The 57,671-nt window shown below is 64.5% G+C and carries 47 protein-coding genes (1 of these 47 cut by a window edge); 26 read left to right on the top strand and 21 right to left on the bottom strand.

Annotation, left to right across the window (positions count from 1 at the left end; genetic code table 11):
• The first annotated feature begins 59 nt into the window (after window positions 1–59).
• From F4U94_RS04695 to F4U94_RS04685, 3 genes are all read left to right on the top strand, one after another.
• Window positions 60–1,340, top strand: a complete 1,281-nt coding sequence (locus F4U94_RS04695) for an N-acetylmuramoyl-L-alanine amidase (RefSeq protein ID WP_120251645.1) — start codon at window positions 60–62, stop codon at window positions 1,338–1,340.
• A gap of 252 nt (window positions 1,341–1,592) precedes the next feature.
• Window positions 1,593–4,136: a penicillin-binding protein 1A gene (locus tag F4U94_RS04690; protein WP_120251646.1), complete on the top strand. Its 2,544-nt coding sequence runs from the start codon at window positions 1,593–1,595 to the stop codon at window positions 4,134–4,136.
• A 2-nt stretch (window positions 4,137–4,138) separates the two neighbouring features.
• The gene (locus tag F4U94_RS04685; protein ID WP_120251647.1) at window positions 4,139–4,528 is read left to right on the top strand and encodes a hypothetical protein; all 390 of its coding nucleotides are present in this window, start codon (window positions 4,139–4,141) and stop codon (window positions 4,526–4,528) included.
• A 131-nt stretch (window positions 4,529–4,659) separates the two neighbouring features.
• Here the strand turns inward: F4U94_RS04685 and F4U94_RS04680 are convergent, their stop codons facing one another.
• Complete coding sequence (locus tag F4U94_RS04680) at window positions 4,660–5,076, bottom strand: hypothetical protein (RefSeq protein WP_120251648.1); 417 nt, start codon at window positions 5,074–5,076, stop codon at window positions 4,660–4,662.
• A 291-nt stretch (window positions 5,077–5,367) separates the two neighbouring features.
• Here F4U94_RS04680 and prfB point away from each other — a divergent pair, with 291 nt between their 5' ends.
• The 4 genes from prfB (at window position 5,368) to F4U94_RS04660 (ending at window position 8,681) form a co-directional block, all read left to right on the top strand.
• Window positions 5,368–6,495 (top strand): peptide chain release factor 2, encoded by a 1,128-nt coding sequence (gene prfB, locus F4U94_RS04675; protein WP_120251649.1) that lies wholly within the window; start codon window positions 5,368–5,370, stop codon window positions 6,493–6,495.
• Window positions 6,495–7,226 (top strand): class I SAM-dependent methyltransferase, encoded by a 732-nt coding sequence (locus tag F4U94_RS04670; protein ID WP_120251650.1) that lies wholly within the window; start codon window positions 6,495–6,497, stop codon window positions 7,224–7,226. Before prfB ends, F4U94_RS04670 begins: the two co-directional genes overlap by 1 nt.
• 37 nt (window positions 7,227–7,263) lie before the next feature.
• Window positions 7,264–7,515, top strand: a complete 252-nt coding sequence (locus tag F4U94_RS04665; protein WP_120251651.1) for a hypothetical protein — start codon at window positions 7,264–7,266, stop codon at window positions 7,513–7,515.
• Between the two features lie 116 nt (window positions 7,516–7,631).
• Window positions 7,632–8,681 (top strand): NADP(H)-dependent aldo-keto reductase, encoded by a 1,050-nt coding sequence (locus tag F4U94_RS04660; RefSeq protein WP_120251652.1) that lies wholly within the window; start codon window positions 7,632–7,634, stop codon window positions 8,679–8,681.
• 12 nt (window positions 8,682–8,693) lie between these two features.
• Here F4U94_RS04660 and F4U94_RS04655 read toward each other — a convergent pair whose 3' ends face one another.
• Window positions 8,694–8,993 (bottom strand): hypothetical protein, encoded by a 300-nt coding sequence (locus tag F4U94_RS04655; protein WP_145986247.1) that lies wholly within the window; start codon window positions 8,991–8,993, stop codon window positions 8,694–8,696.
• Window positions 8,994–9,190: 197 nt separating this feature from the next.
• On the opposite strand from F4U94_RS04655, the gene F4U94_RS04650 reads away from it, so the two are divergent.
• The 10 genes from F4U94_RS04650 to F4U94_RS04605 all read left to right on the top strand — a co-directional run bounded on the left by F4U94_RS04650 (window position 9,191) and on the right by F4U94_RS04605 (window position 19,920).
• Window positions 9,191–11,278 (top strand): TonB-dependent siderophore receptor, encoded by a 2,088-nt coding sequence (locus F4U94_RS04650; RefSeq protein WP_120251654.1) that lies wholly within the window; start codon window positions 9,191–9,193, stop codon window positions 11,276–11,278.
• A 22-nt stretch (window positions 11,279–11,300) separates the two neighbouring features.
• Window positions 11,301–11,933 (top strand): DUF4198 domain-containing protein, encoded by a 633-nt coding sequence (locus F4U94_RS04645; protein ID WP_120251655.1) that lies wholly within the window; start codon window positions 11,301–11,303, stop codon window positions 11,931–11,933.
• 158 nt (window positions 11,934–12,091) lie between these two features.
• Window positions 12,092–14,410 (top strand): TonB-dependent receptor, encoded by a 2,319-nt coding sequence (locus F4U94_RS04640; protein WP_120251656.1) that lies wholly within the window; start codon window positions 12,092–12,094, stop codon window positions 14,408–14,410.
• A gap of 127 nt (window positions 14,411–14,537) precedes the next feature.
• Window positions 14,538–15,569 carry a D-alanine--D-alanine ligase family protein gene (locus F4U94_RS04635; RefSeq protein WP_120251657.1) on the top strand — a complete coding sequence of 344 codons (1,032 nt, stop codon included), beginning with the start codon at window positions 14,538–14,540 and terminating at the stop codon, window positions 15,567–15,569.
• The gene (locus tag F4U94_RS04630) at window positions 15,566–16,375 is read left to right on the top strand and encodes a nucleotidyltransferase family protein (protein WP_120251658.1); all 810 of its coding nucleotides are present in this window, start codon (window positions 15,566–15,568) and stop codon (window positions 16,373–16,375) included. The genes F4U94_RS04635 and F4U94_RS04630 overlap by 4 nt, the downstream gene beginning before the upstream one ends.
• Before the next feature lie 15 nt (window positions 16,376–16,390).
• Entirely contained in the window at window positions 16,391–17,467 is a 1,077-nt protein-coding gene (locus F4U94_RS04625) for a sugar-transfer associated ATP-grasp domain-containing protein (RefSeq protein WP_232016108.1), read from the top strand.
• Window positions 17,464–18,636, top strand: coding sequence for a glycosyltransferase (locus F4U94_RS04620; protein WP_120251660.1), 1,173 nt, complete (start codon window positions 17,464–17,466; stop codon window positions 18,634–18,636). The genes F4U94_RS04625 and F4U94_RS04620 overlap by 4 nt, the downstream gene beginning before the upstream one ends.
• Complete coding sequence (locus F4U94_RS04615; protein WP_120251661.1) at window positions 18,623–19,141, top strand: phosphoribosyltransferase; 519 nt, start codon at window positions 18,623–18,625, stop codon at window positions 19,139–19,141. The genes F4U94_RS04620 and F4U94_RS04615 overlap by 14 nt, the downstream gene beginning before the upstream one ends.
• 142 nt (window positions 19,142–19,283) lie before the next feature.
• Entirely contained in the window at window positions 19,284–19,610 is a 327-nt protein-coding gene (locus F4U94_RS04610; RefSeq protein WP_232015779.1) for an HAD family hydrolase, read from the top strand.
• A 91-nt stretch (window positions 19,611–19,701) separates the two neighbouring features.
• Window positions 19,702–19,920 (top strand): hypothetical protein, encoded by a 219-nt coding sequence (locus F4U94_RS04605; protein ID WP_120251663.1) that lies wholly within the window; start codon window positions 19,702–19,704, stop codon window positions 19,918–19,920.
• On the opposite strand, the gene F4U94_RS04600 is transcribed toward F4U94_RS04605, so the two are convergent.
• Genes F4U94_RS04600 through F4U94_RS04590 form a run of 3 tightly spaced genes read right to left on the bottom strand, consistent with a single transcriptional unit; the run spans window position 19,917 to window position 23,451 of the window.
• A complete protein-coding gene (locus F4U94_RS04600; RefSeq protein WP_120251664.1) occupies window positions 19,917–20,315 on the bottom strand; it encodes a response regulator in 399 nt (132 codons plus the stop codon). The two genes, F4U94_RS04605 and F4U94_RS04600, sit on opposite strands and share 4 nt — an antisense overlap.
• On the bottom strand, window positions 20,312–22,828 hold the full coding sequence (locus F4U94_RS04595) for an ATP-binding protein (RefSeq protein ID WP_120251665.1): 2,517 nt from the start codon (window positions 22,826–22,828) through the stop codon (window positions 20,312–20,314). The genes F4U94_RS04600 and F4U94_RS04595 overlap by 4 nt, the downstream gene beginning before the upstream one ends.
• A complete protein-coding gene (locus F4U94_RS04590; protein ID WP_232015780.1) occupies window positions 22,825–23,451 on the bottom strand; it encodes a response regulator in 627 nt (208 codons plus the stop codon). Before F4U94_RS04590 ends, F4U94_RS04595 begins: the two co-directional genes overlap by 4 nt.
• Before the next feature lie 196 nt (window positions 23,452–23,647).
• Here F4U94_RS04590 and F4U94_RS04585 point away from each other — a divergent pair, with 196 nt between their 5' ends.
• The gene (locus F4U94_RS04585) at window positions 23,648–23,947 is read left to right on the top strand and encodes a hypothetical protein (protein WP_120251667.1); all 300 of its coding nucleotides are present in this window, start codon (window positions 23,648–23,650) and stop codon (window positions 23,945–23,947) included.
• Between the two features lie 3 nt (window positions 23,948–23,950).
• Here the strand turns inward: F4U94_RS04585 and F4U94_RS04580 are convergent, their stop codons facing one another.
• The 6 genes from F4U94_RS04580 to F4U94_RS04555 form a co-directional block, all read right to left on the bottom strand.
• Window positions 23,951–24,610 carry a PilZ domain-containing protein gene (locus F4U94_RS04580; protein ID WP_120251668.1) on the bottom strand — a complete coding sequence of 220 codons (660 nt, stop codon included), beginning with the start codon at window positions 24,608–24,610 and terminating at the stop codon, window positions 23,951–23,953.
• Between the two features lie 12 nt (window positions 24,611–24,622).
• On the bottom strand, window positions 24,623–25,144 hold the full coding sequence (locus F4U94_RS04575; RefSeq protein WP_120251669.1) for a hypothetical protein: 522 nt from the start codon (window positions 25,142–25,144) through the stop codon (window positions 24,623–24,625).
• Window positions 25,144–30,126, bottom strand: a complete 4,983-nt coding sequence (locus tag F4U94_RS04570; protein WP_120251670.1) for a DUF11 domain-containing protein — start codon at window positions 30,124–30,126, stop codon at window positions 25,144–25,146. Before F4U94_RS04570 ends, F4U94_RS04575 begins: the two co-directional genes overlap by 1 nt.
• 66 nt (window positions 30,127–30,192) lie before the next feature.
• Window positions 30,193–31,317 (bottom strand): hypothetical protein, encoded by a 1,125-nt coding sequence (locus F4U94_RS04565; RefSeq protein WP_232015781.1) that lies wholly within the window; start codon window positions 31,315–31,317, stop codon window positions 30,193–30,195.
• Between the two features lie 53 nt (window positions 31,318–31,370).
• On the bottom strand, window positions 31,371–31,844 hold the full coding sequence (locus tag F4U94_RS04560; protein ID WP_120251671.1) for a DUF11 domain-containing protein: 474 nt from the start codon (window positions 31,842–31,844) through the stop codon (window positions 31,371–31,373).
• A 192-nt stretch (window positions 31,845–32,036) separates the two neighbouring features.
• Entirely contained in the window at window positions 32,037–33,176 is a 1,140-nt protein-coding gene (locus tag F4U94_RS04555) for an NAD(P)-dependent alcohol dehydrogenase (protein ID WP_249042025.1), read from the bottom strand.
• A gap of 247 nt (window positions 33,177–33,423) precedes the next feature.
• Between F4U94_RS04555 and F4U94_RS04550 the strand changes: the two genes are divergently transcribed.
• Together F4U94_RS04550 and F4U94_RS04545 are read left to right on the top strand one after the other, a co-directional pair.
• Complete coding sequence (locus F4U94_RS04550; RefSeq protein WP_120251672.1) at window positions 33,424–36,264, top strand: TonB-dependent receptor domain-containing protein; 2,841 nt, start codon at window positions 33,424–33,426, stop codon at window positions 36,262–36,264.
• 96 nt (window positions 36,265–36,360) lie between these two features.
• Window positions 36,361–37,305 carry an isocitrate lyase/PEP mutase family protein gene (locus tag F4U94_RS04545; RefSeq protein WP_120251673.1) on the top strand — a complete coding sequence of 315 codons (945 nt, stop codon included), beginning with the start codon at window positions 36,361–36,363 and terminating at the stop codon, window positions 37,303–37,305.
• A gap of 514 nt (window positions 37,306–37,819) precedes the next feature.
• Here F4U94_RS04545 and F4U94_RS04540 read toward each other — a convergent pair.
• Genes F4U94_RS04540 through F4U94_RS04515 form a run of 6 tightly spaced genes read right to left on the bottom strand, consistent with a single transcriptional unit; the run spans window position 37,820 to window position 43,099 of the window.
• Window positions 37,820–39,175 (bottom strand): spinster family MFS transporter, encoded by a 1,356-nt coding sequence (locus tag F4U94_RS04540; RefSeq protein ID WP_120251674.1) that lies wholly within the window; start codon window positions 39,173–39,175, stop codon window positions 37,820–37,822.
• Window positions 39,176–39,209: 34 nt separating this feature from the next.
• Window positions 39,210–39,704: a gluconokinase gene (locus F4U94_RS04535; protein WP_197716408.1), complete on the bottom strand. Its 495-nt coding sequence runs from the start codon at window positions 39,702–39,704 to the stop codon at window positions 39,210–39,212.
• Window positions 39,701–40,582 (bottom strand): NAD(P)-dependent oxidoreductase, encoded by an 882-nt coding sequence (locus F4U94_RS04530; protein ID WP_120251675.1) that lies wholly within the window; start codon window positions 40,580–40,582, stop codon window positions 39,701–39,703. Before F4U94_RS04530 ends, F4U94_RS04535 begins: the two co-directional genes overlap by 4 nt.
• A 1-nt stretch (window position 40,583) precedes the next feature.
• The gene (locus tag F4U94_RS04525; protein ID WP_197716409.1) at window positions 40,584–41,666 is read right to left on the bottom strand and encodes a LacI family DNA-binding transcriptional regulator; all 1,083 of its coding nucleotides are present in this window, start codon (window positions 41,664–41,666) and stop codon (window positions 40,584–40,586) included.
• A 45-nt stretch (window positions 41,667–41,711) separates the two neighbouring features.
• Window positions 41,712–42,047, bottom strand: a complete 336-nt coding sequence (locus F4U94_RS04520) for a hypothetical protein (RefSeq protein WP_120251676.1) — start codon at window positions 42,045–42,047, stop codon at window positions 41,712–41,714.
• Window positions 42,044–43,099 carry an L-idonate 5-dehydrogenase gene (locus tag F4U94_RS04515; RefSeq protein WP_120251677.1) on the bottom strand — a complete coding sequence of 352 codons (1,056 nt, stop codon included), beginning with the start codon at window positions 43,097–43,099 and terminating at the stop codon, window positions 42,044–42,046. The genes F4U94_RS04520 and F4U94_RS04515 overlap by 4 nt, the downstream gene beginning before the upstream one ends.
• Before the next feature lie 140 nt (window positions 43,100–43,239).
• Between F4U94_RS04515 and F4U94_RS04510 the strand changes: the two genes are divergently transcribed.
• From F4U94_RS04510 to F4U94_RS04495, 4 genes are all read left to right on the top strand, one after another.
• Window positions 43,240–44,001: an SDR family oxidoreductase gene (locus F4U94_RS04510; protein ID WP_120251678.1), complete on the top strand. Its 762-nt coding sequence runs from the start codon at window positions 43,240–43,242 to the stop codon at window positions 43,999–44,001.
• Between the two features lie 15 nt (window positions 44,002–44,016).
• Complete coding sequence (locus tag F4U94_RS04505; RefSeq protein ID WP_150411847.1) at window positions 44,017–44,958, top strand: 2-hydroxyacid dehydrogenase; 942 nt, start codon at window positions 44,017–44,019, stop codon at window positions 44,956–44,958.
• A complete protein-coding gene (locus F4U94_RS04500; RefSeq protein WP_120251680.1) occupies window positions 44,955–45,701 on the top strand; it encodes an SDR family oxidoreductase in 747 nt (248 codons plus the stop codon). Before F4U94_RS04505 ends, F4U94_RS04500 begins: the two co-directional genes overlap by 4 nt.
• 100 nt (window positions 45,702–45,801) lie before the next feature.
• Window positions 45,802–47,697 (top strand): methyl-accepting chemotaxis protein, encoded by a 1,896-nt coding sequence (locus F4U94_RS04495; RefSeq protein ID WP_170271905.1) that lies wholly within the window; start codon window positions 45,802–45,804, stop codon window positions 47,695–47,697.
• Here the strand turns inward: F4U94_RS04495 and F4U94_RS04490 are convergent, their stop codons facing one another.
• The 4 genes from F4U94_RS04490 to F4U94_RS04475 form a co-directional block, all read right to left on the bottom strand.
• Window positions 47,698–48,909, bottom strand: a complete 1,212-nt coding sequence (locus F4U94_RS04490) for a serine hydrolase domain-containing protein (protein ID WP_120251682.1) — start codon at window positions 48,907–48,909, stop codon at window positions 47,698–47,700.
• Window positions 48,910–48,965: 56 nt separating this feature from the next.
• Window positions 48,966–51,488 (bottom strand): TonB-dependent receptor, encoded by a 2,523-nt coding sequence (locus tag F4U94_RS04485; RefSeq protein WP_120251683.1) that lies wholly within the window; start codon window positions 51,486–51,488, stop codon window positions 48,966–48,968.
• Between the two features lie 389 nt (window positions 51,489–51,877).
• The gene (locus F4U94_RS04480; RefSeq protein WP_120252292.1) at window positions 51,878–52,819 is read right to left on the bottom strand and encodes a cytochrome-c peroxidase; all 942 of its coding nucleotides are present in this window, start codon (window positions 52,817–52,819) and stop codon (window positions 51,878–51,880) included.
• 29 nt (window positions 52,820–52,848) lie between these two features.
• The gene (locus tag F4U94_RS04475) at window positions 52,849–53,388 is read right to left on the bottom strand and encodes a hypothetical protein (RefSeq protein WP_120251684.1); all 540 of its coding nucleotides are present in this window, start codon (window positions 53,386–53,388) and stop codon (window positions 52,849–52,851) included.
• A gap of 78 nt (window positions 53,389–53,466) precedes the next feature.
• On the opposite strand from F4U94_RS04475, the gene F4U94_RS04470 reads away from it, so the two are divergent.
• Both F4U94_RS04470 and F4U94_RS04465 read left to right on the top strand, forming a co-directional pair.
• On the top strand, window positions 53,467–55,602 hold the full coding sequence (locus F4U94_RS04470; RefSeq protein WP_150411846.1) for a TonB-dependent receptor plug domain-containing protein: 2,136 nt from the start codon (window positions 53,467–53,469) through the stop codon (window positions 55,600–55,602).
• 118 nt (window positions 55,603–55,720) lie between these two features.
• A protein-coding gene (locus F4U94_RS04465) for an amidohydrolase family protein (RefSeq protein ID WP_120251685.1) crosses the window boundary here: on the top strand, window positions 55,721–57,671 show its 5' portion. Its footprint extends 89 nt past the window's final position; only the first 1,951 of its 2,040 coding nucleotides appear in the window; the start codon lies at window positions 55,721–55,723; its stop codon lies beyond the right edge, outside the window.

Here is a 57,671-nt window from a genome sequence, read left to right as displayed (position 1 = left end):
CACACCGCTGATGCTTAATCCGGAATTCAGCGTGGGGACGCTCAAGACGGAACATCGTCATGAAAATTGGCTGGACGGCCAAAGGCCGTGCGTTGCACAAGCAGCGCATGTTCCAGAGCCTTGCCCTGGCAGGCATGATCATTGCGGCGGCACCCGGAAGCGCGGGCGGCATCGCCGGCGTCGATGTGCGGGACGATGATGTCGTCGTGCGATTCGATGGCCGGGTGGATGGCGCATCGGCGTTCCTGCTGGACGCGCCGCGCCGCATCGCGCTCGATATCGACGGCGCACAGATGGGCCGTTTCCAGTTTGCGCCGGGCAGGGGCAATATCGCCTCGGTGCGTCAGGGTCAGTTGAGCAACGGCACGGCGCGTGTGGTGCTGGATCTGTCGGCGCCCGCGACGCTCGGCAATCTGCAAATGGCGCCGGACGGCAAATCGCTCAGCTTCTCGCTCCAGGGCGTCAGCGACACGCGTTTCCGCAGCGAAGTGGGCAAGGGGCGCACCCGGTTCGACGGGCCGGTCGACATGGCCGCCCGCCCGCAAAAGCGCATCCATTCCATCACCGTGCCGATTCCGACCGCCGCGCGCGGCGTGGCGCTGCCGGCGGTGGAGGGCGCGCATGACGGCGCCCGGCCGCTGGTGGTGATCGATGCGGGCCATGGCGGCCATGATCCGGGCGCCATCAACAAGGAAAATGGCAAGCGGGAAAAGGATGTCACGCTGGCCATCGCTCAGGCGATTCGCGACCAGCTGGTCAAATCCGGCCGGGTGCGCGTGGCGCTGACCCGCGACGACGACAAATTCCTCGTGCTTCAGGAACGCTATGGCATCGCGCGCAAGCTGGGCGCGGACCTGTTCATTTCCATCCATGCCGACGCGGCGGAAAATACCGAAGCGCATGGCGCCACCGTCTACACCCTGTCCGAAACCGCGTCCGACCGCGAAGCGGCGCGGCTGGCGGCGCGGGAGAATAAGGCCGATATCATCAACGGCGTGAACCTTGGTGGCCAGTCGGGCGACGTCTCCTCCATCCTGATCGACCTGACGCAGCGCGAATCGATGAATATCTCGGCTAGTTTCGCGCGCCTGCTCCAGCGGGAGGCCGCGCCCTATGTGCCCTTCCGTAGCGCCTATCACCGCTTCGCATCGCTGATGGTGCTGAAGGCACCGGATACGCCGTCGATCCTGTTCGAAACCGGCTATATCAGCAACGAAGCCGACAGCGCCTTCCTCGCCTCACGCGAAGGGCAGGGCAAGATCGCCCGCGGCGTCGCCCGCGCGATCGAGGTGCATTTCGCCCGCAAGCTGGCGATGCGCGACGGCACGGCGGGCGGATAATAGAGACAGGCATGGGTGCGAATTGTTCCCCGGCGCAGGCCGGGGTCCAGTTGAGAGCGTGGACCTGGACCCCGGCCTGCGCCGGGGAACACCTCATATGAGCCGGATCCGTCGCGCCTTGATATAAACTCGTCGATTTCAAACCACTACCGCCGTCGAAGCGAACGGAAGGCTGGAATAGATAGTGTGATGCGGCGGATCGCATCATCCCCACTGGCCTTGGCCGCAATTTGACCCTAGAGCCTCTTTCCCATGGAAGAGGCCCGTTCCGATACCGCCCCATCGTCTTTCGCCTATCGCTTGCGCCGTGACGCCGGGGGCTTTTTCAGTCGCTTGCGCCCGCTCTGGTCGCGGCGCCTGTTTCGCTGGGCGGTCATCGCGCTGGGCGGGCTGCTGCTGGGCATGGGCCTGTTCTGGCTGATTTTCGCGCGCGGCCTGCCCGACGCCGCGACGCTGCTGGAATATGAGCCGCCGCTGCCGACCATCGTGCGCGACATCAATGGCCAGCCGGTCCACAGCTATGCCCGCGAACGCCGCGTCCAGTTGCAATATAGCGATTATCCGCAGCAGTTGATCCACGCCTATCTGGCGGCGGAGGACAAGACCTTCTTCGAACATCATGGCGTCGATATCCCCGGTTTCGCCGGCGCGGTGTTCGATTATGTCAGCAAGCTGGGGTCGGGCCAGCGCGCCCGTGGCGGCTCCACCATCACGCAGCAGGTGGCCAAGAATCTGCTGATCGGCGACGAATATTCGCCCACGCGCAAGGTGAAGGAGATGATCCTCGCCTACCGTATGGAAAATGTGCTGTCCAAGCAGCAGATTCTCGAACTCTACCTCAACCAGATATTCCTGGGTCGCAACGCCTATGGCGTGCAGGCCGCCGCGCGCGCCTATTTCGACAAGGACGTCGCCGACCTGCAACTGCACGAAATGGCTTATCTGTCGATCCTGCCCAAGGGGCCGGCCAATTATCGCCCCGAAAGCGAAACCGGCCATGCCCGCGCGCTCGATCGGCGCAACTGGTCGCTGGGCGAGATGGAGAAGAATGGCTGGATCACCGCTGCCCAGCGGGATGCCGCCCGTGCGCAGCCGCTCGGTACCGTGGCTGCCCACGGCTCCAGTTTCGACGCGCGCGCCGGTGGCTATTATATGGAAGAGGTGCGCCGTCGCCTGATCCAGCGGTTCGGCGAAAAGGCGGAGGATGGCCCCAACAGCGTCTATGCTGGCGGCCTGTGGGTGCGCAGCCCCTATGACCCGGCGTTGCAGGATCATGTGGCGACCGCGCTGCGCAACGGCCTGTTGCGTTTCGATGCCGGGCGCGGCTGGTCCGGGCCGCTCGGCCATATCAATGTCGACAATGGCTGGGAGCGGGAACTGGCCGCCAGCTATATCGACGTCGACTATGCCGAATGGCGCGTCGCCGTCGTCATCAGCCGGTCGTCGAGCGACGCGCAGATCGGCTTTGCCGACGGATCGACCGGCACGCTGCCGGCCGGCGCCGCCAACACGCCCTATCGCAAGACCGGCGGCCCGGCCTTTTCCGCGATGAAGCCCGGCGACCTGATCGTCGTGGCGCGCAATGGCGCCAGCTGGGCGCTGCGCAACATTCCCGAAGTATCGGGCGGCATGGTCGCGCAGGAGGTTCATTCGGGCCGCATCCGCGCGATGCAGGGCGGTTTCGATTCGCGCCTGTCCAGCTACAACCGTGCGACGCAGGCGCTGCGCCAGCCGGGGTCCACCATCAAGCCCTTCGTCTACGCCGCCGCGCTGGACGGTGGCATGACCCCGGCCTCGATCATCGTCGATGGGCCGCTATGCGTCTATCAGGGCGCGGGTCTGGGGCAGAAATGCTTCCGCAACTTCTCGGGCGGCAGCGCCGGGCCGCAGACGATGCGCTGGGGCGTGGAACAGTCGCGCAACCTGATGACGGTGCGCGCCGCCAGCCAGACCGGCATGGACCGCGTCGTGCGCACCATCAAGAATATGGGCATCGGCGACTATCAGCCCTATCTCTCCTTCGCGCTGGGCGCGGGCGAGACGACGGTGGAGCGGATGGTCAACGCCTATGCGACGCTCGCCAATCAGGGGAAGCAATTCCCGTCCAAGGTGATGGACTATGTCCAGGATCGCCGCGGCAAGGTGATCTGGCCGGAACGCTGGCGCCCCTGCGATGGCTGCAACATGGTCAATTGGGACGGCAAGCCCATGCCCCGCTTCGGCATGGAGGGTAAGCAGGTGATGAACCCGATGACCGCCTATCAGGTCGTCCACATCACCGAGGGCGTGATCCAGCGCGGCACCGCCACGGTGCTGGCGGATCTGAAACGCCCCCTGTTCGGCAAGACCGGCACCACCAACGGCCCGACCAACGTCTGGTTCGTGGGCGGATCGCCCGATATCGTCGCGGGCGTCTATATCGGCTACGACCAGCCGCGCAGCCTTGGCGGCTGGGCGCAGGGCGGCCGCATCGCAGCCCCCATCTGGAAGGCGGCGATGACGCCGCTGCTGGAAACCATGCCCAAGACGCCCTTCGTCGCGCCGGCCGGCATCCGCATGGTCGCGATCGACCGTCGTTCGGGCAAGCGCGTCTATGGCGCATGGCCCGGCACCGACGCCAAGCCCGCGATCATCTGGGAAGCGTTCAAGCCCGAATCCGAACCTCGCCGCACCATCCGCAAGGAAGAGGCGGAGGAGCAGGCCAAGGTCGCCGCCGCCCGCGCCGATCGCGCCGTATCGGGCGGCCGCCGCCGCACCGACGCCGACTTCCTGGAAGGACAGGGCGGGATTTATTGAGGATGGACCTGACCGGCGAATGGTGGGGAACATATTATTATCCCGATCACGCTGGGCCGGTTACGCCCTTTAACGCTCGAATTCAGGATAGTGGCGGTCATATCAGGGGCGTTATCATGGAATTGGACCAATTGGGCGGTGGGGCGGTGCTCAACGCAATCATCATTGGCTATCGCCACGATCTGCACGTCGACTTCATAAAGACCTACGATGCAGAGGCGCCGGAGGAGTATGGCAACCCAGTAGATTATGTAGGCAGCCTTTCGCCTGATGGGAGCAGCATTATCGGCGTATGGAGTTTGCTTGAATTTGATGGCCGCTTCGAAATGTATCGGGAAATCGGGGCGGCGGAAAAGATAGAAGAGACGATCAGCGCAACTGTCGATTTTTAGTGCCTCATTGAGGCTTTTTCGGACTTTCCCATACTCCCGTCATTCCCGCGAAGGCGGGTTGGCCGGAGTTACGCGCTTCCGGCCAACCCGCTTTTGCGGGAATGACGGAGTGGGAGATGACTAGCGAGAAATTACGCCGCGCGCTTTGCTACTTTCTGACCCAATTCCATATCCATCAGCAATTGCACCGATCGCAGCGCGCAGCAGAAGGTGCAGAGCAGGGCGTCGCTGCATGTGTGGACGAAGGGTGCGGTGCGGCGGCCTTGCAGCAGGTTGATGAGGCGATTTTCATCATCGGACAGGGCCTTGCCCCGGCCCAGCCGCAGCGGACGGCCCAGCAAGGTGACGGTCAGGTCCAGCAGGCTGTCGATCGCCGGCAATATCTGGCCGCAGCCATAATGGCCCAGTCGCGCATAGAGGCTGGTCAGCGTCGGACGGTGGTGCCGGCGCGCCTGGCCCCAGCAGCGCACGGCGTCGAGAAACAGGAACAGCGCCGAAGGGCTTTGGCGGGCGACGATGGAATGGGCGGTGTTAGGGATGGTCGTCATGGGATAGCCTTTTGATGAAGCCTGTCCCCCTTTTTGCCGCGCCGGCCGACCTGCGTTGGATCGGCTCTGCGCACACCCCTGTTAGCGGCCTGATATGTCCTGAAAATTTCGCATTTGCGCGCGGTTCGCAATAGGGCGGCACCGGCTTTTCGACGGACCGCATTACGCTTGCGACAAGGCAGGTGCTTGACGAACGGCCATTTCCTCAAGAAGGACGGCCGTTCGACAAATCGGGGCCGAACGCCTAGTGCATTGTTCGACCGCCGAGGCGTGAAAGTTGGAGAATCAGTCATGCGCGCCGAAGCGCAGCAATATATCGATCGTATCGACGCCGCGCTGGCCCTGCTGCGCCAATCGCTGGACTGGGACCGCGCCCTGCGCCGCCTGGACGAGCTGAATGCGCGCGTCGAAGACCCGACCCTGTGGGACAATGCCAAGCTGGCGCAGGAGGTGATGCGCGAGCGTACGCGCCTCGACAGTGCGATCGGCGCCACCCGCGCGATCGGGACGGACAAGACCGACACCGCCGAACTCATCGAAATGGCCGAGGCCGAGGGCGATGAGGATATGGTGAGCGAAGCCATCGCGTCCTTGAAGGCGCTGGCCGACCGCGCGGATGAGGACAAGATCAAGGCGCTGCTGTCCGGCGAGGCCGACGGCAGCGACACCTATCTGGAAATCCACGCGGGCGCAGGTGGCACCGAAAGCCAGGACTGGGCCGAAATCCTGTCGCGCATGTATCGCCGCTGGGCCGAACGACGCGGCTACAAGGTCGAACTGGTCGATTATCAGGCCGGCGAAACCGCCGGCATCAAGTCCGCGACCTTCCTGATCAAGGGCGAGAATGCCTATGGCTATGCCAAGACCGAAAGCGGCGTCCACCGCCTGGTCCGCATCAGCCCCTATGACAGCGCGGCGCGGCGCCACACCAGCTTCTCGTCGGTGTGGGTCTATCCGGTGATCGACGACAATATCGATATCGAGGTCAAGGAAAGCGACCTCAAGATCGATACCTATCGCGCATCGGGTGCAGGCGGGCAGCACGTCAACACCACCGACTCCGCCGTCCGCATCACCCACGTTCCTTCGGGCATCATCGTGGCGTCGCAGAATGACCGGTCGCAGCACAAGAACCGTGCGACCGCGATGAATATGTTGAAGGCGCGTTTGTACGAAGCCGAACTGCGCAAGCGGGAGGAAGCGGCGAACACCGATTATCAGGCCAAGACCGAAATCGGCTGGGGCCACCAGATCCGCTCGTACGTGCTCCAACCCTATCAGCTGGTGAAGGATCTGCGCACCGGCGTCACCTCGACCGCGCCCGACGATGTGCTGGACGGCGCGCTCGATCCCTTCATGGCCGCCGCTTTGTCGCAGAAGGTGACAGGCGAATCGGTCGATGTGGAGGATGTCGACTGATGAACCGGGCGGTTTTGGCGGGCGCATTTGTCCTGCTGGCCGTCCCGTTGGCTGCCTGCGATCGGATTGGCGGCGGCAAGGGGACGCAGCGGTCCGCCGCCGCCGAACCCTTCCCCCAGGCCGACCGGCCGGTCGCCCCGATCGTATCGACCCGCTGGTCGAGCGAGGAATCCCGCGACCGGGTGAATGAGGCGGAGGATATCATGGACCGGGCGGGCATCCGTCCGGGCATGACCGTCGCCGATATCGGCGCGGGCGAAGGCTATTATACGGTGCGCCTGGCCAGGCGGGTCGGCGCCAAGGGCCGCGTCCTGGCCGAAGATATCATGCCCGAAGTGATCGAGGCCTTGTCGCGCCGCATCACGCGCGAAAAATGGGACAATGTCAGCGTGAAGCTGGGCGCGCCGGAAGATCCGCGCCTGCCCGAAAACAGCTTCGACCGCATCCTGATGGTCCATATGTATCATGAGATTGCCGAGCCCTACGCCTTCCTCTGGCACCTCAGCCCCGCGCTCAAGAAGGATGGCGAGCTGATCGTGGTCGATGCAAACCGGCCGACCGACCAGCATGGCACGCCGCCGCGCCTGCTGGGCTGCGAACTGGCCGCCATGGGTTTTCGCATGGAGCAGGTGATCGCCAAGCCGACTGCTGGCGGTTATCTCGCGCGCTTCCGCCGCATCGCCGCGCGACCCGACCCTGCCAGCATCGTCCCCTGCGCGTTTCAAGGCTAGCTTGCCCATGCGGCATGCCCTGCTGTAGGGCAGGGGCATGCATTTCGACGATCAGCTTCAGCGCTATTTCGGCACCACCGACTTCGACACGCTGCCGGCCAGTACGGTCGAGGCCGGGATCGACCGGATGCGCGTGGATCTGGGGCTGGAGGAGGATCGCGGCCGGCGGTTTGCGCTCTGGTCGCTGTTGCACCTGCTGGGTGCGGCGCCCGATCTGGACGTCGCTTTCGAAGAGGAAGCGGACCGGGAGGCTGCGCGCAATTTCATGGACATGACGGACGAGGCTTGATCGCTGCTCATCGGTCGATGAGTTTTGATGAAGCCCGCTGCGCCCTCTTCCCTTCCGCCCCTCGACGGATAAGAGGCAAGGCCAATATTTCTGACCCAATATCTCCGGAGGATCGGATGGACTATCGCACGCTTGGCCGCACGGATATCAAGGTCAGCCTGATCTGCCTGGGCACCATGACCTGGGGATCGCAGAATAGCGAGGCGGAGGCGCATGAGCAACTCGACTATGCGGTCGGGCAGGGCGTCAACTTCATCGACACGGCCGAAGCCTATCCGGTCACGCCGGTCAGCGCCGATACGCAATTCCTGACCGAAACCTATATCGGCAATTGGATCGCGCAGCGCCGCAAGCGCGACGATATCGTGCTGGCGACCAAGGTGGCCGGGCCGACGCGCGACCCGATCCGCAAATTTCGCGGTGGCAACAACCGGCTGGACCGGTCCAACATCGTCGCGGCAGTGGAAGACAGCCTGACCCGGCTGAAGACCGACTATATCGACCTGTATCAGGTCCATTGGCCCGACCGGCCGGTGCCATCCTTTGGCCGGCGCGGCATCGCCGCGATCGAGGATACGGACGAAACCGTGTCGATCGAAGAAACGCTGAGCGCTCTGGCGGAATTGGTGCAGGCCGGCAAGATCCGGCATTTCGGCCTGTCCAACGAAACGCCCTGGGGTGTCAGCGAATATCTGCGCCTGTCGCGTGAGAAGGGGCTGCCGCGCCCGGCGTCGATCCAGAACGCCTACAACCTCCTCAACCGCACCTTCGAAATCGGCCTGTCCGAATTCGCCCTGCGCGAAGATGTCGGGCTGCTCGCTTATTCACCGCTCGCGGGCGGCAATCTGACCGGCAAATATCTGGGCGGCGTCATTCCGGCCGGATCGCGCCGTGACGTGTCCCGCCAGTTCGTGCGCTACGACCTGCCCAATCAGGCGGTGGCCAGCGCCCGCTATGTGGCGATCGCCCATGCCTTCGGACTGGACCCGGCGCAGCTGGCGCTGGCCTTCGTCAATGCCCAGCCCTTCGTCACGTCGAACATCATCGGCGCGACCAGTCTGGAGCAATTGCGCACGAACATCGCCAGCGTGGACGTCCATCTGACGCAGGAGCAAATCGCCGCGATTGAGGATATTCACCGCGTCATTCCCGATCCCTGCCCCTGAAGGCAGCATCGGTCAGGCGGCGCGGTGCGACCGGGAAGCCTGATCGGACATATCGGGAAGGGCAGGGGCATCCGCCATGGCGGCGATCCCCTGCCACCAGTGATCTACTGGCGGAACCAGGATCGACAGCGCGCCATGGCGAGGCCGGGCATGCCATGTGGTGCCGTCATTGTAGAAGCGCCAGAGCGGATCGCTGTTGACCGGGCGATGATGGAAGCGCGCCTGTGCGCCGCTTTGGCCGTTATCGACGGCGCGCAATTCGCTGGGAACCGCGCGGTAGCTGCCATCGGGATATCGCACATCAATCGCCATCGCATCCTCCATAGGCCCCCAACGCTTCACAAGCCTTTGAGTTCATTACGGCTTACGTCCCTATCGCAGGATTTTTGCGCAAAGGTTCGCACAGGCGATCGCGAAAGCGAATCAGTATAAATTTGACAACGCAATTGCGAATCTATCGCAATATCTGTAGGGCGCCTCCCCATGAACATAGCGGAAGGGGCGTTGGAATGAAGGTTAAGTGGATCGCGCTGGGCAGCGCAGCGGTCATGGCGCTGTGCCACACGGCGGCCTATGCGGCGGAAGACGCCATTCCCGCCGATGCGGATCAGGCGCAGGACAGCATCATCGTCACCGCCGCGACGACCGGTACCAAGACGGACACCGCGCTGGTCGAACTGCCCCAGCCGATCAAGGTGATCAGCGCCGAACAATATCTCTCTCAAGGTGCGATCAGCATCAGCGACACGGTGAAATATGCCGCCGGCGTGCTGGCCAATCCCTATGGCCGCGACACCCGCGTCGATGGCTTCAACGTGCGCGGTCTGGACGCGCTCCAGTTCCGCGACGGCATGCGCGACATCTTCAGCTACTATGCCAGCGTCGCGTCGGACCCGTACAACTTCTCGCGCGTGGAAATCGTGCGTGGCCCGGCATCGGTTCTGTTCGGTCAGGGGTCGATCGGTGGCCTCGTCAACCTGGTCAGCAAGACGCCCGAATTCCGCACAGGCGGTGAACTCAACCTCGTCTATGGCAGCTATGACCGCAAGGAAGCGATGGGCGACGTCAATGTCGCGCTGGCCGACAATCTGGCGGTGCGCTTCGTGGGGCGCGTCCGCGACGCCGACACCTATGTCGATCATGTGCCCGACGACCGCGTGATGTTCGCGCCCTCGATCCGCTGGCAGCCCACGCCCGACACGGACATCGTGCTGAATGGCGTCTATCAGGAAGACGATACCGGCTCGACCTCGCAATTTCTGCCGATCATCGGCACCTTCCGCCCCAACACCGTCGCGGGCGAGCAGCTTGATCGCTATACTTTCGTCGGCAAGGCCGGCTGGGACCATTATAATGGCCGGTCGTTGCAGGGCGGCGGTTCCATCACCCACCGCTTTTCCGACGCGGTCAAGATCAGCCTGAAGGCTCGCTATATCGACAGCGACCTTTCCTATAACACCCATTATGCCGACAGCTATTCCAACCCGCAGGATCCCTTCTCGGTCTATGGCACCGATGGCCGCACCATCGCCCTGACCGCCGACGCCAGCGATGCGCGCATGAACGTCTTTTCGACCGACAATAATGTGCAGTTCAATTTCAACACCGGCGCCAATATCGAGCATAAGCTGCTGGTCGGCATCGACTATAGCTGGAACAAGGTCGGCAAGCGCTATGATGGCGGCAACGAACTGGTCGATCTTTACGACATCGATTATGACTCGCTCAAGACTTACGACCCCACCGGTCCCTTCACCACGGAAAGCCAGAAGCAGCTGGGCGTCTATGTCCAGGATCAGATCCGCTTCTACGACCGCGTCTCGGTCGTGCTGGGTGCGCGCCGCGACCGCGTGACCGGATCGTCGGGTCAGAAGGATAATGCCACCACCTTCCGCGCCGGCATCATCGGCGAAATCGGCGCCGGCATCTCGCCCTTCTTCAGCTATACCGAAAGCTTCCTGCCGGTCGCGGGGCGCATCGAAAGCGGCAAGGACGCGCAAGGCAACACGATCTACGGAGATCCCTACAAGCCGCAGACCGGCACGCAATTCGAAGCGGGTGTGAAGTGGCAGCCGGGCGTCAACACGCTGGTCACGGCAACGGTGTTCAAGATCAAGGAGCGCAATCGCGTCCTCTATCTGGCCGCTGGCGGCACCACCCAGTCGGGCGAACTCAACACCAAGGGGTTCGAGATCGAGGCCAGCCATACCCTGCCCGGCAATTTCGAGCTGCTGGCCAATTATGGCTATTCGAAGCTGAAATCGGAATCCAATACCAACCTGGATTATATGCCGCGCCACACGGCGTCGATCTGGTCGACCAAGACGTTCGGCCTGCCCGGTGAGGCGCAGCTGCGTCTGGGCGGTGGCGTCGTCTATAGCGGCAAGAGCGTATCCACCAGCTCGATCTGGTCGATCGTCACGCCCTCACGCACCACGGTCGATGGGCTGGCGGAGATCAACTGGCAGAATTGGCGCTTTGCGCTCAATGCCACCAACCTGCTCAACAACAAATTCTATGCATCCTGCCTCGCGCGTGGCGATTGCTTCGTGGGCGCGCCGCGCAACGTGATGGGCACGGTTGGTTTCCGTTTCTGAAGATTATGACGGGAGAGTGAAGATGAAGACATTGTCCATGGCCCTGCTGGCGTTGGCCGGCCTGACCGCCACAGCGCAGGCGCATGAAGTGTGGGTGGAGCGCGACGGCACCGGCCCGGCGCGCATCTATCTGGGCGAACCGGCGGACGTTCTGCCCGAAGGCGGCGATCCCGAGTTCGAGAAGCTCAAGGCACCCAAGCTCGTGCCCGCGTCCAAGGCGGCGCAGACCCGCAAGGCCGGCTATATCGAGGTGGCCGCCCCCGCCGGCGACGTGCGCGTCATCGACGACAGCGTGTTCGCGCCCTGGGGTGAGGATGGCAAGAAGGAGGGCGTGATCTATTATGCCCGCGCCGGCCGCACCGAAGCCAAGGCGGGCCTGCCGCTGGAAATCGTGCCGACCGCCGCCAATGCCGACAGCTTCACGCTGGTACGCGACGGCAAGCCGGTGCCCGCCGCCAAGCTGACCGTCATTTCGCCTGACAAATGGACGAAGGAACTCGTCACCGACGCGCAGGGCCGGGTGACGTTGCCGATCAAGGCAAAGGGCCGCTTCATCGTCACGGCCTCGCAGGAGGAGAAGGGCGACCTGACCCTCGCCAACCAGAAGGTCGCGACCCTCTATCATATCGCGACGCTGACCTTCGTGAACGACTGACCATATACAGGGCCGGGGAGGGCGTTGGCTCTCCCCGCCTTCTTTGTGACAGGCCTGTCACGCGACTGACTTCGTGCCGTCAACCATCCCACATTGCACTGCAATATCGCGCAGCTAGGCCGCCCCCGACCAAGGGTCCAAAGGGGGATTATAAGTCCATGCGTATCACCACCGCTCTGCTGATGGCGTCGACCGCCGTCATCGCCATGCCAGCCTTCGCCCAGAATGTGGCGCCCGTCGATGCCGCCGCTGCCGATGCCGGCGCGGAAATCGTCGTTTTCGGCCGGGGCGAAACCCGCCAGGTGCAGGAAATCACCAGCAAGGACATCATCACGCTGACGCCCGGCACCAATGCGCTCAAGGCCATCGAAAAGCTGCCCAGCGTCAATTTCCAGTCGTCCGACCCGTTCGGCAATTATGAATGGTCGCAGCGCGTCACCATCCGCAGCTTCAGCCAGAACCAGCTCGGCTTCACCTTCGACGGCATTCCGCTGGGCGACATGAGCTATGGCAACCATAATGGCCTGCACATCACCCGCGCCATCAGCAGCGAAAATATCGGCAGCGTGCGCGTGTCGCAGGGCGCCGGCTCGCTCGGCACGCAGTCGACCGGCAACCTTGGCGGCACGATCGAAACCTTCTCCGCCGATCCCGCCGATTATCTGAGCGGTGGTTCATTGGGCGCGCAGGGCAACCTGACCTATGGCAGCGACGAAACCTGGCGCGCCTTCGGCCGGGTCGCCCTCGGCACGCGCGATGGCATTCGCGGCTTCCTCTCCTACGGCTATGGCGCGACCGACAAGTGGCGCGGTCAGGGCACGCAGGATCAGCATATGGGCAATGCCAAGGTCGTGATCCCCGTGGGCGAAGCGAAGATCGATGGCTGGCTCAGCTATTCGGATCGCCGCGAGCAGGATTATCAGGATATGTCGATGGGCATGATCCGTCGCCTGGGCTGGAAGTGGGATAACACCTATCCCGACTATAGCCGCGCGATCGACTATGCCGACCGGCTGAACGACGTCGACCGCGTCAGCAACAGTGGCGGCTCTCCCTTCCCCGATGGCCGCTACGACTATAGCGGCGCGCCGGTCGCCGGCGGTCAGGTCTATCCGGGCAATGTCACCAGCGCGGACGACGCCTATTATGACGCGGCGGGCCTGCGCAAGGATTGGCTGGGGTCGATCGGCCTGACCACGCCGCTGGGCGAAAACGCCAATTTCAAGATCAAGGGCTATTATCACAACAACAGCGGCATGGGCCTGTGGGCCACGCCCTATACGCCCAGCCCCAACGGCGTACCCATGTCGATCCGCACCACCGAATATGACATGGACCGCATCGGCGCGTTCGGCAGCGTCGATTACACGATCGGTATCCAGACGCTCAGCGTCGGCGCCTGGTACGAAAATAACAAATTCCATCAGGCCCGCCGCTTCTACGCCTTTGCCAGCCGCACCGATCCGGGCGTCAGCTTCCGCGACTATCCCAAGAACCCCTTCGCCACCCAGTGGGAGTTCGATTTCACTACCGATACGTTCCAGTACCATGTGCAGGACAAGATCGACCTGGGCACCGTGACGATCAACCTGGGGTGGAAGGGTTTCAACGTCACCAACAAGGCGGACGCGATCGTCGCTTCCACCTTCCCGGAAGGCAAGATCAAGGCGCAGGACTGGTTCCAGCCCCATGCCGGCTTCGCGGTGGAACTCAGCCCCGAAATGGAAGCCTTTGGCGGCTTCACGCAGGTGACGCGCGCCTTCGCGTCGGCCACCACGGCCGGTCCCTTCCAAACCAACCAGGCCGGCTTCGACCAGATCAAGGACGATCTGAAGCCGGAATCGTCGGACACCTATGAACTGGGCCTGCGCTATAACAGCCCCGTGTTCAACGGCGTGGTGGGCGCTTATTTCGTCAACTTCCGCAACCGGTTGAACGCGGTGCAGGTGGGCAGCCCGATCCAGGGTCTGGCGTCCGCGCTCCAGAATGTGGGCAAGGTCCGCACGATCGGCGTCGAGGCGGCCGGTACGGTCAATCTGGGTTCGGGCGTCAGCCTGTTCGGTTCCTACAGCTACACCGACGCCACCTATCGCGACGATGTGTTCAACAGCTCGAACGGCACGCTGGTCGCCGCGCTCAAGGGCAAGACGGTCGTGGACAGCCCCAAGCACATGCTGCGCGGCGAGCTGAATTATGATCAGGGTCCGCTCTTCGCCCGCATCGGCGGCAACTACATGTCGAAGCGCTTTTACAGCTATACCAACGACGTGTCGGTCCCCGGCCGCGTGATCGTGGATGCTTCGATCGGTTATCGCCTGACCGACAAGATCGAGGTGCAGCTGAACGCCAGCAATCTGTTCGACAAGAAATATGTCAGCACGATCGGTTCGGGCGGTTTCGGCAACAGCGGCGACGCGCAGACCCTGCTGATCGGCGCGCCGCAGCAATTCTTCGCGACGCTGAAGGCCGGTTTCTAAACTTCGTAACGACGGACGGTTCGGTCACAAATGCGTGACCGAACCGTCATCATTTTGACCGAGTGCGGTTATCCCGCTGCAACGCCAATGTAGGCGCCCTGTCACGCGCGGCCTGTAATCCGGCGGCATGATCGCGACACATCCCCGCCAGATCCGCATCCCCGCCGCCGACAAGGCGCGGCTGCGCCTTCTCTTCCTTGCCAAGCACGCCTGTGCCGACGGCCGGCCGGACGCGCAGGATGGCAATCACGCCATCTATCATCATGAAATGCGCACGACGCTGGAGGCGATCGGCCTCAACGTCGATGTCGCGAACAGCTATGACGCGCTCTATCAGCGGCCCGATACGGACTTCGTCGTCACCCTGCTCAACCGGGGCGGTTTCCAGAATAGCGAGATGCTGGCGCCGTTGCTGCTCAATCGGCGCGACATGCCTTATCTCGGCGCCAGCCCGATCGTGCGTGGCCTGTCCGACGACAAATATCTCAGCAAGATGATCGCGCGCGCGCGCGGCGTGCCGACCATGGCGGCGCAGCTTTTCCGTCGCGGCGGCCTGTTCGAGGCACCCGCGTTCGAGGCGGATCGGCTGGTGGTGAAGCCCAACGCTTCCTCCGCCTCCTGGGGCGTGAATATGGTCGATACATGGGCGCAGGCGCGCGATCATGCCGACAGCCTGTTCGCGCTGGGCCATGATGTGCTGGTGGAACAATGGGCGCCGCTGCTGGACGTCGCGGTGCCGGTGGTCGGCGGCAGCGGTGGCCAGCCCTGGATCCTGCCGCCGATGATGTATGTGCCGGCCGACCCGCATCGCGAGCGCAGCTATGAGGAGAAGCGCGGGCTGATCGACGCGGGCGACGATCCGCTGATCCTGGTCGAGGATGCCGACCTGCGCAGCCGGCTGGAGGCGATGACCGCCGCGCTGCTGCCCGAACTCTGGCCGTTCGACTATGGCCGGTTCGAATTCCGCTATGATCCGGCGAGCGGGCAATTGCTGTTCATGGAAGTGAACCTGTCCTGCAATCTCTGGTCGAAGAAGACGATCTCGCGCTCCGCCGCCTCGATCGGCGTCGATCATGCCGCTTTGGTCGAAACCATCGTCGGGCATAGCCTGGCGCGGCAGGGCCTGCTGGACGAAGCGATCGTGCAGGTGGCGGCATGAGTGGCCGGACAACGGCGATCCTGCTCGCCGGCCGCCGCGACGGCGCGACCGATCCGCTCGCGCTGACCCATGGCGTCAGCCACAAATGTCTGGTGCCGGTCGCCGGCCAGCCGATGCTGCTGCATGTCATCGACGCGCTGGTCGCCAATCGCCGGATCGGCACGGTCCGCGTGGTGATCGAAGATCCCAATTTGCTGGCGACCATCCCGGCGCTGCGCGGGCTGCTCCATAATGGCCGGCTGGTCGGCGTGGCGGCACAGCCCAATCTGGTGGACAGCGTGCTGGCCGGCGCGGAGGGGGCTGCCTTCCCGCTGCTCATCACCACCGCCGACAATGTGATGCTGACGCCGGACGCGATCGACGAGATGCTGGATGGCTGCGCCACACAGGGTGCGGACGCGGCCGTTGCCTTCACGCGCCGCGCGTCGGTGCTGGCCGCCCATCCGGAGGGGCAGCGCAAATTCTACACCTTCGCCGACGATGGCTATTCCAACTGCAACACCTATTGGCTGCGCGATCGCAAAGCGTTGAAGGCCGCCGAAACCTTCCGTTCGGGCGGGCAGTTCGTCAAGCATCCCGGCCGCATCATCGGTGCCTTTGGCCTCATCAACCTCATCCGCTTCCGCTTTGGCATCGGCACGCTGGATCAGGCCTTCGCCCGCTTCTCGCGCCGCTTCCGCATGACCATCAGCCCGGTCATCCTGACCGACGGCGCGGTGGCGATCGATGTCGACAATGGACGGTCGCATGGCGTCGCCACGACCCTGCTCGACCAGCGCATGTCCATGGCGCAGGCGGCGGAGTAACGTCCCTTGCTGACCGTGCGTGCGCTGCCGCTGCGGGACCGGGGCGGCAATGCCCTGCTGCGGGTCTATCATGACGGGCTGGTCCGGCATTGGACCCCTGCGCAGCATCTGGCCGGTCATATGCTCGCCGTGTTGGGGCGGGGTGGCTGGACCCCGGCCGAGCGGCTGTATCTGGGCGACGCGGTGCGCGGGCAGGGCCTGAGCATGCGCGATCGCAAGGGGCTGCACCGGTTGCTCAACCCCGCCGCCTTTCCGCTCGCCACCAATCCGCTCAAGAACAAGCAATTGTTCGCGCGGGCCGCATCGGGGCTGCCGTTGCCGGACGCCTGCGATCCCGATCGGCAGGATCTGGACGCATGGCTCACAGGGCAGGATGATATCATCGCCAAGCCGAGCTACCGGTCGAAAGGGCAGGGGGTCGAGCGTTTCGTGCGCGAAGGCACTGGCTGGCGCGGTGGCGATCAGGGGATGGACGCTGGCCAGCTTGCGGCCCATCTGCGCCGCGTCTGGCGGCAGGGCGGGGTGATCCAGCAACGCCTGCCCACGCATGGCGCGTTGGCGGACCTGTCGCCGGGCGCGCTGCCGACATTGCGCATCGTCACCTGCCTGAATGAACAGGGCGAACCGGAGATTTGCGACACGGCGCTGCGCCTGTCGGCCGGCGGTCCGCGCCCTGTGGATAATTTCAACGCCGGCAATCTGGTGCTGGCGGTCGATGGCGCGGGTCGTTGCGGTCCGGCCTGGCGCAGCGGCGGCAAGCGGCCGCCCTCCCGCCACACCAGCCACCCTGTGACCGGCGGGGCGATCGAGGGCGCGTTGCTGCCCGATCATGCCGCCGCGCAGGCGCTGGCGATCCGGGCGCATGACCGGTTCCGCGAGGGCTTCACCCTCATCGGCTGGGATATCGGCCTGACCGCGCAGGGACCGGTGCTGATCGAGGGTAATTGGAATCCCGGCACCGACATCGTCCAGCTGGTGAACGGCCGGGGGCTGGCGGACAGCCGGCTCGGCGTCCTTTACGGCCATGCATTGTCCCGCCTGCCGGCGGCGGACTGGCGCGCGGCGCGGGTGGTGCAGCGGGACCGGCGATGAAGATCGCCCTCTATGTCCATGCGCTGGCGGCCACCGGGGTCGTCCGCAACGTCCGCCTGCTCGCTGCCGATTTCCGGGCGCGGGGGCATGATGTGGCGCTGCTGACCGCGCTGCCGGGGGGCAAGGGCGTGGACGGCGTGCCGCACCATGCGCTGCTGCCCGACACGGGCGGATCGCGCCTGCTCCAGAAATGGCGCGCCATGCCCCGGCTCCACGCTCATCTGCGCGCGCACCGTCCGGACCTGCTGATGTCCGCCGGCAATCATGGCCATCTGACCGCATTGCTGGGCAGCCGGGCGGTGCCGGGCCTGCGCCGCCTCTATCGCATCAGCAACGACCTGCGCCGCGCCGCGCCGGGCACACCCAAAAGCGCGATCCGTTCGATCGGTCGATCGCTGGTCGCCCGGTTGCTGGCGGCGGATGCGGATCATCTTGTGCTGGTGTCGCCCACATTGGCCAGCGACACGCCCGCTTTCGGTCGCGCACTGGCCCGGGGTCGCGCCACCATCATCGAAAATGCGATCGACCCCGCCATCGCCCGCGCGCGCGCCGTCGGGCCATCGCCCCATGGCTGTTTCGACGATGGCGTGCCGGTGATATTGGCGATCGGCCGGCTCGCGCCGCAGAAGAATTTCGGCACGCTGCTTACCGCCTTCGCCCGGTTGCGGGAGGGCGGAACCACGGCCCGCCTCGTCATATTGGGCGAGAGCCGCGACGATGCGCAGCGCCTGTTGCGAAACCAAGCGGACGCGCTCGGCATCGGCGCGGACCTGCTGTTGCCGGGCACGGTCGACAATGTCTTCCCCTGGATCGCCCGCGCCGCCGCGTTCATCCTGCCCAGCTGGTGGGAGGGATCGGCCAATGTCCTGCTGGAGGCGATGGCGCTTAACATACCCGTCGTCGCTTCGTGCAGCGCCGGCAATGCGGCGTCCGTGTTGGCCGAGGGACGTCACGGCCTGCTCGTCGATCCGGCCGATCCGGCCGCCATGGCGCGGGCATTACAGCATCAGATCGACCCGGCCACCGCGCTGCATCCCGGCGACCGGATCGCGGCCTATGGCCTCGACACGATGTTCGATCGATGGGCCGCTTTGCTGGATGGCATCGACCCGCATTGCCCCCGCGCGTCGGACAGGCTAATTCCTGTCCTCACGCATGAGCAACGATAGCCCGATCCTCCACCCCATCACCCATGACCGCTTCCTGGCCGATGTGCAGGCACTGGCCCGCGCGATCGAGGCCGGCGAATGGGCGCCCGACATGCTGGTGGGCGTGGGGCGCGGCGGGCTGGTGCCGGCGGTCTATCTGTCGCACCGTTTGAACCGACCGATGCTGTCGATCGACTATAGCAGTGCATCGGAGGACGCAGCGCTGGCCGATGTGGCGGCACGCAGCGCGGCGGGCACGCGACTGCTGATCGTGGACGATATCAACGACAGTGGCGGCACGATCGCGGCCTTGCGTCGCCTGCTCAGCGACAAGGGCGGCGATGCCCGGCATCTGCGTTTCGCCGTCCTGCTCGACAACAGCCGTTCGGGCGAGCGTGTCGATTATCGGGCGGACAGCATCGACCGCGATACCGACAAACGCTGGTTCGTCTTCCCCTGGGAAGCGCTCGCCACGCAGCAGGCGATCGTGGATGAAGCCTTGTCGGTGCCCGATCGCCTAGCCTGATCCGCCGCGCCTTTCGCGATCGGCACTGCACAGCAGGACATGACAGGGGCCGCCCGGCTGGTGTAGCGCGGCACCGGCCGGGCGAGCAGATCGGGATGATAGGCAGGCACTGGACGGGGGCGAGGCGGCCGCGATCGAGGATGTGCGGGAGGTCGCCGGAGAAGGCGTATTTGCGCGCCATGGGCATGAAGATGTGGCGCTCGCCAGGCCGCGCGGCCTTATCAACCTGTTCGGCCTCGCTAGCGCATATCGGCGTGGTGAGCATGCGACTTTGCTTAGCTTCGCCGACGCGCTACGGCCCGATGCGGTCGACCTGGTTGATGATTTGAAGCAGGATGGCCTGGCGATCCTGATTGCCAGCGGAGACAGACCCGAAGCGCTGGAAGATATCGCGCGCGCGACCGGCACGACCGCGATCGGCCATCTGCGCCCCACCGACAAGCTGGCGCTGATCGAGCGACTGAAATGACGGGGTCAAAAGATCTTGATGGTCGGGGATGAAGACTGATCGGGAACTCGCGCGCTCGCCTCCTGTTGTCTCCTGTTGAAGGAGATATGGGATGCACAAGGAACGGGAAGATGGCGACATAGTCACCCATGTGTCGGAAACGGAAGCGCGTAGCGGATCGCGCACGCGGGTGACGCGCAACATATTGGTGGTCAGCCTGGTCTTGGTGATCGCTTTGCTGGCCATCACCATGGGCTTCGGCTTCTTCGAGACGGGCCAGTCCGGCGCCGATCAGGTCAATGGCGATAATGTGACGCAGGCCACCAATTAGGGTTTCGGGTCGGATGCCAGCGCGCGGACGCTTCTGGCCAGTGTCAGCGGGTTGAAGGGCTTCAATATCACCCCCTTTGCACCGGCCTCATGATAGCTTTTTACGTCGGCTTCGCGCGCGCGGGCGGTGACGAAGACGAAGGGCTTGTCGGCAAAACCGGACAGGTCGCGCAATTCGATCATCAATGTCGGACCGTCCATATACGGCATCATCACGTCCAGCATGACGAGATCGGGCCGCCATTCGTCATTCTTCGCCGCGGCGATCGCTTCGGCCCCGTCGGCGCAGAGGCGCAATTCTATACCGGGGTCGAGGGCCAGCGATAATTTGACGATATGGCGGATATCCTTGTCGTCATCGACATAGAGGATGCGCAATCTATACGCTTCGCTCATGTCCCGTCATCTCCCCCTCCCTTCGCGTGGCGGGTCGCGACCACGCGGCGCACCGTCGCCTTGAGATCGGGCAGCGAGGTGCGCGACTTGACCAATATGGCATCGATCTGCCCCGCAATTTCCATGTCGATGTCATGCGCGGAATAGATGATGGTCGGGATGGCGACGCCTTGCTCGTCGATCAGGTCGGGCAACAGGTCTAGGCCCAGCCCCTTTTCCAGATGCACGTCCAATATCGCCAGATGCGGCGTTTCGACGCGCAGAAGCGCGCGCGCTTCCGCCAGGGTCGTGGCTTTGAGGATATAGGCGATGCCCTTGAGCGCGGACGCGGTGATTTCCAGCGTATCCTGATCATCGTCCAGATGCAGCACGGTCGGCCGGTCGATGCCCGAATGGCGGAAGGACGCGGCGATCGCCGTCTTCAGGCGGCTGGGGTCGATCGGCTTGTCGATCCAGTCGATCAGGTCGAGCGAAAGCGGCGCGCCATCGTCCCCGACCGGTGCCGACACCATCAGGATCGACAAGGATTTCGGCCCTTCGATACGGCGCATTTCGCGCGCGAACTGGAACGCGTCGGCATCGTCGAGCGCCATGTCGAGCAGCAGGAGATTATAGCCGTTGGCGGCAATAGCCTCCCGCGCGGCGCGGGCGCTGGTCACGACACGGCAGATATAGCCTTCCTCCGACAGTTGCGATTGCAGCTGGCGGGCGATGGCGGGATTGCTTTCGCAGATGAGGATGCTGACATGCCCGTCCCGGTCGGCCAGACGGTCGCGGGTTATGGACAAGGGCAGCATGATGGGGAGGGAAAAGGCGAAGCGGGTGCCGCCGCCGGAGCGATCCTCGAACCATAAATCGCCCCCATGCTGGCTGACGATTTCGCGCGCGATCGCAAGGCCGAGGCCGGTGCCCGGTGCCGCCTCGTCATTGGCGGCACGTTCGAACCGGCCAAAGATGCGTGAGCGGAACTCCTGCGGGATACCCGGCCCCTGGTCGTCGACATAAACGGTCGCGCGGCGACCATCTGCGCTGCGCCGCAGGCCTACGGAGACCCGGCTCCCTTCCGGCGCAGCCTTGACGGCGTTCGACATGAGATTGGTGAGAACCTGAAGCAGTCGCTCCTCGTCGGCCTGAATCATCAGATGTTCGTCCGGCAGCGTGCAGTCGAGCACGGCGCCCGCAGCGCGAAGCAGGCTGCTATTATCCTCACAGGCACGCTGGATGACATGATAGAGATCGGTCGGTGCCAGCGTCATCCGCAATTTGCCCGAATCGATCCGGTCGATGTCGAGCATGTCGTTGATCAGGCGGATCAGGCGTTGCGCATTATTTTCGGCGATGGCGACCAGACTGGCCGGTTCTTCTTCCAGCCGATTGCCGACATCCAGCCGCAACAGCGCCAAAGCGCCGACGATCGACGTGAGCGGCGTGCGCAGTTCGTGGCTGACGGTGGAAATCAGATCGTCCTTCAGCCGCTCGATCCGCTTGCGCTGGACGATGTCGCGCAGCGACATGACGATATGATCGCCATCGGGCAGTGGCATGACACCGAGCGCGATATCGACGGGCAGCAGTCGGCCGCTCTGGTGCCGCACCTGCCGGTCCGTCCAATAGGGCATTTTGAGTTCGCCATCGACCAGGCCGATACGGTCGAGGAAGCTGCCGACTCCGGGCGCTATGTCGGACATCACGTCGAAATCGCGCCGTGCCAGGTCGGCCGGTTCATAACCCAGCATCTTCGACGCGGCCTTGTTGATGGTTTCGATCGTGCCGCTGGGATTGATGATGATGATCGGGTCGATCGTGCTGTCGAGAATCGTTTCGTTACGCTGTGCGGCGGCATATCCCCGCAATTCGATCTGATATTGGGACAGGCGCTGACGCCACAGGCCCAGCAGGGCGATCGCCAGCGACAGGCTGCTGATCGCGACCAATATCCACATCACGCGCTGGAGCGTGTCGGTGCGATTGCGATAGGCGGCGGCACGGGTGTCGCCCATCCGTTGCTCGTCCCGGATCACCATGTCCAGTTGATGCTGAAGCCGCGCCATCAGCCTTTTGCCTGCGCCGTTGGTGACGCGTTTGCGCGCGACTTCCGGTCCCTGCGTGGAGTAGAGGCGCAGCACTTCGTCCATTTCGGCGATCTTGGCGCGCGCCAGCTTATGCAGGCCGGTAAAGCCTGCGCGCTGCTCCGGGACGTCGCGGTAAAGCCGGTCGGCCCTGGCAAAGGCCTGTTCGATACCGGTGTGCCATTCGCCGTAACGGGCGGTGAATTCCGGATCTTGGGTGATGACATAGCCGCGCTGGCTGGATTCGGCGGCGCGCAGTTGCGACAATATGTCGATCAAGAGCACGCGTCGCTCGAAACTCTTGTCCGTTTCGTCGCGCAGGCCGTTCCAGCGACCATATTCGCCGCCCAGCCAGAAGAGGAGCGCGGCAAGGCCCAGGGGCACGAACAGCGCAAGCAGCAGGAAGGGCAGGCCGCGTGGTGGACGAGGCGCGTCGCCGTTCATGCCGGGCGCGGAGCCGTGACGTCGCCCAGCAGAGGTTGCACGGCCAGCAGGGCCTGCGCCCGATTGCCGACGTCCAGCTTTCGGAAGATGGCGGTCAGATGCGCCTTCACCGTAGCTTCGGACACGTCGAGATCGGCGGCGATCTGCTTGTTCAGCCGGCCGTCCGACAACGCGATCAGCACGCGCAACTGCGCACCGGACAGGCTGGCGATCCGATCGCGCAGAGTGTTGCCTTCGCTGGCCGGCTGGGCCTGCGGGAAGCAGGTCTGCCCTTCCGCCAGGCGCCTGATGTCGCGGGCCAGGTCGTCGAAGGGGCGGGTCTTGTGCAGGAAGCCGGCGGCGCCCAGCGCACGGGCGCTTTCGACCAGCGTCGCGCTTTCATTGGCGGAAATGAGTGCGATTGGAATCCGCCCCGCCTGATGCTGCAATTGCAGGAAGCCGGAAAAGCCGCGTGCGTCGGGCAGCACGAAGTCCAGCAGGATCAGGCGATATTTGCCGTGGCGCGACAGGGCGTCGAGCGCTTCGCCGATCGTGCCGGCGGTATCCACGGTGACACCGGGCATCGCCGCGCGCGCGGCAAGGCCCAGACCTTCGCGAATCAGGGGGTGATCGTCCGCAATCAATACGCGGCCGCCGGCTATGGTTTCTGCAATCCTCCAGCCTTATTGTTATTCATCCCGAAACGGAATGTGTTTAGTGATGCAGTAATTGGAGTGTGAGGGTAATGCGTCTATGTATCAATCGTAAAATACATTGGCGGTCATCTTTATCCTTAACGGATCATGATCGGGCCTTAGTGATGCGGGACTTGCAGAGATCATGTGCGAGGGTGAATATTCCACAGCGCTAGACGGCCTGACGCGCATGGCGGCGCTGTTCGGGCGGGATGCGCTGATGCCGATCATTGCGGGTTTGCGCACCGAATTGCAGCAGGCGATCGATCGGCCCGATGCGGCCGATGCGCACAGGATCGCCGGGCTGGCGGGGACTTTGGGCTTTGCTTGGGTCAGCGCCAGTTGGCAGGCGGTGGATCAGGGCGGCGACGATCGGGCTGCTGCGTTGCGCGACAGTCGGATGGCGCTGATCGCGCTCGAGCGCTGGCTGCGGCAGGGGGCGTAGCGGTCAGACCAGGTCGGGCGCATCCAGCATCCCGGCCAGGGCGATGCTGCTGACCGGCTGGACGAAGCGGAAACCGCAGCTATCCTCCCGCACCCAGCAGATTTCGCCAGCCACCCCCTGACGATCACCCAATGTGAGGTCGAGTATGCCGGGCTTTCCGCGCTCGGTCGGAACAGGCAGGGTCAGCCGCGCCCCGCCGACGGAGATATTTTCGATCTGCGTCGGGATCGGCATGTCTCCCATCAGCAGCACAGCCTGTCGGCGGAACGCGAAGCGGGGCTGGCGCGCGACCCGCCCTTGCTTGTTGCTGCGCGCGGCGAAGATGTCTGCCGGATTGCAGCGCAGGTCGAACATCAGTCCGGCCTCATGCCCGGACATCCAGCAGATGCGGGCGAGCCGGGGGTCCAGCCCGCGCATCTCGATCAGCACGCGCGTGCCGGGCGCGGGAGGAAAGGGCATCTGGATGCGCATGCCGCCATCGGACAGGTCGCGAACCATGCAGGGCAGGCTGCGCCCTGCAAAGCTGATCTTGCCGATGGTGAAGACGGTGGCCGCCCGCCAATCCTGTCGCCGCTCCATGGGATTGAACGGCAGGTCGTCGGTCAGTTCCGGCAGCATCGTCAGGATCGGCGTCGGCGATGCCGGTTCCAGTCCGTGGGGCATGGTTACTCCTGTTCAGCGCAGCTTGACGCGAAAGCGGACCGTGAAGGAACCGCCCGCCTTGAAATTGGTCACGGGTTTGACGCGGATGGCGCGGACATTGGCGTCATAGCCGTCCGCGTCGGGCACCGGGATGTAGGTCCAGCTGGTGCCGTTGGAAAATTCGATCCCGTCGGACGCGCTGGCCAGGTTGGTGAATGTGTAGGTCAGGCCGCTGTCGCCGACGCCCAGAACGATCGCGCCATTGGTGAAGATCACCGGCCCGCTGCCGCCGACGCCCAGATCGCTGACGCGCAGGATGACGTTGGCGGGCAACTGATCCTCGAACGCGATGCCGCGCACCGTCTTGCCGGCATTGGCGAGGGGGTTGGCGAGCGTGGCCGTATAATCCAGCACCGCGCCGGGAATGGCACGCGGGATCAGATTCCCCATCGGATCGGACACCATGGCCACCGATTTGGTGGCGGTGATCGGATCGGCCAGCGCCGCGGTGGGCAGCATGGCCAGCAGGGAAAGGATAAGGGTTGATTTGCGCATCAGCGACCCTTTCCAAGCAGGCCGGCAACGGTGCCGCGATCGAACTTCATGCGCATCGTGACATAGGGACCGCGACGGGTATAGCGATCATCCTCGAAATCGCGGTCGCGATAGCCGGCGATATTATAGCCTGCGCTGATCCATACGTTCGGTGCGGGCGAGACGCCGGCCGACGGTCCGCCGCTGAAGGCGAAGGCGCCCCGGTTCCAGGCATGTTGCACCGACCCCTGCACGCCGACGTCGAACCGCTTGCCCAGGTCCATGCGCAGGTCGAAACCGGTCACGTCGATATAGCCGGCATAATCGTCCGCACCATAGCTGCCGCGTACCCATTTGGCGCCATAATAGACGGTCGCCTCGACCGCGTGGCGGGCGCCTTCCGGCCCGGTGCGATAGTTGACGGCCAGGTTGTTGATCAGGCGCAGCGTGCGCTGGCCAACGCCATTGCCCGCCGGCACGCCCAGCACATTGCCGCCGGTGATGCCCGAATCCGCGCTTTCCTTGCGTAGTTCGAAACGTTCCAGCAGCGACCAATGGCTATCGAGCGGGCGCCAGGCGAGCGCGACCGAGCTGGTCAGGCTCTTCGCTTGCGCGCCGGTGGCCTGGCCCAGCGTGGAATAGCGGACGGTGCCGGCCAGCGTCTTGCCCTCGCCCAGCGCACGCACGACGTTGGTGGTGATGTTGAAGCGGCTGTTCTGGTCGGACTTGCGATATTCGACCCGGCCGTTCCAGGACCAGAGGTCCGCACGATAATTGGCGCCCAGCGTTACAGCCTTATAGTCACCGTCATTGCCGTAAAGGCTGCCCAGCGCGCCACCGACGCTGCCGGAACCGCTGGTCTGGAATGGCTGAACCACGCCGCCGGCGGGGATCTTGCCGCGCACCGTGGTGCTGGCGTCGAAGGTCGCGTCGATGGTCCAGCGCTCGCTGATCGGCAGCGACTGGATCAGGCCGTAATTGGCGAACAGGCGGCCGCCATTTTCGCCCGACGTCTGGTTGTTGATGGCGGTCGTGACCTTGGCGCCCTTCCACGGCTGAACGTCGAAACCGATCTGCGCGGTGTGGGCGGTAAAATCGGCACCCTGCGCGATTTCATAGCCGCCGATCAGGCGGATGCCGGGCTTCACGCGCCAGGCGGCGATCAGCTGCTGGCGGGCGGGGAAGTCGACGCTGTCCTTGTCGCCGCCGGGCGCGAACTGGGTCTGGGCGGTCAGGGTCAGCTTGCCCCCCAGCATCGCCTGCGTCCCGCCCAGCGTCAGCAGGCGGCTGTCGCGGTCCTTGCCGTCGATGCCGCGATCCATCGCGAACTGAGTGCCGGCGAACAGCGTGCCACGCTCGCGGCGATATTCGATGCGCGCTTCACCCGCGACGCGGCTGCCTGCGCCGATCAACTGGTCCTGATACCAGGCAGAAGCGGTGGCGGCCCATTTGTCGGCGATCTGCACCCGGCCGTCGAAACCGACGCGGCGCGTACCGGCCTCTACCAGATTCTGCTGGCCCAAACCGAATGCATCGTCCTGCTGGCGGGCATAGGCCAATATGTCGGCGCCCTTGCTGTGATGTTCGACCTCCGCCAGATAGGCGCGGCCGTCGGACAGGCCATCGCGGCTGCCGGCGGCGACTTCTGCGCGCAGCTGGGTCGTGTCGGTGAGGCGTGCGCTCAGGTCCGCGCCCAGCAGCAGGCCGTTGCCATGGCTGTTGTCCTTGATCGCCGACACGCCGACTTCGGCCTTGCCCTTGGCGAATTTGATCGCGGCACGGCCGCCGGCGGTCAGCTTCTTGCCCTTGCCGTAGGTTTCATAGTCGACGACGATGAAGACCGGGTTGTTGGCGGCATCGCGGCCCAGCACCGGTTCGCGGAAGCGGATCGTGCCGATGGTCGCGTCGATATCATAGTCGATATGGCGGGTCAGCGGCGTCGAGGACAGGATGCGCTCGGGGCGCAGGCGGTCGCGCACCTCGATGCTCAGCTTGTCGCTGTTCGGCACGATGTCGCGACCCGACAGGCGATAGGGGCCGGTCAGGCCATTGCCCTGGATTTCGTCGCGGGCATGCAGGTCGTCGCTGTTGGCGGCAAAGGCGGTGAAGCTGAGGCGATCATTGGCAAAATCGGCCTTCATCCCGTTCAGCGTGCGGCTGTAGCGGGTCAGCTGCGTCTGGGTCATGCCGGTTTCGAAATCGCCGAACAGGGCGCTGAAATCCTGCCGCTCCAGCCGCAGATAGAGTTTGCGGGCAGTGGGCGCATCCTGGCCCTGACGGGTGGCATCGCCATAGACGGTGTAATAGCGGTCCGGGTCGATCTGGCCCAGCAGCCCGCGCGACCGGTCATATTGGCGGTCGCTGTCATAGGCGATCGTCATCAGCCAGCTGCCCTTGATCCGGCCCTTGGCATAGAGCGCCAGCTGGCCGTCGGTGATCAGGCTGTTGCGGCTGGAGGCAGGCAGGCGCGCGGACCGCTTGCGCAGCGTATCATAGCCGATCGTGCCCGATCCGAAGCCCACCACGGTCCAGTCGCGCGCGACGGCGGTCAGGCGGCTGCGCAGTTCGATCACGCGCTGCTGCCGGTCGTCGGTCAGGGTCACGGTGGCGCGCAGCGCGCCGGCCTGGGTCGTGGGTTGCAGCGCCATATAGGCGATGCCTTCGTCGCCGATCACCAGCGCGGTGCCGCTGTTGCGGCCGATCCGGTCGCCGGGGCGGGCGCCCGCGACGGTGGCATCGACCGCGATGCTGTAGGGCTGATCGATGGTGACGGGCACGGTGGTGCCGTCGCGCACCGGGCGGCCGGTCCGATCGGTCAGGCGGAAGGCCAGGATCGGGCTGGTCAGGCCGTCGGCGGCCAGCTTGCCGGCTTCGGGAACCAGCACCGCATTGGCGGCCGGGCCGGAATAATGGACCGTGCCGTGCAGCGTCTGCGCGACGGTCCCGTTTTCGTTCATCACCGTGGCTTCCAGCGCATTGTCGCCGGGTTCCAGGCCGATGCCCGACCATTTGGCGATGGCGATGTCGCCATCCGTATCGGTCGTGTCATAGGCCAGCGCATCGACCAATGTGCCGTTCAGGCGCAGCGCGACCTTCTGCCCGGCATGATGCTGGACGACGACGCGGGTGGATGGCGAGCGGGGGTTGTAACCCTGGGCCGGGAACAGCAGGGCGATGCCGGCATCCTGCCCGGTCAACCATTCGCGGTTGCCGGCAGCTTCGCCAGCATCAGGCGCGACCGGCAGGGCGTCTGCCGTGCTGGCGGCGGCGATGCCGGTCAGGCGCAGCTGGAAATCCACGCGCTTCAGCAGGCCGCCATCGCTTTCGACGAAGCGGGAGATGGCGCTGCCGGCCTGGCGGGTGTCGGCGTCGCACAGCGACGGCGCATGGCTGGCGGGCAGGCTGGCGCTGTCGAGTTGCACGACGTGGCGGCCGTTGCGCACGCCCTCGAAATGATAGAGGCCATCCTTGTCGGTGACGACATAGCTGCCATCTTCCATCAGGATACGGATGCCGGGCACGCCCTTGCGGCCGCTGGCGGGGCTGTTGCAGTCGCCTTCGGTCACGCGGCCGACGATGGTGAAGCCGTCGGTGAAGAGCAGCGCGCCGATCCGCACGGAAGCGGCGGCCTCGTTACTGGTCGAGCCGGCCGAACCGGAGGCGAGCACGCGGTTGAGCGCTTCGCCACGCGGCGCACCGGGGGCGACGGACACGACATAGCGCACCTCCGCCGTCTTGCCGGCGGGCAAGGTGGGCACGCTGAAGTCCAGCGTGCGGCCATCGGTTGCGACCACAGGTTCTTCCGCACCGCGCGACGATCCGCGCTCGTAGCGCAGGCCGGGCGGCAGAATGTCGGTCAGGTGGATGCCGCTGGCGTCATTGTCCGAACGATTGTCGACCCGGACCAGATATTGGATGAAATCGCCGGGAGACGCCTCGCGCACCGAAGCCGTCTTGGTCAGCAGCAAATGGGTGTCGCCGATCCGGTCGAGCGGGATGTCGGCAAAGAAAGGTTCGGGATCCGACAGCACGAAAATGCCGGCGAAAGAGGCTTCGTTGAGGATGAAAGGCTGATTGAACGGCCCGCGCAGAGCCTCCAGATCCGCCCGGCTGCGGGTCGATGGAGCGACATAATGGCTCGGCGGCGTGACGCGCAGATGATAGCGGCCCGGCGCGGTCAGCGGAAAGCGATAATTGCCCTGCGGAAATTTGTAGAGGCGGCCACTGGCGTCGGTGACGCTGCCACCGCTGACGACGGTGGAGGGATAGGCGCTGGTACCATCGTCGCCAAACACCTTGGCTGGCTGGTCATTTTCATCCAGCAGCGTCACGGTCGCGCCATCGACCAGCGCGCCGGTTTGCGAATCGAACACATAGCCGGTCGGGTCGATCAGCAGCGAGAAGTTGGACCCGTAGCTATACTCGTCCTCGTCGAAGCTGACGAAGACATGCGCATTGCGCTGCAAGGTGGGATCGCACGGGTCGATGCTGGGATCGACCCCGGTTTCGGGCAGGCCGCCTGCGAATACGCCCGTGTCCGGGCCGGTTTCGAGCAGGGGCATGCGATAGGACAGAAATTGGCTGCCGGCGTTGATCCAGGCCGTTTCCCGGACACCGGGGTCGCGATTGCCCCCAGGATTGTCGAGAACGATGATGAAGGCACTGGCCGGATTGACACGCTCCGCCACCGGAGCGCGCGCAAGATCGGCGGCATCGACGGGTGCGGGGGTGAAAGCGATATTGGGACTGGTCTGGCATGTGGCGCCAGACATGTCGTAACCGATCGGGAGCAGGCGAAAGCTCAACCGGGTCGGGCGCTTGGCGCGGCCTTCGACATCAAAGGTTACGGTATTGGAATCGACGCTGACCGGACCGGTCGGTTCCTGCCAGGTCAGCGTCGCTGTATTGGTGACACGCGTCTGCCCCTGCGCCGTGACCGGGATCACGGCGGCAAGGCCCATAAGGGCAGCTGTCAGGCTGGCAAAGGCGCGGATTTTAGGCATAGGTTTCCTTTCGGCGCGCGCGGGTTAAGGCGCACGACGTGGTTTTTTCCTTTGCTGTGGAGGGAGTTAGTTGATCGTCACTTTGAAGGCGACGGCCACTGAAGCAAGCCCCGCGACGGTGCCGACATTGGCGGTCACGGTTTTCGTTCCCGTATTATAGTTGGCGGTATAGCCGTCGATTTCGGCTGCATCGTCGGCATCGTCATCCTCGGTCGTCCCAAGAAGGACGCAGGTACCGCCCGGCAGCCCGACGCTGATCGAACCCGGCACATAGGTCGTGTTCGTCGGCACGATATCGGTCAGAACGACGCCGTTCGCACCGGTCAAAGCGGTTCCGTTATGCACGAGCAGGCAATATTGCACCGTCGCGCCCGGCAACGCCTTGGGATTGACCAGGTTCACGCCATCCGACAGGACGAGCGCGGATTTGGTCACGTTCAACGCCACATTCTGGGTGCCGATGACATAGGACGCATAAGCGCGACCCTGACCATTGCGCGCGACGTCGCCCAGATTGAGCAGGCCGTCGCTGTCGTCGTCCGCGAACACGATATCGACGACATTGTCGGCATTGCCGAGGCTGAGGTCGGTCGGGATCAGGATCGCGCCCTTCGTGCCCGATGCGCCGCCGGCCGCCGCGATGACATGCAGCGATACCTGTGCTTCATGAATGCCCACGGTCGAGGGGATGTTGCCCACGATGAACACCGCGACCGACGCTTCGGGCGCCAGTTCGTCGATATAGGTCTGGGTATCGACATCCGCGTCATAGACGCCGTTATTATTGCTATCGACGAAGACCTTCATCGACGAAATATCGAAATCGTCGGTGCCGGTCAGGATGCCGACGGACAGGGTCGTCTGGTCGGGGTCGAGCCAGAAATCCTGGATGCCGTTGGTATGGTTGGTCACCTTGAACTTGGTGACCGCCGCCTGCTGGCTCAGATTGACCTGCGTGGCGCCGGTCTGGTCGGTGATGACGGTGAAATCGACCTTGCGGTCGACCACGAACTTGGCGGTGTTGGATGTGGTGGTCTGCGAAGCGCCATTGACGGTATAGGTGACGGTGGCGGTATTCGAGACTTCCGTGCCGGCGGCGGTGGCCGTCGATCCGGATTGGGCATGCGCCGTGCCGGTCGCAACCATGGCGGCGCCGCCCAGCAGCATCAGCCGCAGTGAGCGAGACATCATTATGTGAGTTCCTGTTGCTTGAGGGTCATGCGCGCGAACGCCCGGGGGAGCGATCACTTGAGGACAGCCTTGAAGGCGAGCTGACCCTGTCCTCCGGCAGGGACGGTCGCGATGCGCCAGCGAATATGGCGGACGTCATTGGATGTGGCCGCGCGGCTGTTGCCGCCGGCCGTCGGCACGCGCAGCTGGGCGAGCGGGCCGTAGGTCTTGCCGTCCACCGACAGGAGCGGCGCGGCCGATCCGGCGCCGGGCGCGCGATAGGTGATCGCGCCGGGGACGGGATTGTCGAGGACGATGTCGGACAAGGGCTGGGCGCCCGTGTTGCGATAGGCCAGCACGAAGACGACATGGTCGCCCGGCACCGCGCGCGTGGCCGGGGCCAATGAAGTGCTGACGGCGCCCGCCTTGTCGAGGGCACGTTGTTCGACGAAAATCTTGGAGGCGACCTGCAACGGTCCCTGAGCAGCGACTGCCGGCGTGCCGACGGCCGCAGCGGCAATTAAAGCGGTAATCAATGTACGGGCCATGGGTTTCGGTCCTTGCTGTGAGGCACTGGAACCCATGGATGATTTTGCGGCTAATGAACTCTTACCGTCCGGTCCGTCGCGGAGCGAAGTTCGACCATGGTCTAATGGTCATCCGATTTTCGTATCGGAAACGTCCAGCCGCATGGCCTGTGCGACCAGCCGAATGACTCGACTGACAGGGCGCCCGATATGTCAGTCGAACAGCAATACCGGCTTGATTGCGGCGCCGCTTTCGGCATCGTGAAAAGCATCGTTGATCGCGTCGAACGGATAGAAGCGGATCAGCCGGTCGAAGGGGAATTGCCCGGCCCGATGCAGCGCCACCAGATGCGGGATGAAGCTTTTGGGATCGGCGTCTCCCTCCACGATACCACGGATCGTGCGGCCCCCGCTCATGATGTGCGACACATCGGCCTGGACCATCGTGCCCGGCGCGGCTGCGCCGACGATGCCGCAGGTGCCGCGCACGCCCAGCATGGCGATGCCTTGCTGGATGACGGCCGGCAAACCGGTGCAGTCGATGGCGAAATCGACGCCGGTTGGGATCGTTTCCAACACGCGCGCGACCGGATCCTCACTCTGCCCATTGATGGTCAGCGTCGCGCCCAGTTCGGCCGCCAGGGCGAGGCGGTCCGGATTCAGGTCTATGGCGATGATCGACGCCGCACCGACGACCTTGGCCGCCATGATCGCCGACAAGCCGACAGATCCGGCGCCCAGTATGACGACGCTCTGTCCCGGCTGCACCTTCAGCGCGTTCATCACCGCGCCGGCGCCAGTCAATATGCCGCAACCCAGTGGCCCGGCGATGCGCAGGTCCAGGTCGCGCGGCACCACCACCGCATTGCGGACATGGCAGATGGCATGGGTCGCGAAGGAGGATTGGCCGAAGATGTTGGCGAAGACCGGCCTGCCATCCTGCGCCTTCAGCGCGCTGCTGCCGTCCGGGCGGGTGCCGAAGAAATTGCGCGGGAAGAAGTCGTGGCAATAGCTGCTATGGTCCGAACAGCAAGTTGGACAGGTGCCACAGCTATTATAGCTCATGACGACGGGATCGCCCGGACAGATGTCGGTCACGCCTTCGCCCACCTGTTCGACGATCCCGGCACCTTCATGGCCCAGCACCACCGGTTGGGGGACGGGGACGCCCTGTTGCCACATGGTCGCATCGGTATGGCAGACGCCGGTGGCGACCAGGCGGACCAGCAGTTCGCCGGCACGGGGCGCGTCGATGGTGAGGGGGCGAATGACCATGGGCCGGTCCGATGCTTCGACGATGGCGGCGCGAATATCCATATGGTCCTCTTCCTTTAGCCTGAGTGCATTATCCATGGGACCGATATCAAATTGCTTCAAGCCGGCCAAGTCGGCGATTCGCGGCTGCAGATTTTTCTGAGATATTTTCCGGAAATAGAACGGGAAAAAGCCAAAAATAACGGATGTGCGCAACGTGGGGCGGATAAGAGCCCTTGATATTTCATGCCTGCAAGGGGATTGCCTTGTCCCGTCATCTTGTTTAATGTGACCGATATCACGAGCAAGCGGATGGTAGATCCGGCAGTGTTGGGAGGATGAGTTGATGCATCGTATGATGGTGAATCGCTTCAAATATGGATTGATGGGCGGCGGGGCGGCACTGTGCGCGCTGGTCGTGCCGGCGATGGCGCAGCAGGCAGCGCCCCGGCCACAACAGGCCGAAGTGGATGACGTGGCCGCCGCCGATATCGTCGTGACCGGCTCGCGCATCGCCCGGTCCGGTTTCAATGCGCCCACGCCCGTCACCGTGGTTGGAGAGGAACGGCTGGCCCAGCGCGCCATCACCAATGTCGGCGACGCCCTGAACGAATTGCCGTCCTTCCGTCCGCTGGTGACGCCGGCGACGCAGCAGGCGGTGGGCGGCAATATCGGCGCGCGCGTGCTCGACCTGCGCGGCCTGGGTGCCACGCGCACGCTGGTGCTGCTGGACGGCAAGCGGTTCGTGCCTTCGACCACGCAGGGGACGATCGACGTCAATCTGATCCCCAGTTCGCTGGTGTCGCGGACCGAAGTCGTGACCGGCGGCGCGTCGGCGGCCTATGGGTCGGACGCGGTGGCGGGCGTCGTCAACTTCATCCTCGACCGCGACCTGACTGGCCTCAAAGGCTCGATCCAAGCGGGCCTTTCCGGCCGGGGCGATTATGGGCAGCAAAATGCCCAGCTCGCCTGGGGCACGAAATTCGCCGACGACAAGGGTCATTTCATGATCGCGGGCGAATATGACAAGTCGGACGGGATGGGTGATTGCTACACCCGCAGCTGGTGCCCGCGCGAACAGCTGATCGGCAATACGCCGGCGGGTGCGGGCGGACTGCCCGCCAGTATCCGTGGCGGACCGGCCGGCACCGGGAACATCTCGTCGGGCGGCCTGATCGTCGCCAATACCGGGCCGTTGCGCGGGCTGGCGTTCAATCCGAACGGCACGACCCATGCCTATAATTTCGGCACCATCTATGGCACCAATCCATCGCCGCTCTTCACGCAAGGGGGCGAAGAATCCGTGCGCAACGGATTTCTGGACGGCATCCTGCTGATCCCGCCGGTCAAGCGGTTCGTCACCTACAGCCAGGCGTCCTACGAATTTTCCGACGCGTTGAAGGCCAATCTCGACCTGTCCTATGCCCGGTCGAAGGGTATGGTGATCGGGTCGGTCGCGCGCACGACGCAGACGATCCAGCGCAACAATGCCTATCTGCCATCAGGTGTCGCGGCGATCATGGACGCGAACGGCATCAGTTCGTTCAGCCTGGGCCGCGCGCTGATGGACCTGGGTGGGTCGGTCAATCATAGCGACAACCAGACCTATCGCGCGGTGCTCTCGCTGGAGGGCAGGATCAGCGACAACTGGCGCTGGGACGCCTATTATCAATATGGTCGCAATGAATTCCGGCAGGATTACACCGGTAACGTCGTGTCCTCGCGCGTCACCAACGCCGCCAATGCGGTCAATGTGAACGGGCAGATTATGTGCGGCATCAATGCCGACGCCAACCCCGCCAATAACGACCCCAATTGCGTGCCGATCAACCTGTTCGGCGCCGGCAATATCTCGCCGGCGGCCGCCGCCTATATCGCGCCTTCGGGCTATCAGACCACCGACACGACCGAGCATGTGATCGCCGCCAATATCAACGGCGCGGTCTTTCCGCTGCCGGGCGGGGACTTTTCGATCGCGGCGGGCGGCGAATATCGCAGCGACAAGGCGGTCGGCACGGCCGACGCACTATCCACTGCCAACGCCTTCTGGTCGTTCAATGGCAAGGCAGTGAATGGCAGCATCCGCGTCGCCGAAGCCTATCTGGAGGCGCAGGCGCCGATCCTGAAGGACGTCGCATTCGCCCAGACGCTGGAGTTGAACGGCGCGGTCCGCCGCACCCATTATCGCCGCTCCAGCCCCGGACTGGACACCACGACGGTCAATGCCACCACCTGGAAGCTGGGCGGCGTCTATGCCCCGATAGAAGAAGTGCGTTTCCGCGTCACCCGGTCGCGTGACATTCGGGCGCCTAACCTGACGGAGTTGTTCGGTCCGGTAACGCTGGGCCGCACCACGATCGTCGATCCGCTCAACAATGGCGCGCAGATTCAGGTGAACAGCTTCTCCGGCGCCAACCAGCAATTGTCAGCGGAAAAGGCCGATACCTGGACGGCTGGCGTGGTGCTAGCGCCCAAGGGCTTCCTGCGCAATTTCCGCTTCTCGGTCGATTATTATGACATCGACTTGAAGGGCGCGATTTCGACCCTGGGCGCGCAGGTGGTGGTCGATCGCTGCGCGGCGGGGCAGACGTCGCTGTGCAACTTCGTGCAGCGCGATGGAGCAGGTGCGCTCACCAGCGTCAGCGACGTGCTCCAGAATGTCAGCCAGGTGCGCAATCGCGGCATCGATATCGAGGCCAGCTATCGCACCGATGTCGGCACGCTCGGCAGCCTCGACTTCCGCCTGCTCGCCACCCATTATCTGAAGCTGGAAATCGGCGGCATCGATCGCACCGGCCAGACCGGCTATCGCCCCGGCACCACGACAGGCGTTCCGGACTGGATCGTGGACGGCACGGTGCTGTGGGATCTGGGCAGCGTCGCATTGAACCTGCACGGCAAATATATCCCCAAGGGCGTGTTCGACACGACGTTGCTGGGGCCGCAGGATGACGGTTATTCGGCCGGCCTGCCCAACAGCGTGAACAATAACCGCGTCGCCGGCCGATTCTATCTCGACCTTGGCGCGACGGTGAAGGTGAACGACCAGTTCGAGCTGTTCGGCGTGGTCAACAATTTGCTGGATAAAGACCCGCCGCTCGCCGCCAGCGCGCAGGGCGCCACCAACCAGGTCTATTTCGATCCGATCGGCCGCTACTTCAAGGTCGGCGCCCGCATCCGCATGTAGTTGTTCGAACTTCGCGGTGCCGGCCCTCTTCCCACCCCGGACTAGGGCCGGTCCAGACAGACACCACCCCATCCAACAAAGGAAATTGGCAAGCCCATGGCGAAAAAGTCTCTGCAACAACTGCTCGAAACCAGCGACAAGTGCATCGTCGCTCCCTGCGTCTACGACTGTGCATCGGCACGGGCGGTGGAGATGGTCGGCTTCGAAGCGATGATGCTGTCGGGCGGCGAAGTGTCGATCGCGATGAACGGCGTGATCGACTATGGCTTCAGCAACCTGACCGATGTGGAATGGATCACCAGCCGCATCAGCCAGACATCGCCCATTCCGCTGGCCGCCGATATCGAGGATGGCTTTGGCGGGCCGCTGGCCGTGTATCGCAGCGCGCGGCGCATGGCGATGGCGGGCGCGACCGCGCTTCAGCTGGAGGATGCCGACGATATGGAGGAATCCACCGGCCTGCTGCCGCGCGAACGCTATCTGGAAAAGGTGCGCGCGGCGCTCGCGGCGCTGGAGGGCACCAATTGCTTCCTGATCGCGCGGACCAATGCCGACCCGGAAACGCAGATGGACGAAGGCTGCGAGCGGATGCGGCTGGCGCATGAACTGGGCGCGAAGATGACCACCGTGGTCAAGATCGGTACGCTGGAGCATGCGCAATATGTGTCGGCGCGGGTGCCGGGGTGGAAGATGTTCCCAGACGTGCGCAACATCAACGGCAAGCCCGCGGTGACGGTGGACCAGATCCATCCGCTCGGCTTCAACATGATGACGATGCACTATACGCTGAAGGCCGCGATGGACGGGATGCTGGAACATGGCATCCGCAACTTCGCTCAGCAGGGCTGCGACTATACCTGCGAGAAGGTCGACGCGACCGGCATCATGGGCATGAGCGCCACGCCTTTGTTCGATCCGCAAAGCTATATGGAGCTGGAGGGCCGTTTCTCGGGCCGGGCCAAGGAATATACGATCGTCGGCAATCAGGTCGAAAGCTTCCCTGAAGGCTTCGTCCGCTCCTCGATCGACGATCGCCTTTAAGGCGTAAATCCTCTCCCCTGGAAGCCCGGTCGACTGCACGCGACCGGGCTTTTTTTGTGCGTACTGTAGGAAAGTCGGCGCTTAACTTCGCACATTTCCTGCCGTTTGCGACATTTTGGAATGAATGTTGGATATTTTATGTCGTGGCGGGGTGCGGGTGCGGACGATGGGAAAGAGCGGGGTGAGGGATAGCAGATGGAGCGGGGGTAGGATAGGATTGGGTGGTTAGAAGGTTAACCCCCGTTCGTCCTGAGTAGCTGCTGAACTTGTCGAAGAAGCGTATCGAAGGATCCATGCGTCTCGCTTATCCTTCGATACGCGCCTTCGCCTTCGCTCTGTCCCTACTCAGGACGAACGGCATTTTGGTATGTCCAATTCTAGTCGCTTGCAGTTTCAGCCTTTCCGTCATGCCGAGCTTGACCCGGCATCCCGCTTCTTTTTTGGCGAAGGCAGAAGAACAGCTGGACCCCGGATCAAGTCCGGGGTGACGATGAATAGGTAGGGGCGTGTGACGTCACCCCTCCAGTCCCGCCAGCCTCAGCGCCCTGTACGGCTTTAGCGCCAGTAGCAGCAGCGCGCACATGATCGGGGCGGCGCAGCCGACGACGATGGCGAGGGAATAGCGGATGTCGGTGGGGGCGGTGAAGAGATGATCGGTCATGAAGCCGATCACCACAGGGCCGATGCCGATGCCGACCAGCGAGATCACCATGATGTAGAGTGCCGTCACCTGTCCCCGCGCGCGGTTGGGCAGGATGAGTTGCAGCGCGGTGCCGGCGCAGGGGACGGGCATGCAGCTGAGGAACATCGCCGGCGCGATCAGCGCCAGTGCCGCCCAGGCATTGGGCATCAGCGGTGCGAGCGTGCCGAAGACGCCGCAGGCAAGGAAGCCGAAGGCGGCGACGCGCAGATGGGCATCGACATGGCCGGCGCGGGTCAGCCGGTCGCTCAGCCAGCCGGCGAAATAGGTGCCGCCCGTGCCGCAGATCATCATGATGAGGCCGAAGCCGATGCCGACCTGCGCCGGGGTCCAGCCATAGACGCGCGCGAACAGCGCTGGCGTCCAGACATTATAGGCGAAGTTCACCACCGTCACCATCGAGAAGCCGGCGAACATCAGGGTGAGTGCGCGTCGGCGGGCGCGGATGACGCCCAGCACTTCGGGGATCGTGAGCGGGGTCGTGCCACCGGGGCCGCGCCGTTCCGGTTCCTTCATGAAGAGCAGCAGCGGCGCGAGCAGCAGGCCGGGGGCGCCGACGATCAGGAAGGCGGCTTGCCAAGGTTCAAGGCCAAAGGGCAGGCCGGTGCCGTGCCAGCGTTCGGTGAGCGACTGGAGCAGCTTGCCCCCGGCCATGAAGGCCAGGCCGATCCCGAAGGGCGCGCTCAGGAAAAAGACGCTGACGGCGCGGCCTAGTTTTTCGGGGGGGAACAGGTCGCTCAGCAACGACAGGCCGCTGGGCGTGACGCTGGCTTCGCCGCAGCCGACCGCGACGCGCGAGAGGAAGAGTTGCGAGAAATTGCGGGACAGGCCCGATGCCATGGAGGCGAGGCTGAAGAAAAAGAGGCTGATGCCCAATACGATGCGCCGCTCATAGCGGTCGGCAAGGCGGCCGAGCGGCACCGCGCCCAGCGTGTAGAAGATGCCGAAGGCGACCCCCTGCAACAGCGCGAAGCTGGTGTCGTCCAGGCCGAATTCCGCTTTCACCGGTTCGACGGTCAGGTTGAGGACGACCCGGTCGAACTGCGACGCGATCGAGGCGAGCGATAGCAGCAGCGCCACGGTCCAGGCCCGGCGCGGGTTCGGCCATGGGCGCTGGTCGGTGGCGTCAGGGGCGGCGATGTCCGGCTGGGGCATCAGGGCCATGGTCATCCTCTCGTTTTGCGGGCTGGCGACGTCAGCCTCTTTATGATGGGTGCAGCGCGGCTTCGATCTGGCGGACCTGCTCGGCAACGGGTAGGTTGCCGTCGATGATCAGCGCCCGCTCGTCCGTGTCGGGCGGTTCCAGCGTGGCAAGCTGGCTGTCGAGCAGGGAAGTCGGCATGAAATGGCCGGGGCGCTGGGACATGCGCCGTTCCAGATCGGCGCGGGACAGATGGGGCAGGGCGAACAGCACATCGCCCACCTGCTGCCGGATCAGGTCGCGATAGTCGCGCTTAAGCGCGGAGCAGGAGGCGACGGCGCCTTGCCGTGAGGCGATCAGTGCGGTGGCGACATTGCGCAGGAAGGGCTGGCGCGCTTCGTCGTCCAGGGGCACGCCGGCGGTCATGCGGGCGACATTTTCGGGCGGGTGGCACAGGTCGCCCTCCACGAAGGACCAGCCCAGATGTTGCGCGAGGGCGCGACCCAGGGTGGACTTGCCGCAGCCCGCTACGCCCATCACCACGACGGCGCGGGTCATGCCGGCTGCTCCCCGTCGATGTCGAACAAGCGCATATAGGCGGCGCTGTCCGCCGGGCCGAGGCCGCCCGCGACGGCCATGCGGTGCAGGTCGGCGATCAGAGAGGTGACGGGCAGCGGCGTGCGGGTCGCCAATGCGGAAGCCTGCACCGTCTCCAGATCTTTCAGCATATTGTCGATGCGGCCGGTCGGCGTGTAATCGCGCCGGGCCATTTTCCCCATATATTCCTGAAGGATGCGGCTGTCGGCACGGCCGCCGGCAAGGGCGGCGGGGATCAGCGTGGCGTCCACGCCATGGGCTTCGGCAAAGCGGACCGCTTCGGCGACGGCCATGAAAGCATTGGCGCACAATATCTGGTTGATCAGCTTCACCGTCTGGCCCGCGCCGGGCGGGCCGAACAGGGTGATGTTGATGGAAAGATGATCCAGCACGGGGCGGGCGCGGGCGAAATCCTCCGCCGTGCCGCCGACCATCAAGGTCAGCTTGCCCTGCGCGGCGGCGGGCGCCCCACCCGACAAAGGCGCATCGACCCAACCCATGCCGGTTTCTTCGCGCAGGCGTTGCGCCATGATCGCGGTGCGGCCGGCGTCGATGCTGGACATATCGATCAGCAGCTTGCCGGCACCCGCCGCCTGCGCCACGCCGTCGGGGCCGAAGACGGCCTGTTCGACGATGGCCGCGCTGTTCAGGCTGATGATGACATGGTCGGCATTGGCGGTTGCTTCGCGCGCACTGCCAGAGGCGATCGCGCCGCGCGCGATCAAAGGCGCCATCTGCGCGGCATTGCGATCATAGAGGTGGAGGGTGGCCCCGCTATCCAGCAGGCGGCCGGCGATCGCCGACCCCATGACACCCACGCCGATGACCGCAAGCTGCATATTATCTGTCCTTGATGGAGGCCCGCTCCACGATGCGCAGGCCCACGTCGACGACGGACGGGGCCGGGGTGGCATCGCTGGCGAGCATGTCGACCAGCATCTTGCCGGTGCGAAGCCCCAGTGCGCGGAAATCGACATGGATGGTGGTGAGGGCCGGATTGATCTCCCGCCCGATTTCGAAGTCGCCGAACCCCATGATGGAGATGTCATCGGGAATGCGGATATGCATGCGCTGCGCCTCCATCACCGCGCCGACGGCGGACAGGTCGGACACGGCGAAGATCGCCTCGATATCCGGCTGTGCTTCCACCAAAGCGCGAAAGGCGGTGGCCCCATGGTGGAAGCTGACGGGCGCGCTGCCATGGCGCAGCACGGCGTCGGTGGGCAGGCGGGCGAGGCGCAGTTCATCCTCGAACCCGCGCATACGTTCTTCGCCGCGATGGTCGGTGACTTCGCCGTCTGGCGAGGCGGCCAGTGCGCCGATGCGGGTGAAGCCGCGATCGAGCAGATAGCGGGCGGCGGTGCGGCCGACCTGATAGTTGGAAAAGCCGATCGCATGTTCGATCGGCTGGCTGGGCAGGTCGGCAATCTCCACCACCGGCACGTCGGCGGCCATCAGCATGCGCGACGCATTGCGCCGGTGCATGGCGCCGGTCAGCACGATCGCTTCGGGCCGGCGGGCGAGCAGGTTCAAAAGCTGCCGTTCCTCCTCCGCCATGTCATAATCGGTATAGGCGATCAGCAGATGATAATTGGCCTCCCGCAGCGCCTCCGTCAGGCCATGGGCGACCGCCGCGAAATTGGCGTTGGTCAACGTCGGCAGCATCAATGCGATGAAGCCGGTGCGGCGGCTGGAAAGGCTGCCCGCCGTCTTGTCGGGAACGTAGCCGAGGTCGGCGACGGCCTTCAGCACCTTGTCCCGCGTGGTCGGCAGGACCAGTTCGGGATCACTCAGCACCCGCGATACCGTCATGCGCGACACGCCGGCCAGCCGCGATACGTCGCGAATGGTCGGGCGTTGCGACGCGCGCCGGCCGGGTTTCGGCTCGGGGGCGGCTGCGGTTTCGCGGGGGGGACGGCTCATGGGCGGGGCTTTCCTGATGGCTGCTATCCGTGTCGCATATCAGCGTCAGGCGGTGGCGGCCACTGCGTTGCCGCCGCTGATGACGTGGTAGAAACGCCCCTCGAACATCTCCAGCAATTCCAGCGTCAGGGCGCGGGCCTGGGTACGGATGGGGGAGGCGAGCGCTTCGTCCAGCGCGGCAAGCGAGGGATAGTCGACCTGCTGCATCATCGCGATCGGCGGCGCGCCTTCATCGACCTGATCCACGAAGAAGAGGCGGACGTTGCTGCCATGGGGGAATTGGCCCCAGAGCGGAGCGAGGCGGGTGCGGACTTCCTCGCGGAAGCGATCCTCGAAACCCGGCTTGATCGTGCCTTCGAAAATGGCGGTGCGTGTGATCACAGGATATCCTCGTTGATGGCGATGTGCAGTTTGACGAAGCGCGAGCGGTCGCCGGCCTGTTCGAAGGCATCGACCGACCGTTCGAGCGGGAAGGTGCCCGACAGGATCGGCGACACGTCGATCGCGCCGCTGACGATCAGGTCGACGGCCAGGCGAAACTCGCCATTGGCGCGGAAGGCGCCGACGAACTCGATCTCGCGCGATTGCAGCGGGTTGACCGGGATGGGGGCGGTGCCGGGGGGCAGCATGCCGACCTGCACGATGCGGCCGCCGCGCCGAACGATGGGGAAGAGCGAGAGCAGGGCGGATGGCGCGCCTGATGCTTCGAACGCGACGTCGAAATGACCGGCGGGGCTGGCATAGGTGGCCAGCGCGTCGGGATCGGTCGCGACGTTGATGGTGCGGGTGGCGCCCATGCGATCGCGCGCGACGGCGAGTGCAGCATCCTCGACATCGGTGCAGACCACTTCGATCGCGCCGGCATGGATCGCGCAGCGCGCAGTCAGCAGGCCGATCGGGCCGGAGCCGGTGACGATGACGCGCTTGCCCATCAGCGGGCCGGCGCGGTTGACGGCATGGAGGCCAATCGACAGCGGTTCGGCGACCGACAGGGCGAGCAGGTCGGCATCGGCCGGAACCGGGATGATCTGATCCCCGCGCAGAATCAGCGTCTGCGCAAAGCCGCCCTGAACATGGGGGAAGCGGCCGGCGCTGCCCAGGAAGACCATGTCGGTGCAGAGGTTCATGCGGCCTGCGCGGCAATAGTCGCAGGTGAGGCAGGGGCGGCTGGGGTCCAGCGCCGCCTTCATGCCCGGTTCGACATGGGTGACGGCCGATCCGACCTCCAGCACGACGCCGGAAATTTCATGGCCCAGCGCCATCGATTCGCGCACCGCGAAGTCGCCCACGGCGCCGCGATGATAATAGTGCATGTCCGACCCGCAAATGCCGCCATAGGCGACGCCGACCCGGACCTCATCGGCGGCCAGCGCCGGCTCGACACGGGATTCCACCCGCAAATCCTTCTTCCCATGACATATCGCAGCCAGCATGAGTCTCTCCTTTGATGGGACCGATATCATTTGTCACATCATGCCGCAATGATGTTGTGAGCCAAGAGAAAATGAAAATTGCCGATTGCAATGTGACCGGTCACTTTATACGCTTAGGGGCAAGTATGGAGGTTTCCCACATGACCCTTTTCTCTCTTGAAGGGCGCACGGCGCTCGTCACCGGCGCGGCGCGCGGTATCGGTTTTTCGATCGCCTCGGCGCTGGGCCAGGCCGGTGCCCGCGTGGTGCTGAACGGTCGCAGCCAGGCGGCGCTGGATGAAGCGGCGGCACAACTGGCGGCGCAGGGCATCGCGGTCGCGACCAGCCTGTTCGACGTCACTGATCAGCCGTCGGTCAACGCCGGCATTGCGCAAATCGAGGCGGATGTCGGGGCGATCGACATATTGGTCAATAATGCCGGCATCCAGCGCCGCGCGCCGCTCGACACGTTTGACGACGATGACTGGCGCGCGTTGATGGCGACCAATTTGGACAGCGTCTATTATGTCAGTAAGGCGGTGGCGCCGCACATGATCGCGCGCGGCCATGGCAAGATCATCAATATCGGCAGCGTCCAGTGCGAACTGGCCCGCCCCGGCATCGCCCCCTACACCGCCAGCAAGGGCGCGGTGAAGAACCTGACCAAGGGCATGTGCGCCGATTGGGCGCGACACGGGCTTCAGGTCAACGCGATCGGGCCGGGCTATTTCGACACGCCGCTGAACAAGGCTTTGGTGGAAGATCCGGTGTTCGACGCCTGGCTGTGCCAGCGCACGCCGGCCGGCCGCTGGGGCAAGTTGGAGGAGTTGCACGGCGCGGCCGTGTTCCTCGCGTCGTCCGCATCCAATTTCGTCAACGGCCAGACCATCTATGTCGATGGCGGCATCTTGTCCATCATCTAAAGGGGAAACGGGATCATGGGAAAACAGGTCGCGTTGCAGCTTTGCCCGCTGTCGGAGTATCTGGAGGAGCAACTGGCCGAACGTTGCCCGGTGGTGCGCTGGTTCGAACTGGACGAAGCGGCGCAGCGCGCGTGGCTGGCGACACAGGCCGACAGCGTCAATGTCGTCGTCACCGGCGGGCATCTGGGCTGCATCAACGATCTGATCGACGCGCTGCCGTCGCTTGGGCTGATCGCCATCAACGGCGTGGGTTTCGACAAGGTCGATGTCCCTTATGCGCGGGGTCGGGGCGTCGCCGTCAGTACGACGCCCGGCGTGCTGACCGACGATGTCGCCGATCTGGCGGTGGGCCTGACCATCGGATTGCTGCGGGGCTTGCCGGCGGCGGACCGTTTCGTGCGCGACGGGCGTTGGCTGGAGGAAGGCTTCCCCCTGAAGCGCAAGATGACGGGTCGGCGGTTCGGCATCGTCGGGCTGGGCCATATCGGCCGGGCGACGGCGGATCGGCTGGCGGCGTTCGGGCCGATCGCCTATCATGGCCGCATGCCCAAAGATGCGCCCTATCGGTTCGAGCCTGACCTGCATGTGCTGGCGCGAGATAGCGACGTGCTGCTGCTGGCCTGCGCCGCGACGGAGGAGACGCGCGGCCTGATCGATGCGTCGGTGCTGGAGGCGCTGGGGCCGGAGGGCTATCTGGTCAATGTCGCGCGGGGCAGCGTGGTGGATGAGGATGCGCTGGCGGCGGCGCTGGATCGCGGTACGATCGCCGGTGCGGCGCTGGACGTGGTGGCGGACGAGCCGGTCGTGCCCGTTGGCCTGATCGCCAGCGAGCGCACGGTGCTTGCGCCCCATATCGCCAGCGGCACGGTCGAAACGCGCAAGGCGATGGCCGATCTGGTGCTGGCCAATGTGGATGCGCTGCTGGCCGGCGCGCCGCTGCCGAGCGCCCTGAAATGACCGGGCGCGTCGCCGTCATCACCGGCGCAGGCAGCGGGATCGGCCGGGCGGTCGCGATCGCGCTTGACCGGCGCGGCTATCGACTGGCGCTGGCCGGACGGCGCGCGGAGGGGCTGGCGGAGACGCTGGCGTTGCTGGAGGGCACGGGACATCTGACCATGCCCACCGACGTCACCGATGCGGCGAGCGTCACCGCCATGTTCGACGCCACGGTCGCGGCGTTCGGCCGGATCGACCTGCTGTTCAACAATGCGGGCGTCAATGTGGTCGACGTGCCGATCGACGCGCTGGAAGAAAGCGATTGGCGCCGGGTGATCGACACCAATCTGACCGGGGCGTTCCTGTGTCTTCAGGCGGCGTTCCGCGCGATGAAGGCGCAAAGTCCGCAGGGCGGACGCATCATCAACAATGGCTCCATTTCCGCGCATAGTCCGCGCCCGGATTCGATCGCCTATACCGCCAGCAAACATGGTGTGACCGGCCTCACCAAATCGACCGCGCTGGACGGGCGACCCTATGGCATCGCGTGCAGCCAGATCGACATCGGCAATGCCAGCAGCGCCATGGGCGATCGCATGTCGGCCGGCGTGCCGCAGGCCAATGGCGAACGCATGCCCGAACCGGTGATGGACGTGGGCCAAGTGGGGGAAGCGGTCGCCTATATGGACGGGTTGCCGCCCGAGGCCAATGTGCAGTTCATGACGCTGATGGCGACCAACATGCCCTTTGTCGGGCGCGGCTAACAAAACACCCCGCACGCTTCATCTTGTTCGGGCGCGAGCACTAAAGGCTTATTTACGATCTTGCGCTACAACATGGCCAAACATTGGAGAGTTTGGCCCGTTGCATTTCAAGACTTCCTATCCGGGTCGGCCGCTGGCGAATCTCTCCTTTCCGGCGAAGATCCTGAGCAGCTACGCGCTGGCGGCATTGTTGCTGATCGGATCGCTGCTGCTGTTCGGCATCCATCAGGCGCGGGAAGAGGATCGCAGCGAGATCGCCTATACGAGCAAGGCGGTAGAGGCGGCGATCGACGCGAAGGCGAAGAATTTCCGCAGCTGGCTGAAAGGCTATGCGCTGTGGGACGAGCTTTATGCGCATATGGTGCGGACCGTCGATCCGGTGTGGACCAACGATAATGTCGGGCCGGGTGTGTGGAAATCCTTCACCATGCCGATGCGGGGCATCTATGTCAGCGATGCCGCCAACCATGTTTTCTACAGCTATTGGGACAAGGGTGAAAAGCCGTCGTTGCAGGCATTGCGCGGCGCCGACCTGCCGGACCTCTATCGGGCGGCAGACCGGACCGATACGCCGATCATCAGCCATATCCTGTACGAAACGCAGCCCTATTTTCTGGGCGTGGCGCGGATCCGTCCGACCGACGGCAGGATAAGGAACGATCGCGATCCCAAACGCTATCTGATCTGGTTGCAGCCGGTTGCCGGCCGCCTGTTGGACGATATCGGCCAGTCGATGGCGATCGATCATCTGCGCTGGGAAACGGGAAGCGATGGCGTGGACGGGCCGCAACTGGACCTGTTCGCCGAACCGGCGGTGACAGGCTATATCAGCTGGACCCCGCGCCGTCCCGGCACGGCGATGCTGCAACATGGCTGGCTGCTGGCGCTGGGCCTGGTGGTCGTGACGGCGCTTGTGGGGCTGGCCCAATATCTGCTGGCCCGACGATTGAACCAGCTGTTGCTGGACAAGCAGGCGGAGGCGCAGGTGCAGGCGGAGCAGAGTCGCCGCGCGACCGACCTGTCGATGCAGGCGGAGCGGGAGGCGCAGGCACTGATGGCACGACTGCGCGAGCAGGAGCAGGCGGTGGTGCGTGTTTCCGAGGAGCGCGACGAAGAGCGCGAGCGGCGCAAGGAAGAGGGGCGGACGCGATCGCTGGCGACGCTGGCGCTGTTCGAGCAGGATTTCGATAGCGTGCTGCGGCCGATGCTGGAAATCGCGACGGCGCTGAATAGGCAATCGGGGGAGTTGGAACGCGGCGCCGAAGCCGGTCGCGACGCGGCCGCGATCGTCGCCAGTTCCGCATATCATTCGACCGAATCGATCGACATCGTGGTCGACGGCAACCAAGCGCTGAGTGAGGCGACCGTCAGCCTGGACGGCAATGTCAGTGCGGCGGTCGCCTCCACCCGGCGGGCGGAACGGACGATCGACGATCTGGTCGCGCGGCTGGCGGATCTGAGCGCCAACACGGTCGCCGTCGAAGCGGTGGTGTCGTCCGTGGCCGGGATTGCCGCGCGCACCAATACGCTTGCGCTCAACGCCCGGATCGAGGCAGCGCGGGCGGGGGAAAGCGGCAAGGGTTTCGCCATCGTCGCCAATGAAGTGCGCCAGATGGCGGAGCTGACCAGCCAGTCGACCGCATCGATCACCGCCGTGCTGCGCATGATGCAGGACACGGCGCAGACTGCGACGTCGGGCGTCCATGCGGTGCGCGATCTGGTGGGGGAGATTGCGCGCGTCACCGGATCGTCGCGCGCCGCGCTGGACCATCAATCGCTGGTCGCAGGCGAAATTCGCGATGCGGTGATGGGCACCAAGGCACGCATGACCGATACCGATGCGGCGATCCGCCAGCTGGAATGGGTGATCGGATCGTCCGAGCGCACGGCCCGCGCGGTCACCACCGCAGCGGGCGAATTGCGCGACCGCTCCGCACAGTTGCAGGCACGGGCCGGGCAATTCGCCGAAGCGCTGCGACAGGAAGGCCGGGGTTGATCAGGGCGCGGTCAGTTGATGGAAATAGGCCAGCGTCTCTTCCATCACATGGGGCGGTTCGGGCAGGGGGTAATGGCTCAGCTTCACGATCACCGTGCGGCTTTGCGGATGGACGTAGATGAACTGTCCCGCGAGGCCGAGCGCGGTATAGGCGCCCGGCTGATCGTCCAGTTGCCAGAATTGGAAGCCGTAACCGCGCCCGCCAAAGGGCGTGGGCTGGGCAAAGGGGATCATGCTGGTCGCCTGTTTCATCCAGCCGCGCGGTAGCACGGGCTTGCCGTCGCGCAGGCCATCGTCGAGCATCAGCTGACCCAGCCGCGCATAGTCGCGCAGCGTGGCGTTGAAGCCCATGCCGGACAATTCGCGCCCCTTGCCCTCCGGCCCGTCGGCGATCCAGAAGGCGTCGCCCTCCATGCCGGCGGGTTGCCACAGGTTCGCGGCGGAGAAGGCGGCGAGCGACTGGCCGGTTGCCCGTTCCAGCACCCAGCCCAGTACGGCGGTGTCCAGCGTCGCATAGTTGAAGCGGCTGCCGGGCTTTGCGGCGCGGGCGATGGTCGTGGCGCGATCGGCGAAGCGTTCCTCGTTCAGCACAATGGCATGGCGGTGGATCAGCGCGGCGACGCTGGGCTTCTCGCCGAAATCATAGCGTTCGTCATAATCGACGCCGGATCGCATCTGGAGCAACTGACGGATCGTCACGTCGGCATAGGCGCCCTTGCGCAATTCGGGCACATATTTGCCGGCCGGATCGTCGAGCGAAGCGATCTTGCCCCGGTCGAGAGCGATGCCGATCAGCAGCGAGGTGATCGATTTGGCCATGGAGAAGGAGATGAAGCGATCCGATGGGCGTGATCGGTTGCGATAGTCTTCGAACACGACCTTCCCATCGCGCAGGACGATGATCGCATTGGTATAGGTGCGGCGCGCCCAGTCGTCATAGCTGCGGGTGACGCCGTTCAGCTGGAAAGGGGGCGGGGTGATCGTCCGGCCATCGGGCAAGGCGCGGACGGCGTCGCCATGCGGCACGGCGCGGGTTTCGAACATATCGGCCGAATGGCGGAAGTTGAAGGCATTGATGTCGGCATCCAGCCAATGTTCGCGCATCTGGATGACGGGATCGGCGGGAATGTCGGTCGGATTGGCGGCGGGCGATGGCATGGCTATGGCCGTCAGCATCATTGGCGCCAGCAGGCGCAGGGACAAGCGGATCATGGAAACCCTCGTGAAAAAGGGCGGCGCGGGGAAAGACCGCGCCGCCGATCAATCGATCAGAACTGCTTCTTGAGCGTCACCGCCCAGGTGCGCGGCAGGCCCGGCGCACCGGACAGGACGCCCACCGAACTGAAATTGGTGTTCATCGAGGTGAAGTAATATTTGTCGGTCAGGTTGCGCACCTCCAGCGATGCGCTCCAGCCATCGTCCCCGCTGCGCCAGGTGACGCGGCCATTGGCCAGGAAATAGCCGTCGATCCGGCTGGTCGCGACCAAGGTGGGCAATGCGCCGCCGCCTGCTCCTGTGGCCGTGGCCGACACGGTGGCCGCGTCCGTGTTGATCGCGTCGACATAGATATGGGACTGGTAACTGCCGTCCAGACGGAAGCTCAATTCCCCGCCCAGCACGTCCGGCACATCATATTGCGCGCCGGCATTCCATTTCCATTTGGGCGTGAAGGGCGGCACCATGTCCAGCGTGACGCCGGTATTGGCGCTGCCCAGCGACGTATATTTGAAGTCGAGATAGCTGAGCGATCCATCGAAGCTGAGGCGGCTGGTCGGCCGGATCGTCGTTTCGAACTCTATGCCCTTGACGTCCGCCGACCCGACATTGGTGGGCTGAAGACAGGGCGTACCTTCCGCGCCCGCATCGGTCGGGCAATTGAACACGGTCAGGATGATATTCTTGTAATCGTTGAAGAAGGCCGAGACGTTGAAGCGCAGCATGCGATTGAACAGGTCGGACTTGAACCCCGCTTCATAGGCGGTGATGGTTTCGGGCGAGAAGGGGCGAACCTGGCTGGGGTAGAAGGGGCGCGGATTGACGCCGCCCGCGCGATAGCCGGTCGACACCTGGGCATAGACCATGAATTCGGGCGAGAAGCGATAGTCCGCCGCGATGCGCCAGTCGGTCCGCTGCGACTTGAAATGGGCGCCCAGCCCATTGAGGCCGAAGAGCAGGCAGTTGGGCGCATTGCCGACGCCCGTTGGGCCAGCAGTCGGCGCGCCCAGGAAGAAGGCGCATGGCCCCTGGATCGCCGTGCCGTCCGGATTGCGGCGGACATAGCCATAATCCTTCTCGTCCCAAGACGAGCGGATGCCGCCCGTCAACGTCAGCGCGTCGACAGGCTTGAAACTGACATTGGCGAACAATGCCTTGTTCTTGGCGGGCGTCGGATCTGGGCCATGGAGGAAGTCGATACCGGCATAGTTGAGGTCGATACGGCCGGTAAACTTGCCCTTCGTGTCGAAGTAGAAGCCGCCCACCGTATAGTCGAGCCGGCGGTCGAGCGCGGTGCCGCTCAGGCGCAATTCCTGGCTCCACTGGGTATTGCTCTGCTGCTGTTCGAACATGGACGACTGGACCGGTGCACCTTCGGCAAAGGACCAGTCGGCCTCATAATGGCGGTATGATGTGACGGACTTCAGCGCCAGCGTGTCGTTGATGGTCCAGTCGATCGTGCCGGCGAACCCATAATTGTCGAGGTCCGAATGCGGGTCGAGCGACAATGGCTTGTAGGCCATCTGTCCGTCGCGCGTCGCATTGTCGGTGAAGGTGGCGTAGCTGATGAACTTCTTGTTGTAGCCCGACGGTGGCGTGTCGCAACTGTTGACGCCGAACGCGACGAAGGCGCAGTTGAGCGCCACCGGCGCGCCGTTGACGCCAGCCAACCAGGGGCGAGGGCCACCGGTCGCGCTGGGACCGGGGAAGGTACCGGCCTTGTTGGCGAAGATCAGTACGCTGGCGCCGGCTTCGTCGCGCTGGCGGGTATAATCGGCCGACACGTTGATTTCGACATTGTCGGTCGGCAACCAGCGCAGCGCCGCCTTGGTCGCGATGAAGCTTTGCCCGCCCAGCGTGCCGAGCTCCGGATCGGCATCCGTCGCCTGGGTCGGTACGTTGGAACCCGGATGGGTCAGCGCATAGTCGAGCCGCTTGACATAACCGTCCCTGTTCTTGCTCGCGCCGGACACGCGCAGGAACAGGTTTTCGGTCAATTTGAGGTCGATGAAGCCGCGCATGTCGATGCGGTTGTAGCTGCCATAGGTCGCCTCCAGCATGCCGCTGCCGTCGCCCTTGGGCTTGACCGAATAGAGTTTGATCGACCCGCCCAATGAGTTGCGGCCGGCCAGCGTCCCCTGCGGCCCGCGCAGGATTTCGACCCGGTCGAGGTCCATCAGGTCCAGCAGCGATCCGGTCAGCGTCGGCAGATAGACGTCGTCGATATACATGCCCACGCCCGGTTCGAGCGCGAAATTGGGGTCGGATTGGCCCACGCCGCGAATGAAGGCGATGATGCCGGGGCCAAGATAGCCGTTCTGGGGCGCCAGCGTGACGTTCGGCGTCTGGGCCGCGACTTCGGAAATATTGGTCTGGCCGCGGGCTTCCAGCGCTTCGCCATTGAGGGCGGTGATGGCCAGCGGCGTATCTTGCAGCTTTTGCGACTTGAACTGGGCGGTGACGATGATGTCCGACGCGGCAGGCGGCACGGCATCCTGCGCCGATGCGACGGGCGTTGCGCCAAGGCCGGCCAATACGGCCAGGCTGGCGCCGAATAATATCTGCTTATTGGTCATAATATCCTCCCCATTTGTATGCTTGTGATACAATATAGTTAAAACTCTGCCGTTTTATTATCCTGATATGGCAACGGTCAGAAAGTCAGGCTCGACGCTATTGATATAATCATCAACTATGCAAGCGGAGCATTTTTTGGGTGTATCAGTGATCATCATAATGATCCGCCGAACGACGACTGTTCACATCATGATCATGGTTGTGAATCTATTTCGCCTGTCACGGCGAATATATCCTCTCCTCCTGTCCTATGACCGTCCCGCTTATCTGGTCTGTGCGGTGATCGATCGATGACTTTACGTGTATATGAAATATTCTGAAATGTGAAATGATATTTGCATATGGAAGCATGCGGCCTAACTATTTGAAATATAATTAGGGGCGGGTGTTATAGCCGCTTCCCACAGGCGCGATCGGGCATGGAAAAGCGTGGATCGGTCAGGAAATTAACGTCCGTGAATTGCTCGAGGAGCGCAGCGAGCGGAGCCATCGCCTCTTCGGGAAGCGGTAGGCGATGGCGGCGGATCGCGTCGGTCATGCTGCGGGCCGACCCGTCATGCCACCAGGGACCGGTGATGGCGACGTTACGCAGCGATGCTGTGCGGAAAAGGCCCGCATCCGCCGCCCGGCTGGTCTTTTCGATGAGGCCGGGGTCGCGCGCCTGCACCGGTTCGAAGCCATGATAGCGCAGGTCGGTCATGTCCTGCCCGCCATGGCAGGATGCGCAATGCCGATCGAACAGGCGGAGGCCCTGTTGTGCAGCGGCGGGCATGCTGGCTTCGGCCCGGCGGAACCGGTCATAGGGGCTGTCGCGCGCGATCAGGGTGCGCTGGAAGGCGGCGAGTGCGGCGGTGACCGTGCGCGTGTCGATCCGGCCCTTTTCCGCCGGGAAGGCGCGGGCGAACATGGTGCGATAACAGGCATTGGCGCCCAGCCGGCGCGGCAATTCCGCTTCCCGACCCGTCATGCCCATTTCGACGGGCTGGGTGCCCAGCAATGGCACCAGCGCCTGATCCTCCAACCGGGTGAGGCTGGGATCGGCGGCGGTGAGCGGCGACAGCCAGCCGACATTGGCCAGCCCCGGCACGTTGCGCCGGCCCGGATCGCCATGCACGCCCGGCCGGGTGGCATTGCCGTCGGCAAAGCCGCGTTTCTGTTCATGGCAGGCGGCGCAGGCCATGGTGCCGTCAGCCGACAGATCCGCATCATAGAAAAGGCGGCGGCCCAGTTCGACCTTGGCCGCGCTCATCGGGTTGTCGGCGGGCACGGGCGGGGCGTCCACCCCGGCCGGCAGATCCCAGCGCCATGGTTTGCCGGCCGCGACCAGCATCAGCAATGCGGCGGCCAGCAGCAGGGGCTTCACGGCAGGCGCGTCACCAGCAGGGTCAGCTTGTCCTCGCCATTGGCCGCGATTTGCAGCGTGTAGCGACCGGGCTTCAGGTCATAATCCACCATCTTGCGAATGCCCGAACAGTCCGGCCCATGGCCATGGGCGGTCGAGGTCGCGGCCTGACCGTCGCCGATCACATCGACCCAGGCGCCCGATCCCAGCGCGACGCGCCAGGTGCCCGCTTCTTTCACGGTGAAGCTGGCCAATCCGCCATGGCTGACGCTGCCGCCCGGCTTGGCCGGCCGTACCGGATAGGCGACCTTGGGCGTGGGAAGCAGCGCCAGGGTTACGGTCCGTCCCGGCGTCAGCATGGCGCGCGCGGCGCCCTTGCCATCGGCGGCGGCCTTCAAAGCGACCGGATTGCGCCAGGAGGCCATGGGCGCGGGCAGCTCCGCCGGGGCGGCGCACTGGGCCGGCGCATGGTCCATCTGCGCAGCGGCGGGCGCGGTGCAGAGAAGCGCGGCGATGGCGGCCGGCGCGAGGCGCTGGAACGGGGCGCTGAATGGCATCTGGGGCTTCCCTCCGAAATATTTCGCTATATACGGCCGGATATATCGAGTCGAACGACCGGAAAAGGGGGAAAATATATGAGGATCGCTTTCACCGCCCTGTTGCTGGCGGGCAGTGCCTTTGCGGGTCAGGCCCAGGCGCAGGTTCAGCCGGAGGAGGGGAGCGATAGCTTCTCGCTGGGGCAGATCATCGTCACCGCACCCCGCACCCAGGGAATCGAGATCGATACCAATACCCTGTCCTCGAACGCCATCTACACGTTCGGCCGTACCGCGCTGGACGATGCGATCAACCTGATGCCTGGCGTATCGGCCGGCAATAGCGGCGGCACGCGCAACGAGCGGCTGGTATTCGTGCGCGGTTTCGACCGGTTTCAGGTGCCGCTGTCGATCGACGGCATCCGCGTCTATCTGCCCGCCGACAACCGGCTGGACTATGGCCGTTTCCTGACCACCGACATCGCCGAAGTGCAGGTGGCCAAGGGCTATGCGTCGGTGCTGGACGGGCCGGGCGCGATGGGCGGGGCGATCAACCTGGTCACCGCCAAGCCGACCAAGGCGCTGGATATCGACCTGCGCGGCACGGTGAATTTCGACAATGATACCGACTATGCCGGCTATAATGTCTCCGCCAAGGTCGGGACGCGCCACGACAGATGGTATGCGCAGGCCAGCTATGCGCGCAGCTTTACCGACCATTGGGATCTGCCCAACGACTTTACCCCGCGGAACGTCGCGCTGGAGGATGGCGGCGCGCGCGATTTTTCGCGTACCCGCGACTGGCGCGTCAATGCCAAGGTCGGCTTCACGCCCAATGCGACCGACGAATATGCGTTGAGCTATACCTATCAGGAGGGGGCGAAGGGCGCGCCGCTGCACATCAGCGATACGGTGACGACGCCGCGCTTCTGGGACTGGCCGGAATGGAACATCACCAGCATCTATTTCCTGTCGACCACCGCGCTGGGCGACCGGGCGACGCTCAAGACCCGCGCTTATTACAACCAGTTCGATTCGATCCTGCGCAGCTTCACCGACCGCACGATGACGACGCAGACCCGGCCCTATACGTTCGACAGTCCCTATGAAGATCGCGCCTGGGGCGGATCGGCCCAGCTGGATTTCGACGCGAGCGAAGCGGATACGCTGCGCCTTGCCTTCCACTATCGCCATGACAAGCATGTCGAGTTTCAGACCAGCTTCTCCACCGCCGGCATCGGCACCACCGAGCCGCGCCAGACCCAGACGGAAGAGACATTTTCCGCCGCGCTGGAAAATGAGCTGCGCCTGACGCCGGACCTGCGCTTCACGCTGGGCGGCAGCTTCGATTGGCGCAACCTGATCAAGGCGCAGGAATATGGCGCGCCGCTCGGCACGTCGGGCGCGTCGGTGCTGTATAATTATCCGCGCCGCGATGCCGACACCTGGAATGTGCAGGGCCGGTTCGACTGGCAGGCGAGCGAGGCGGTGAACCTGCACGCCAGCCTGTCGTCGCGCGCGCGTTTCCCGACGATTTTCGAACGGTTCAGCCAACGCTTCAACACCGCCATCCCCAATCCCGATCTGAAGGCCGAACGCGCCACCAATGCGGAAATCGGCGGCAGCTGGGCGGCGGGCAAGCTGCGAGTGGAGGGTGCGCTCTTCTACAGCTGGGTACGCAACGCGATCTTCAGCGTGCCGACGCCGGCCTATCCCTGCACCGCATCGACCACGCCGCCGGCGGTGCCGGTCGCCGGCTGCGCGCTGACCAACCTGTCGCAGAGCCGCAATGTCGGTAAGGGCGAATATTATGGCGTCGAACTGTCGGTGTCGGCTACGATCCTGCCGGGGCTGGACGCCGGGTTCAACTATACCGGCACGAAGCGTAATCTGGACTATGCCGCCAACCCGCTGTTCCACCCGACCGGCGTGCCCACGCACAAGGGCTTCGCCTATCTGGACTGGGCACCGATCGAGAAGCTGCACATCGTCCCCAGCGTGGATCTGGCGTCAAACCGCTGGACCCTGTTCACCGCCCTGCCGGCCAGCGCGCCGCAGCGTTATTATCGTACCGGAGCCTATGTGAATGCGGGGCTGCGCGTCGATTATGCCATCACCGACGGGATCGAGATCGGCGTGGGCGGCCGTAATCTGTTCGACGATTATTACACGCTGACCGACGGCTTCCCGGAAACGGGGCGTACGCTCTTCGCCAGCATTCGCGCGCGTTACTGACAAGGCACACGGGGCTGCGCCGGGCGACCGGCCGCAGCCCCCAGGATCGCACCGAAAAGCCATTGCGCGGCGCGCGCGGGCGCGTCAGTCTGATCCCACAAAATATGGGGAGTGAGATATGCGCCGAACGATGCTGGCTTCGTTGCTTGCCGCCATTTCGTCCATCGCCATGGCGGCGCCGACACCCAAGGAACAATTGCTGACGGCGCCGTCCGATGCGCGCCATTTCACCATCAGTTCGACCGCCGGCAATCATGGCGACATCTGGTCCTGGACGCTGGTGGACGGACAGGTCGCCTATCGCATGTCCATGTCGCTGCGCGGTTGGGTGACGGAGACGGACGAGGTGATGAAGCTTGGCGCCGACGGGCGGCCGAGCAATATCGTCATTCGCGGTTTCACCGATCAGGGTGACGCGGCCGAGACGTTCAGCGTTGGTGCGGATGGCGTCGGCCGGTGGAAGACGGTGATCGACGAGGGCGCAGCGCCCTATGCGGGCAAGCGATACAGCACATATGGCGGCCCCTGGCTGGCGGGCGAGAAGGATATCGAGGCGCTGGTGGCGGCCGGCGACAAGGGTATCGACCTGCTGCCGACCGGCCATGCCAGCATCAGCATCGGCCAGTCGGTGCAGATAGACGGACCGCAGGGACCAAAGACGGTCAAGCTGGCCTTCATCAAGGGCTATGGCTTTTCTCCCTCGCCGATGTGGCTGGACCAGGATGATCGCTTCTTCGGCAATGCCGGAGTGATATCGCTGCTGCCGGCGGGTTATGAGAAGAACGGGCCGAAGCTGAAGGATATTCAGGATGCGGCCACCGCCGCCATGGTGCGCGATGTGGCGCACCGGTTCCTCAGTCCCGCCAATCGCACCCCGACACTGATCGACCATGTGCTGCTGTTCGATTCGGTCGCGGGCACCTATCTGCCCGACCGGGCGGTGCTGATCGCCGATGGCAAGGTCGCCAAGGTCGGCGCGGGCGGCTCCATCAAGGCGCCGGCCGGCGCGACCCTGATCGACGGGCGCGGCAAGACGCTGTCGCCCGGCCTGTGGGACGCGCACCAGCATGTCGGCGACGATTGGAACCTGTTGCAGAATCTGGCGACGGGCATGACCAACTATCGCAGCCCCGGCTCCATGATCGACGAGGCGTTGAGTATCCAGAAGCGTCGGGCGGCCGGCGACCTGCTGGCACCGGACGGGAAGATATCGGTCATCATCGACCGCAAGGATCCGTTGGCCGCGCAGGGCGCGCTGACCGTGTCGTCGGCGGCCGAAGCGGTGGCGGCGGTCGACAAGATCAAGGCGGCGGGCCTGTGGGGCGCCAAATTCTACACGTCCATGGACCCGGCCTGGATCGCACCGGCGGCGGCAGAGGCACATAAGCTGGGCCTGCACGTTCACGGCCATGTGCCCGCCGGCATGCGCCCGCTCGATGCGGTGCGGGCGGGCTATGATGAGATCACCCATATCAACTTCATCATGATGCAGGCGATGCCGCAGGATGTGGTGGACAAGGCCAACACTGCCGCGCGGCTGGAGGGACCGGCCAGATATGGCAAGGATGTCGATCTGGATTCGCCGACGATGAAGGCTTTCTACGCCGAACTGGCGAAGCGGGGCACGATCATCGACCCGACCCTGACCGTGTGGGAACCGCTGATGACGTCGGACGGCACGGCCATTTCGCCCGAATATGCGCCCTTTGCCGACATCGCCCCGCCGTCGGTCGCGCGCAGTTGGAAAATCGGTGGCTATCCGCTGGTCGCCGGGCTGACGCGGGACGATTATCGCAAGAGTTTCGACAAGATGGTCGGGCTGGTCGGCCGCCTGCACGCGGCCGGTGTCCGCATCGTCGCCGGCACGGATGGCTATGGCCTCGAACTGGTGCGTGAACTGGAACTCTACGAGCAGGCCGGCCTCACCAATGCGCAGGCCTTGCAGACCGCGACCATCGTGCCGGCGCGGATGACCGGCCTTGCCGACAGCATCGGATCGATCGCGCCGGGCAAGAAGGCCGATATCATCCTGGTCGATGGCGACGTGTCGAAGGACATCACCCGGCTGC

Source organism: Sphingobium limneticum (assembly GCF_008710155.1).
Taxonomy (GTDB): domain Bacteria; phylum Pseudomonadota; class Alphaproteobacteria; order Sphingomonadales; family Sphingomonadaceae; genus Sphingobium; species Sphingobium limneticum.
Note: the sequence above shows the minus strand (reverse complement) of the source record. Positions and strands in the feature narration are given on the sequence as shown.

Bases quoted from the DNA above. Each gene is read 5' to 3' on its own strand.
- F4U94_RS04525 (WP_197716409.1), bottom strand. From the start codon at position 41,666: ATGAGCCGTCCCCCCCGCGAAACCGCAGCCGCCCCCGAGCCGAAACCC.
- F4U94_RS04615 (WP_120251661.1), top strand. From the start codon at position 18,623: ATGAGCAACGATAGCCCGATCCTCCACCCCATCACCCATGACCGCTTC.
- F4U94_RS04600 (WP_120251664.1), bottom strand. From the start codon at position 20,315: ATGAGCGAAGCGTATAGATTGCGCATCCTCTATGTCGATGACGACAAG.
- F4U94_RS04685 (WP_120251647.1), top strand. From the start codon at position 4,139: ATGGACCTGACCGGCGAATGGTGGGGAACATATTATTATCCCGATCAC.
- F4U94_RS04660 (WP_120251652.1), top strand. From the start codon at position 7,632: ATGGACTATCGCACGCTTGGCCGCACGGATATCAAGGTCAGCCTGATC.
- F4U94_RS04605 (WP_120251663.1), top strand. From the start codon at position 19,702: ATGCACAAGGAACGGGAAGATGGCGACATAGTCACCCATGTGTCGGAA.
- F4U94_RS04630 (WP_120251658.1), top strand. From the start codon at position 15,566: ATGAGTGGCCGGACAACGGCGATCCTGCTCGCCGGCCGCCGCGACGGC.
- F4U94_RS04565 (WP_232015781.1), bottom strand. From the start codon at position 31,317: ATGATGTCTCGCTCACTGCGGCTGATGCTGCTGGGCGGCGCCGCCATG.
- F4U94_RS04595 (WP_120251665.1), bottom strand. From the start codon at position 22,828: ATGAACGGCGACGCGCCTCGTCCACCACGCGGCCTGCCCTTCCTGCTG.
- F4U94_RS04585 (WP_120251667.1), top strand. From the start codon at position 23,648: ATGTGCGAGGGTGAATATTCCACAGCGCTAGACGGCCTGACGCGCATG.
- F4U94_RS04515 (WP_120251677.1), bottom strand. From the start codon at position 43,099: ATGCTGGCTGCGATATGTCATGGGAAGAAGGATTTGCGGGTGGAATCC.
- F4U94_RS04645 (WP_120251655.1), top strand. From the start codon at position 11,301: ATGAAGACATTGTCCATGGCCCTGCTGGCGTTGGCCGGCCTGACCGCC.
- F4U94_RS04475 (WP_120251684.1), bottom strand. From the start codon at position 53,388: ATGCCATTCAGCGCCCCGTTCCAGCGCCTCGCGCCGGCCGCCATCGCC.
- F4U94_RS04640 (WP_120251656.1), top strand. From the start codon at position 12,092: ATGCGTATCACCACCGCTCTGCTGATGGCGTCGACCGCCGTCATCGCC.
- F4U94_RS04485 (WP_120251683.1), bottom strand. From the start codon at position 51,488: ATGACCAATAAGCAGATATTATTCGGCGCCAGCCTGGCCGTATTGGCC.
- F4U94_RS04550 (WP_120251672.1), top strand. From the start codon at position 33,424: ATGCATCGTATGATGGTGAATCGCTTCAAATATGGATTGATGGGCGGC.
- F4U94_RS04545 (WP_120251673.1), top strand. From the start codon at position 36,361: ATGGCGAAAAAGTCTCTGCAACAACTGCTCGAAACCAGCGACAAGTGC.
- F4U94_RS04655 (WP_145986247.1), bottom strand. From the start codon at position 8,993: ATGGCGATTGATGTGCGATATCCCGATGGCAGCTACCGCGCGGTTCCC.
- F4U94_RS04540 (WP_120251674.1), bottom strand. From the start codon at position 39,175: ATGACCATGGCCCTGATGCCCCAGCCGGACATCGCCGCCCCTGACGCC.
- F4U94_RS04510 (WP_120251678.1), top strand. From the start codon at position 43,240: ATGACCCTTTTCTCTCTTGAAGGGCGCACGGCGCTCGTCACCGGCGCG.
- F4U94_RS04480 (WP_120252292.1), bottom strand. From the start codon at position 52,819: ATGCTGGTCGCGGCCGGCAAACCATGGCGCTGGGATCTGCCGGCCGGG.
- F4U94_RS04535 (WP_197716408.1), bottom strand. From the start codon at position 39,704: ATGACCCGCGCCGTCGTGGTGATGGGCGTAGCGGGCTGCGGCAAGTCC.
- F4U94_RS04650 (WP_120251654.1), top strand. From the start codon at position 9,191: ATGAAGGTTAAGTGGATCGCGCTGGGCAGCGCAGCGGTCATGGCGCTG.
- F4U94_RS04575 (WP_120251669.1), bottom strand. From the start codon at position 25,144: ATGCGCAAATCAACCCTTATCCTTTCCCTGCTGGCCATGCTGCCCACC.
- F4U94_RS04695 (WP_120251645.1), top strand. From the start codon at position 60: ATGAAAATTGGCTGGACGGCCAAAGGCCGTGCGTTGCACAAGCAGCGC.
- F4U94_RS04570 (WP_120251670.1), bottom strand. From the start codon at position 30,126: ATGCCTAAAATCCGCGCCTTTGCCAGCCTGACAGCTGCCCTTATGGGC.
- F4U94_RS04560 (WP_120251671.1), bottom strand. From the start codon at position 31,844: ATGGCCCGTACATTGATTACCGCTTTAATTGCCGCTGCGGCCGTCGGC.
- F4U94_RS04470 (WP_150411846.1), top strand. From the start codon at position 53,467: ATGAGGATCGCTTTCACCGCCCTGTTGCTGGCGGGCAGTGCCTTTGCG.
- F4U94_RS04665 (WP_120251651.1), top strand. From the start codon at position 7,264: ATGCATTTCGACGATCAGCTTCAGCGCTATTTCGGCACCACCGACTTC.
- F4U94_RS04690 (WP_120251646.1), top strand. From the start codon at position 1,593: ATGGAAGAGGCCCGTTCCGATACCGCCCCATCGTCTTTCGCCTATCGC.
- F4U94_RS04620 (WP_120251660.1), top strand. From the start codon at position 17,464: ATGAAGATCGCCCTCTATGTCCATGCGCTGGCGGCCACCGGGGTCGTC.
- prfB (WP_120251649.1), top strand. From the start codon at position 5,368: ATGCGCGCCGAAGCGCAGCAATATATCGATCGTATCGACGCCGCGCTG.
- F4U94_RS04635 (WP_120251657.1), top strand. From the start codon at position 14,538: ATGATCGCGACACATCCCCGCCAGATCCGCATCCCCGCCGCCGACAAG.
- F4U94_RS04680 (WP_120251648.1), bottom strand. From the start codon at position 5,076: ATGACGACCATCCCTAACACCGCCCATTCCATCGTCGCCCGCCAAAGC.
- F4U94_RS04555 (WP_249042025.1), bottom strand. From the start codon at position 33,176: ATGGATAATGCACTCAGGCTAAAGGAAGAGGACCATATGGATATTCGC.
- F4U94_RS04490 (WP_120251682.1), bottom strand. From the start codon at position 48,909: ATGATCCGCTTGTCCCTGCGCCTGCTGGCGCCAATGATGCTGACGGCC.
- F4U94_RS04530 (WP_120251675.1), bottom strand. From the start codon at position 40,582: ATGCAGCTTGCGGTCATCGGCGTGGGTGTCATGGGGTCGGCGATCGCC.
- F4U94_RS04505 (WP_150411847.1), top strand. From the start codon at position 44,017: ATGGGAAAACAGGTCGCGTTGCAGCTTTGCCCGCTGTCGGAGTATCTG.
- F4U94_RS04580 (WP_120251668.1), bottom strand. From the start codon at position 24,610: ATGCCCCACGGACTGGAACCGGCATCGCCGACGCCGATCCTGACGATG.
- F4U94_RS04670 (WP_120251650.1), top strand. From the start codon at position 6,495: ATGAACCGGGCGGTTTTGGCGGGCGCATTTGTCCTGCTGGCCGTCCCG.
- F4U94_RS04500 (WP_120251680.1), top strand. From the start codon at position 44,955: ATGACCGGGCGCGTCGCCGTCATCACCGGCGCAGGCAGCGGGATCGGC.